Origin of the sequence: Pseudomonas graminis (assembly GCF_001705435.1) — a bacterium.
GTDB lineage: Bacteria > Pseudomonadota > Gammaproteobacteria > Pseudomonadales > Pseudomonadaceae > Aquipseudomonas > Aquipseudomonas graminis_B.
The window spans coordinates 172,745-228,485 of record NZ_MDEN01000058.1 but is presented as its reverse complement, the minus strand read 5'-3'; the positions used below and the strand labels follow the sequence as shown (position 1 = coordinate 228,485).

The 55,741-nt window shown below is 61.2% G+C and carries 39 protein-coding genes (1 of these 39 only partly in view); 23 read left to right on the top strand and 16 right to left on the bottom strand.

All coding sequences use genetic code 11. From position 1 onward, the window contains the following. Nucleotides 1–183: 183 nt before the first annotated feature. The 6 genes from betA to BBI10_RS08165 all read right to left on the bottom strand — a co-directional run bounded on the left by betA (nt 184) and on the right by BBI10_RS08165 (nt 7,408). Entirely contained in the window at nt 184–1,881 is a 1,698-nt protein-coding gene (gene betA, locus BBI10_RS08190; protein ID WP_244160326.1) for a choline dehydrogenase, read from the bottom strand. Between the two features lie 149 nt (nt 1,882–2,030). Then, nucleotides 2,031–3,503: a betaine-aldehyde dehydrogenase gene (betB, locus tag BBI10_RS08185; RefSeq protein ID WP_065987873.1), complete on the bottom strand. Its 1,473-nt coding sequence runs from the start codon at nt 3,501–3,503 to the stop codon at nt 2,031–2,033. Between the two features lie 74 nt (nt 3,504–3,577). After that, nucleotides 3,578–4,171, bottom strand: a complete 594-nt coding sequence (gene betI / locus BBI10_RS08180; RefSeq protein WP_065987872.1) for a transcriptional regulator BetI — start codon at nt 4,169–4,171, stop codon at nt 3,578–3,580. 198 nt (nt 4,172–4,369) lie between these two features. After that, a complete protein-coding gene (gene choV / locus BBI10_RS08175; RefSeq protein ID WP_065987871.1) occupies nt 4,370–5,551 on the bottom strand; it encodes a choline ABC transporter ATP-binding protein in 1,182 nt (393 codons plus the stop codon). Next, on the bottom strand, nt 5,548–6,396 hold the full coding sequence (choW, locus tag BBI10_RS08170; protein ID WP_192131039.1) for a choline ABC transporter permease subunit: 849 nt from the start codon (nt 6,394–6,396) through the stop codon (nt 5,548–5,550). Before choW ends, choV begins: the two co-directional genes overlap by 4 nt. A gap of 64 nt (nt 6,397–6,460) precedes the next feature. After that, the gene (locus tag BBI10_RS08165) at nt 6,461–7,408 is read right to left on the bottom strand and encodes a choline ABC transporter substrate-binding protein (RefSeq protein WP_065987869.1); all 948 of its coding nucleotides are present in this window, start codon (nt 7,406–7,408) and stop codon (nt 6,461–6,463) included. Nucleotides 7,409–7,884: 476 nt separating this feature from the next. Here BBI10_RS08165 and BBI10_RS08160 point away from each other — a divergent pair, with 476 nt between their 5' ends. From BBI10_RS08160 to BBI10_RS08150, 3 genes are all read left to right on the top strand, one after another. Next, a complete protein-coding gene (locus tag BBI10_RS08160; protein WP_065987868.1) occupies nt 7,885–9,261 on the top strand; it encodes an L-serine ammonia-lyase in 1,377 nt (458 codons plus the stop codon). Between the two features lie 469 nt (nt 9,262–9,730). After that, the gene (locus tag BBI10_RS08155; protein ID WP_065987867.1) at nt 9,731–10,834 is read left to right on the top strand and encodes a GlxA family transcriptional regulator; all 1,104 of its coding nucleotides are present in this window, start codon (nt 9,731–9,733) and stop codon (nt 10,832–10,834) included. 322 nt (nt 10,835–11,156) lie between these two features. Further along, on the top strand, nt 11,157–12,077 hold the full coding sequence (locus BBI10_RS08150) for a hypothetical protein (RefSeq protein ID WP_065987866.1): 921 nt from the start codon (nt 11,157–11,159) through the stop codon (nt 12,075–12,077). A 35-nt stretch (nt 12,078–12,112) separates the two neighbouring features. Here the strand turns inward: BBI10_RS08150 and BBI10_RS08145 are convergent, their stop codons facing one another. Continuing rightward, nucleotides 12,113–12,376: a hypothetical protein gene (locus tag BBI10_RS08145; protein ID WP_065987865.1), complete on the bottom strand. Its 264-nt coding sequence runs from the start codon at nt 12,374–12,376 to the stop codon at nt 12,113–12,115. 331 nt (nt 12,377–12,707) lie between these two features. On the opposite strand from BBI10_RS08145, the gene BBI10_RS08140 reads away from it, so the two are divergent. Continuing rightward, nucleotides 12,708–13,547, top strand: coding sequence for a 23S rRNA (adenine(2030)-N(6))-methyltransferase RlmJ (locus BBI10_RS08140; RefSeq protein ID WP_065987864.1), 840 nt, complete (start codon nt 12,708–12,710; stop codon nt 13,545–13,547). Between the two features lie 392 nt (nt 13,548–13,939). Here the strand turns inward: BBI10_RS08140 and BBI10_RS08135 are convergent, their stop codons facing one another. The 5 genes from BBI10_RS08135 to aceE all read right to left on the bottom strand — a co-directional run bounded on the left by BBI10_RS08135 (nt 13,940) and on the right by aceE (nt 23,224). Next, a complete protein-coding gene (locus BBI10_RS08135; protein ID WP_065987863.1) occupies nt 13,940–14,404 on the bottom strand; it encodes an REP-associated tyrosine transposase in 465 nt (154 codons plus the stop codon). A gap of 460 nt (nt 14,405–14,864) precedes the next feature. Further along, a complete protein-coding gene (gene msrA / locus BBI10_RS08130) occupies nt 14,865–15,527 on the bottom strand; it encodes a peptide-methionine (S)-S-oxide reductase MsrA (protein ID WP_065987862.1) in 663 nt (220 codons plus the stop codon). A 130-nt stretch (nt 15,528–15,657) separates the two neighbouring features. Further along, entirely contained in the window at nt 15,658–18,351 is a 2,694-nt protein-coding gene (locus tag BBI10_RS08125; protein WP_065987861.1) for a putative bifunctional diguanylate cyclase/phosphodiesterase, read from the bottom strand. 419 nt (nt 18,352–18,770) lie between these two features. Then, entirely contained in the window at nt 18,771–20,432 is a 1,662-nt protein-coding gene (gene aceF / locus BBI10_RS08120; protein ID WP_065987860.1) for a dihydrolipoyllysine-residue acetyltransferase, read from the bottom strand. Nucleotides 20,433–20,578: 146 nt separating this feature from the next. After that, on the bottom strand, nt 20,579–23,224 hold the full coding sequence (gene aceE / locus BBI10_RS08115) for a pyruvate dehydrogenase (acetyl-transferring), homodimeric type (protein ID WP_065987859.1): 2,646 nt from the start codon (nt 23,222–23,224) through the stop codon (nt 20,579–20,581). A 384-nt stretch (nt 23,225–23,608) separates the two neighbouring features. Between aceE and glnE the strand changes: the two genes are divergently transcribed. From glnE to BBI10_RS08075, 8 genes are all read left to right on the top strand, one after another. After that, complete coding sequence (gene glnE, locus BBI10_RS08110; RefSeq protein ID WP_065987858.1) at nt 23,609–26,560, top strand: bifunctional [glutamate--ammonia ligase]-adenylyl-L-tyrosine phosphorylase/[glutamate--ammonia-ligase] adenylyltransferase; 2,952 nt, start codon at nt 23,609–23,611, stop codon at nt 26,558–26,560. A 126-nt stretch (nt 26,561–26,686) separates the two neighbouring features. Next, on the top strand, nt 26,687–27,721 hold the full coding sequence (gene waaF / locus BBI10_RS08105; RefSeq protein WP_065987857.1) for a lipopolysaccharide heptosyltransferase II: 1,035 nt from the start codon (nt 26,687–26,689) through the stop codon (nt 27,719–27,721). A gap of 1 nt (nt 27,722) precedes the next feature. Continuing rightward, nucleotides 27,723–28,787, top strand: coding sequence for a lipopolysaccharide heptosyltransferase I (gene waaC / locus BBI10_RS08100; protein ID WP_065987856.1), 1,065 nt, complete (start codon nt 27,723–27,725; stop codon nt 28,785–28,787). Then, on the top strand, nt 28,787–29,911 hold the full coding sequence (locus tag BBI10_RS08095) for a glycosyltransferase family 4 protein (RefSeq protein ID WP_065987855.1): 1,125 nt from the start codon (nt 28,787–28,789) through the stop codon (nt 29,909–29,911). The genes waaC and BBI10_RS08095 overlap by 1 nt, the downstream gene beginning before the upstream one ends. Next, nucleotides 29,908–30,714 (top strand): lipopolysaccharide core heptose(I) kinase RfaP, encoded by an 807-nt coding sequence (gene rfaP / locus BBI10_RS08090; RefSeq protein ID WP_065987854.1) that lies wholly within the window; start codon nt 29,908–29,910, stop codon nt 30,712–30,714. Before BBI10_RS08095 ends, rfaP begins: the two co-directional genes overlap by 4 nt. Next, on the top strand, nt 30,714–31,448 hold the full coding sequence (locus tag BBI10_RS08085) for a lipopolysaccharide kinase InaA family protein (protein WP_065987853.1): 735 nt from the start codon (nt 30,714–30,716) through the stop codon (nt 31,446–31,448). Before rfaP ends, BBI10_RS08085 begins: the two co-directional genes overlap by 1 nt. Continuing rightward, nucleotides 31,445–32,200, top strand: a complete 756-nt coding sequence (locus tag BBI10_RS08080) for a lipopolysaccharide kinase InaA family protein (protein WP_065987852.1) — start codon at nt 31,445–31,447, stop codon at nt 32,198–32,200. The genes BBI10_RS08085 and BBI10_RS08080 overlap by 4 nt, the downstream gene beginning before the upstream one ends. Before the next feature lie 77 nt (nt 32,201–32,277). Continuing rightward, complete coding sequence (locus tag BBI10_RS08075; RefSeq protein WP_065987851.1) at nt 32,278–33,729, top strand: lipopolysaccharide kinase InaA family protein; 1,452 nt, start codon at nt 32,278–32,280, stop codon at nt 33,727–33,729. Nucleotides 33,730–33,733: 4 nt separating this feature from the next. On the opposite strand, the gene BBI10_RS08070 is transcribed toward BBI10_RS08075, so the two are convergent. Next, nucleotides 33,734–39,781: a membrane-targeted effector domain-containing toxin gene (locus BBI10_RS08070; RefSeq protein WP_065987850.1), complete on the bottom strand. Its 6,048-nt coding sequence runs from the start codon at nt 39,779–39,781 to the stop codon at nt 33,734–33,736. A 390-nt stretch (nt 39,782–40,171) separates the two neighbouring features. Between BBI10_RS08070 and BBI10_RS08065 the strand changes: the two genes are divergently transcribed. From BBI10_RS08065 to BBI10_RS08050, 4 genes are all read left to right on the top strand, one after another. Next, nucleotides 40,172–41,929 (top strand): carbamoyltransferase family protein, encoded by a 1,758-nt coding sequence (locus BBI10_RS08065; protein ID WP_065987849.1) that lies wholly within the window; start codon nt 40,172–40,174, stop codon nt 41,927–41,929. Further along, on the top strand, nt 41,913–43,043 hold the full coding sequence (locus BBI10_RS08060; RefSeq protein ID WP_065987848.1) for a glycosyltransferase: 1,131 nt from the start codon (nt 41,913–41,915) through the stop codon (nt 43,041–43,043). The genes BBI10_RS08065 and BBI10_RS08060 overlap by 17 nt, the downstream gene beginning before the upstream one ends. 78 nt (nt 43,044–43,121) lie before the next feature. Continuing rightward, entirely contained in the window at nt 43,122–44,330 is a 1,209-nt protein-coding gene (locus BBI10_RS08055; protein WP_065987847.1) for an O-antigen ligase family protein, read from the top strand. Then, entirely contained in the window at nt 44,317–45,210 is an 894-nt protein-coding gene (locus tag BBI10_RS08050; protein WP_083233057.1) for a hypothetical protein, read from the top strand. The genes BBI10_RS08055 and BBI10_RS08050 overlap by 14 nt, the downstream gene beginning before the upstream one ends. Here BBI10_RS08050 and BBI10_RS08045 read toward each other — a convergent pair. Further along, a complete protein-coding gene (locus BBI10_RS08045) occupies nt 45,179–45,820 on the bottom strand; it encodes a lipopolysaccharide kinase InaA family protein (RefSeq protein ID WP_065987846.1) in 642 nt (213 codons plus the stop codon). The genes BBI10_RS08050 and BBI10_RS08045 overlap by 32 nt on opposite strands. A 121-nt stretch (nt 45,821–45,941) precedes the next feature. On the opposite strand from BBI10_RS08045, the gene msbA reads away from it, so the two are divergent. The 7 genes from msbA (at nt 45,942) to BBI10_RS08010 (ending at nt 54,259) form a co-directional block, all read left to right on the top strand. After that, a complete protein-coding gene (gene msbA / locus BBI10_RS08040) occupies nt 45,942–47,762 on the top strand; it encodes a lipid A export permease/ATP-binding protein MsbA (protein ID WP_065987845.1) in 1,821 nt (606 codons plus the stop codon). Next, the gene (locus tag BBI10_RS08035; protein WP_065987844.1) at nt 47,756–48,652 is read left to right on the top strand and encodes a GNAT family N-acetyltransferase; all 897 of its coding nucleotides are present in this window, start codon (nt 47,756–47,758) and stop codon (nt 48,650–48,652) included. Before msbA ends, BBI10_RS08035 begins: the two co-directional genes overlap by 7 nt. A gap of 1 nt (nt 48,653) precedes the next feature. Continuing rightward, nucleotides 48,654–50,057: a PIG-L deacetylase family protein gene (locus BBI10_RS08030; RefSeq protein WP_065987843.1), complete on the top strand. Its 1,404-nt coding sequence runs from the start codon at nt 48,654–48,656 to the stop codon at nt 50,055–50,057. Between the two features lie 139 nt (nt 50,058–50,196). Further along, nucleotides 50,197–51,621 (top strand): bifunctional D-glycero-beta-D-manno-heptose-7-phosphate kinase/D-glycero-beta-D-manno-heptose 1-phosphate adenylyltransferase HldE, encoded by a 1,425-nt coding sequence (gene hldE, locus BBI10_RS08025; protein ID WP_065987842.1) that lies wholly within the window; start codon nt 50,197–50,199, stop codon nt 51,619–51,621. Between the two features lie 73 nt (nt 51,622–51,694). Then, complete coding sequence (locus tag BBI10_RS08020) at nt 51,695–52,669, top strand: glycosyltransferase (protein ID WP_065987841.1); 975 nt, start codon at nt 51,695–51,697, stop codon at nt 52,667–52,669. Beyond that, the gene (locus tag BBI10_RS08015; RefSeq protein WP_065987840.1) at nt 52,669–53,379 is read left to right on the top strand and encodes a hypothetical protein; all 711 of its coding nucleotides are present in this window, start codon (nt 52,669–52,671) and stop codon (nt 53,377–53,379) included. Before BBI10_RS08020 ends, BBI10_RS08015 begins: the two co-directional genes overlap by 1 nt. Nucleotides 53,380–53,446: 67 nt before the next feature. Next, nucleotides 53,447–54,259, top strand: coding sequence for a hypothetical protein (locus tag BBI10_RS08010; RefSeq protein WP_065987839.1), 813 nt, complete (start codon nt 53,447–53,449; stop codon nt 54,257–54,259). 8 nt (nt 54,260–54,267) lie between these two features. Here BBI10_RS08010 and BBI10_RS08005 read toward each other — a convergent pair whose 3' ends face one another. Together BBI10_RS08005 and BBI10_RS08000 are read right to left on the bottom strand one after the other, a co-directional pair. Next, on the bottom strand, nt 54,268–55,233 hold the full coding sequence (locus BBI10_RS08005; RefSeq protein ID WP_065987838.1) for a metal ABC transporter ATPase: 966 nt from the start codon (nt 55,231–55,233) through the stop codon (nt 54,268–54,270). A gap of 36 nt (nt 55,234–55,269) precedes the next feature. Next, a protein-coding gene (locus tag BBI10_RS08000; RefSeq protein ID WP_065987837.1) for an aldo/keto reductase crosses the window boundary here: on the bottom strand, nt 55,270–55,741 show its 3' portion. Its footprint extends 338 nt past the window's final position; only the last 472 of its 810 coding nucleotides appear in the window; its start codon lies beyond the right edge, outside the window — the gene reads right to left on this strand; the stop codon is at nt 55,270–55,272.

The window sequence follows — 55,741 nt, the reverse complement described above, 5'->3', positions numbered from 1 at the left end:
CGGCTGAAGCCGGTCCCACTGACACAGCGCACGACCATTGTGGGACCGGCTTTAGCCGGGAATTCGTCAGGTGTCACGCCGCAAAATCGAGGGTGTAGCCACTGGCCTCTTCCCGGCTGAAGCCGGTCCCACTGACACACTGCGCGCCGTTAGTGGGACTGACATATGCCCACGTCGCGCCTGTTACTGCGCCAACGGGCCCACTTCACGCATCGGCTTGCCACGCACGGGCGCGTCGCCGGCGACGTAGTAGTCGGCGGTGCTGCGCGGCAGCGGGGCGCGGCCACGGATCTTGTCGGCGATTTTCTCGGCCATCATGATCGTCGGTGCGTTGAGGTTGCCGGTGGTGATCAGCGGCATGATCGACGCATCCACCACGCGCAGCCCTTCCATCCCGTGCACGCGGCCCTCGCCATCGACGACAGCCATTTCATCGGTGCCCATCTTGCACGAGCAGGATGGGTGATACGCAGTCTCGGCATGCTCACGGATAAACGTGTCCAGCTGCTCGTCGCTCTGCACGTCGATGCCCGGGCTGATTTCGCGGCCACGGTATTGGTCCAGCGCTGGCTGCTGCATGATCTCGCGGGTCAGGCGAATGCCGTCGCGGAATTCCTGCCAGTCCTGCTCGGACGCCATGTAGTTGAAAAGAATGCTCGGGTATTCACGCGGGTTCTTCGATTTCAGCTGCACGCGACCACGGCTTGGCGAACGCATCGAGCCGACGTGCGCCTGGAAACCGTGCTCTTGCACGCCCTTGCTGCCGTTGTAGTTAATCGCGACCGGCAGGAAGTGGTACTGAATGTTCGGCCACTCGAATTCCTCGCGCGAACGAATGAAACCGCCCGCTTCGAACTGGTTGCTGGCGCCGATCCCTTTACCGAGGAACATCCACTCGGCACCGATGGCCGGCTGGTTCCACCACAGCAGCGACGGGTACAACGAGACCGGCTCTTTGCACGCGTACTGCAAATACATTTCCAGGTGGTCTTGCAGGTTTTCGCCAACGCCCGGCAGGTCGTGAACGACCGGAATGTCGAGCTTCTTCAGCAGCGGCGCAGGGCCGACGCCGGAACGCTGCAGGATTTGTGGCGAAGCAATGGCGCCGCCACACAGCAGGACTTCCTTGCGAGCGCGGGCTTCGATGCGGGTGTCGCTGTCGCCCACCATGTAGGCCACGCCGACGGCGCGCTTGTTGTCGAACAGAATCCGGTCGGTCAGCGCGTGAGTGACGATGGTCAGGGTCGAGCGCTTCTTCGCTTCGTCCAGATAGCCACGGGCGGTGCTGGCGCGACGGCCGAACGGCGTGACGGTGCGGTCCATCGGGCCGAAACCTTCCTGCTGATAACCGTTGAGGTCTCCGGTGCGCGGATAACCGGCTTGCACGCCTGCTTCGACCATCGCGGCGAACAGCGGATTGTTGCCCGCTTTAGGCGTGGTCACGCTGACCGGGCCTTCGCCACCGTGGTAGTCGTTAGGGCCGATATCGCGGGTTTCGGCCTTGCGGAAGTACGGCAGGCAATCGAGGTAAGACCAGTCTTCAAGGCCCGGGTTTTTTGCCCAGCCGTCGTAGTCCATGGCGTTGCCGCGGATGTAGCACATGCCGTTGATCAGCGACGAGCCACCCAGGCCCTTGCCGCGACCGCATTCCATACGGCGGTTGTTCATGTGTGGCTCTGGCTCGGTCTCGTAGGCCCAGTTGTAGCGACGGCCTTGCAGCGGGAACGCGAGCGCGGCCGGCATCTGAGTGCGGAAGTCGGCGCGATAGTCCGGGCCGCCGGCTTCAAGCAACAGCACGGTGACGCCTGCGTCTTCGGTGAGACGGGCGGCGAGGGTGTTACCGGCCGAGCCGGCGCCGATGATGATGTAGTCGTATTCCAAGATAAATCTCCTTGGGAGTTGCAAGCGTCAAGCCTCAAGCTGCAAGAAAAAGCAGCGAGACGGCGCCTGCGAGATTGATGGGGTGAGCGGCAGACCAGGACTGCAGTTGCTTTGTCTTGAGGCTTGCCGCTTGCCGCTTAAAACTGCTTCTAGAACACCGACGCGTAGTCGCCCAGCTCAACCTGCACAGACTTGATGCGTGTGTACTGCGCCAGCGAGCTGATGCCGTTTTCGCGGCCCACGCCCGACTGCTTGTAGCCACCGACCGGCATTTTCGCGTCGGATTCGCCCCAGGCGTTGATCCAGCAGATACCGGCTTCCAGTTGATGGATCACGCGGTGCGCGCGGTTCAGGTCTTTGGTCACGATGCCCGCAGCCAGACCCATTTCGGTGTCGTTGGCGCGGCGGATCACTTCCTCTTCGGTTTCGTAGCTGAGGATGCTCATGACCGGGCCAAAAATTTCCTCTTTGACGATGGTCATCTCATCGGTGCAGTCGGTGAACACGGTCGGCGCAACGAACGCGCCGTTGGCCAGCTCACCCTCGGTCAGACGGTCGCCGCCGATCAGCAGGCGGGCGCCTTCTTCCTTGCCCTTGGTGATGTAGCTGAGCACATTTTCCATGTGCGCGAAGCTCACCAGCGGGCCGAAGTTGATGGTGTCGTCCTGCGGATTGCCGACGCGGATGCGTTTGACGCGCTCAAGGATTTTTGCTTCGAAGGCTGCCTTCAGGGCGCTCGGCACGAACACGCGAGTGCCGTTGGTGCAGACCTGACCGGAGCTGTAGAAGTTGGCCATCATCGCGATGTCAGCGGCGCGATCCAGATCGGCGTCGTCGAAAATGATCAGCGGGGACTTGCCGCCCAGCTCCATGGTCACTTCCTTGAGCGACGAGCTCGACGCGCTGGCCATGACTTTCTTGCCGGTCTGCACGCCGCCGGTGAAGGAGATCTTCTCGATGCGCGGGTGCTCGGTCAGCCAGCTGCCGACGTCGCTGCCGGCGCCCGTCAGCACGTTGAACACGCCGTCCGGCACGCCGGCTTCGGTGTAGATTTCTGCCAGCTTCAGCGTGGTCAGCGAGGTGACTTCGCTTGGCTTGAAGATCATTGCGTTGCCGGCCGCCAGCGCAGGGGCGGACTTCCACAGGGCGATCTGGATCGGGTAGTTCCACGCGCCGATGCCGACGGTGACGCCCAGCGGCTCGCGGCGGGTGTAGACGAATGAAGTGTCACGCAGCGGAATCTGCTCGCCTTCGATGGCGGGCACCAGGCCGGCGTAGTACTCCAGCACGTCGGCACCGGTGACGACGTCGACGTATTTGGTTTCGGAGATCGCTTTGCCGGTGTCCAGGGTTTCCAGTTCGGCCAGCTCATCGTTGCGTTCACGCAGGATGTCGACGGCACGACGCAGGATGCGCGAGCGCTCCATGGCGGTCATGGCGGCCCAGATTTTCTGGCCCTTTTCAGCGCTGACGACAGCGCGTTCGACGTCTTCTTGGGTCGCGCGCTGGACCTGGGCCAGGACTTCGCCATTGGCTGGGTTGATAGCCTCGAAGGTCGCGTTGCTGCTGGCGTCCACGTAGCCGCCGTCAATGTAGAGTTTTTGCAGTTCGAAACGGGCCATAAAATCCTCGCAGTAATCTGGGTGGGTGACGACCGAGTGCGCCGTGCGCTGCCTTGGTCGTGATGCCGGCTGCTTCAGCTCGGCGCTTTTGCCAGTTGAAAGTCCATGTACTCGTAGGCGATCCGTTGCGCTTGTTCGGTGTCGAAGGCGTCGCCCGACAGCGCGCCGCGCAGCCACAATCCGTCGATCAATGCCGCCAGCCCTCGGGCTGCGCTGCGTGCTTCATCCAACGGCAATACGCGACGGAACTGGCAGCAGAGGTTGGAATACAGGCGGTGATCATTGATCCGCTGCAACCTGTGCAGCGAGGGCGAATGCATGCTGGTTGCCCAGAAGGCGAGCCAGGTTTTCATCGCCGGACCGTTGACCTGACTGGCATCGAAGTTGCCCTCGATGATCACTTTCAGGTGAGCCCGCGGGCTGTCGTCGTTCAATGCCCGGCGCCGTTCGGCGACGCTGGCGATCAGCGCATTCATCAAGTGGCGCATCGTCGCGGCGATCAGGCCGTTCTTGTCCTGAAAGTAGTGACTGATGATGCCGTTGGAGACCCCCGCCAGTCTGGCGATCAGCGCAATGCTGGCATCGCCCATCCCCACCTGATCGACCGCCGTAAGGGTGGCCTGGATCAACTGTTGACGCCGAATGGGTTGCATACCGACCTTGGGCATCTGTAGGGCTCCTTGATCTGCCGGGTGATCGTGGGTGGCTGGAAACGGCGTTCACTGTAAAGCTTTTTAATTGAACGTTCAATCAACAAAAAGTTGCAGGCGCAGAAAGGCAGCCACAAGCTTTAAGCTCCAAACCGCAAGAGTCGAGGCGTGGCGGCCTTTTTCTTGCAGCTTGAAACTTGAAGCTTGCAGCTGCAATCAGCCGTGATTCTTGCCCAGCAATGCGTGGTACAGCTCGCTGTCGCCGAGGATGCCGACCAACTGGTTGTTCTCCTGCAAGACGAGCTTGTTGCCGGTGTGGTAGCGGATCTGCAAGGCGTCGCGCATGCCGATGTCGGAGTGGACAACGGTCGGTTTGCGGCCGAGGCTTTCCACTGACTGGCCCGGCTCCCAGCTTTGCAGATCAAGGGTCGCGCCATGCTGGTGGGCGCCGGTGATGGCGTTGCCTTCAGAGAGATCTATCCACGTGTCGTCGCTCGGGTCCAGGCAGACCTGAGAACCGTTGATGCGCGTGCATTGGGTGATCGGGCGCATCAGGCTCCGGCCGCACAGCACGTTGAGCGGATTGGTGTGGGCGACGAATGTCCGCACGTACTCGTCGGCGGGATTGAGCACGATCTCTTCCGGCACGCTGTACTGAATGATCCGGCCGTCCTTCATGATCGCGATGCGGGTGCCGAGCTTGAGCGCTTCGTCCAGGTCGTGACTCACGAACACGATGGTCTTGTTCAGCTTCTTCTGCAGCGCCAGCAGTTCGTCCTGCAAACCTTGGCGGATCAGCGGATCAAGGGCCGAAAACGGCTCGTCCATCAGCAGAATGTCAGCGTCCATCGCCAGCGCGCGGGCCAGGCCGACCCGCTGCTGCATGCCGCCTGACAGCTCATCCGGCTTCTTGTTGCGCCATTGGGTCAGGCCGACCAGCTCCAGCTTTTCGTCCACCAGTGCGCGCCGCTCTTTCTCGGGGCGGCCCTGCATTTCCAGGCCGAAGCTGATGTTCTCGCGCACGGTCAGCCACGGCATCAGGGCGAACTTCTGGAACACCATGGCGATGCGCTTGGTGCGCATCATCTTCAGCTCCGCGGGGGTGCAGGCAGCGATATTGATCTGCTGCCCTTCGTGCTCGACGAACAGCGAACCGCGGCTGACCGTGTTCAGGCCGTTGATGCAGCGCAGCAGGCTGGATTTGCCCGAGCCGGACAGGCCCATCAGCACGCAGATCTCGCCTTTGTTGATCTCCAGCGTGGCTTTTTCGACGCCGACGATCTGGCCGGTTTTCTTGAGGATTTCGGCCCGCGTAAGGCCCTGGTCCAACAGCTTGAGTGCCTCACGCGGGTCTTTGGAGAAGACGACGTCAACCTGATCGAATTTGATGATGCTCATGCGTCGGTCCTCACTTTGGCGTCCGGTTGTTTGCAGATCCGGTCGAGCATGATCGCCAGCAATACGATCGCCAGGCCCGCTTCGAAGCCCAGAGCGATATCAGCAGTGTTCAGTGCGTTGACCACAGGTTTGCCCAAGCCATCCGCGCCCACCAGCGCGGCGATCACCACCATCGACAGCGACAGCATGATGCACTGGGTGATGCCGGCCGCGATGCTCGGCATGGCGTGGGGCAGCTCGATGCGCGAGAGCAGTTGACGGCGCGAACAGCCGAAAGCTTTGCCGGCGTCGAGGAGTTCTTGCGGGACATCACAGATGCCCAGGTAGGTCAGGCGGATCGGCGCAGCGATCGCGAACACCACCGTCGAAATCAGGCCCGGTACTACGCCGAGGCCGAACAGGGTCAGGGTCGGGATCAAGTAAACGAAAGTAGGAACCGTCTGCATCAGGTCGAGCACGGGGCGCATGCAGGTGTAAAACATCGGCTTGTGCGCGGCAATGATGCCCAGCGGCACGCCGATCACTACGCAGACCGCCGTGGCGAACAGCACCTGCGCCAGGGTCTCCATGGTTTCCTGCCAGTACCCCAGATTGAGGATCAGCAGGAAGGAAATGATCACAAATGCGGTCAGGCCCCATTTGCGCTGAATGAAGTGGGCAAGCAGGGCAACCAGGCCGATCAGCACGAAGGGGTTGAACCAGGTCAGCCCGCCGGTCAGGCCGTGAATCATGGTTTCCAGTGACGAAGCGATGGCGTCGAAGGTGCTGGCGCCGTGCTGCGTCAGCCATTCGACGAAGCCGGCGATGTACTCGCCCAGAGGGATTTTATGATCAGTCAGCATGATGTCGGTTGTCCGCGTGCGGGATGAAAAGAGGACAACAGGCGGGCGTACCCGCCTGCCTGTCGAGTTACTTCGTCAGCTCGGCTTTTGCGGCTTCCAGGCCAGGTTTTCCGTCCACGGTGGTGACACCCGCCAGCCAGGTGTCGAGTACTTGAGGGTTGGCCTTCAGCCACGCTTTGGCGGCCACTTCAGGCTTTTTCTTCTCGTCGAGGATATTGCCCATCAGCGCGCTTTCCATTGGCAGGGTGAAGGACAGGTTCTTCAACAACTGACCGACGTTGCTGCACTCGGTGGTGTAGCCCTTGCGCACGTTGGTGTAGACGGTGGCTTTGCCGAAGTCGGGGCCGAAGAAGTCATCGCCGCCGGTGAGGTATTTGATCTTGAATCGGGTGTTCATCGGGTGCGGTTCCCAGCCGAGGAACACCACGTCGGTGCTGCGTCGCGAGGCGCGGTCGACCTGGGACAACATGCCGGCTTCGCTCGATTCGACGACCTTGAAGCCTGCGTCTTTCAGGTCGAAGGCGTTCTTGTCGATCATGCTCTGGATCAGGCGGTTGCCGTCGTTGCCCGGCTCGATGCCGTAGATTTTGCCGTCGAGTTCTTTCTTGAATTTGACGATGTCGGCGAAGTCGTGAAGCCCCTTGTCGTACAGCGCCTGGGGAACGGCGAGGGTGTACTTGGCGTTCTCAAGGTTGGCGCGGACGGTCTCGACAGTGCCGGCGTCGCGGTAGGCCTTGATGTCGTTTTCCATGGTCGGCATCCAGTTGCCGAGGAAGATGTCCATGTTCTTGCCATCGGCCAGCGACTTGTAGGTCACGGGCACGGAAATCATCGTGGTTTTGGTTTTGTAGCCCAACGACTGCAGCACGACGCTGGTGACGGCGGTGGTCGCCGTGATGTCGGTCCAGCCCACATCGGAAAAATTGACCATCTGGCAAGCGGCGGGCTCTGCGGCCTGGGCCAGGATAGGAAGACTCAGCGCAACGCCCAGCAACAGCCTTTGTGAACCTTTCATGTTGGACTCCTTTGGTGTTTTCTTCTCGGCATCAACCGCAGCTGATGCGTTTTCTGGTGTCGGCGAGTCAAGTTGGGAAAACAGCTCCATCACTGCGTCTGGCGATTGAGTCGACAACGATCATGTAACAGGGAAAAACAAACGCCTACAGGGGGCGTCGTATCCAGTACACAGGGCGTCGTATCCAGTATCAGTGACGTCGCTTACAGGTTTTTTCCCTGCTCGCCGAATGATTCCCGGGACAAAAGCAGAGTGACGATACGGCAAAAAGTGCCGGAATCGGCAGCCGATCGTGTTCAGGTATCGGTTAAAGCAGACGCGACGTTGGTGGGCATGGGTGAGTCGGTGTGAGACGCCGCCTCGTAAAACAAAAGGCTGATGATGCCGCCATCTCGATGGATCGCTGCTTGAGCGTAGCAGCTCCGTCGCCGGCCGCGCGGCGCGCCGGGAGCCCTGTTTTCGGAGGTTTGCGGTTAATGGCTATCAGCGTGTTCGACCTGTTCAAGATCGGTATCGGCCCCTCCAGCTCACACACCGTCGGCCCCATGCGCGCTGCCGCGTTGTTCGTCCAGGGCCTGCGCGAACGCGATCAACTAGAGCAGGTGAGTCGCGTTGAAGTGCGGCTGTATGGCTCGCTGTCGGCAACCGGCGTCGGCCATGGCAGCGACAGCGCGGTGATCATGGGCCTGATGGGCGAATGGCCCGATGCGATTGATCCCGGGCTGATCGGTCAGCGCATCGCCGAACTGCGTGAGACCGACACCTTGAAGCTCAACGGCGATCACCCGATCCCTTTCGTCTGGCAGCGCGACATGTTGCTCATCGACGAAAACCTGCCGTTCCATCCCAATGCCATGACGCTGGTCGCGTTCAATGAGCACGGCGAATTTCATCGCGACACTTACTACTCGGTGGGCGGCGGTTTTGTCGTCGATGAAGCCCAGGCCGCCAGTGGCGTGCTGGATCGCGACGAAACCGTGCTGCCTTACGATTTCTCCAGTGCCGATGAGCTGCTGATGCTCTGCGAAAAACACGGCTTGCGAGTCTCGCAGCTGATGATGGAAAACGAGAAGGTCTGGCGCAGCGAAGACGAAATCCGTGCCGGGCTCATGCACCTGTGGCGTGCCATGCAAGCGTGCGTCGAGCTGGGCCTGAAGCACGAGGGTATTTTGCCGGGCGGCCTGAACGTGCGTCGTCGTGCAGCGCGTCTGCATCGCAGCCTTCTGGAATTGAACAAGCCGAACGTGATTGGCTCGACGTTGAGCGCGATGGAGTGGGTCAACCTGTTCGCGCTGGCGGTCAACGAAGAAAACGCCGCGGGAGGTCGCATGGTCACGGCGCCCACCAATGGCGCGGCGGGGATCATTCCGGCGGTGCTGCATTACTTCGTCAAATTCAGCGACGAGGTCAGCGAAGCCAACGTGGTCGATTACTTATTGGGCGCCGCAGCCATCGGGATTCTGTGTAAAAAGAATGCATCGATATCCGGCGCCGAAGTCGGCTGCCAGGGTGAGGTCGGTTCGGCGTGCGCCATGGCAGCGGCCGGGCTGGCGGACATTCTGGGTGCCACGCCCGAACAGCTGTGCAACGCGGCTGAAATCGGTCTGGAACACAACCTCGGCCTGACCTGCGATCCGGTGGGCGGACTGGTTCAGGTGCCGTGCATCGAGCGCAACGCCATCGCTGCAGTGAAGGCCATCAATGCCGCGCAAATGGCCCTGCGCGGCGACGGTCAGCACTTCATCTCGCTGGACCGCGTCATTCGCACCATGCGCGACACCGGCGCCGATATGCACGACAAATACAAAGAGACGTCCCGCGGCGGGCTGGCGGTCAGCGCCGTCGAATGTTGAGTCGGTAACGCCAGCGCCCGGGACAGCCCCGGGACAGGAGCAGGTGCATAAGAACCGCCTGCTCGCTTTTCGCCCACGCCCCACTGAGCCCGCTACGTTTTGGCGCGCGCTCACTCTTGAGCTGGCGGGATGCCATCCGTATCCATGGTCCAACGCCGACTGTCGATCCCCCCGTGCATCGGGTGACACTCCCGGACCGCCCGCCGATTCGATGGTTCACACAAGTGCTACGGAATTGCTCATCCCGCCCGCCGCGCCTGCGCCCCAGCCGTTCCGGGGGTCGCGATTTGAATCGTTGTGTCGCTCCCGAATAGACGCTTCGCGACGTCGCAATCGGGAGTTATTGAATGCCCATTCAACTTTAGGCATGGCATTTGCGTTGCAATGACCAAGCTCTCCGCAGATGAGGGCGATACAACGAGAGCCTCTGCTGAGGCCTTCAACCGTTTTACGCGTGAGGAGAAGTGTGATGACTACGTTCAACTCCGGGGCTCAACCCCAGAACCGTGCGCCCCAATCCATCGGCTTCCTGCTGCTGGACAACTTCACACTGATCTCCCTCGCGTCAGCGGTCGAGCCACTGCGCATGGCGAACCAGCTCTCGGGCCGCGAGCTGTATCGCTGGACCACACTGACGGCGGATGGCGGCCAGGTCTGGGCCAGCGACGGCCTGCAGATCACCCCGGACGCCGCCATGCACAAAGCGCCGGTGCTTGACACCGTGATCGTCTGCGGTGGCGTCGGCATTCAGCGCACCGTGACCCGCGAACACGTCAGTTGGCTGCAAAGCCAGGCGCGCCAGTCCCGTCGTCTGGGCGCGGTGTGCACCGGCAGTTGGGCACTGGCCTGCGCGGGCTTGCTGGACGGTTTCGATTGCAGCGTGCATTGGGAATGTCTGGCCGCGATGCAGGAAGCTTTTCCCCGCGTCGCCATGAGCACGCGGCTGTTCACCCTCGACCGCAACCGCTTCACCAGCTCGGGCGGCACCGCGCCTCTGGACATGATGCTGCACCTGATCAGCCGCGATCATGGCCGCGAATTGTCCGCCGCGATCTCGGAAATGTTCGTCTACGAACGCATCCGCAACGAACAGGACCACCAGCGTGTGCCGCTCAAGCACATGCTCGGCACCAATCAGCCGAAGCTGCAGGAAATCGTTGCGCTGATGGAAGCCAACCTCGAAGAACCGATCGATCTGGATGAGCTCGCCGTGTACGTCGCCGTGTCCCGGCGTCAGCTGGAAAGGCTGTTCCAGAAATACCTGCACTGCTCGCCGTCGCGCTATTACCTCAAGCTGCGCCTGATCCGCGCCCGCCAGTTGCTCAAGCAAACGCCGATGTCGATCATCGAAGTGGCCTCGGTCTGCGGCTTCGTGTCCACGCCGCATTTCTCCAAATGCTACCGCGAATACTTTGGCATTCCGCCACGGGACGAACGCGTCGGCTCCAATACCACGCAGCAGGTGGCAATGCTGCCGATCCCGCAGTCGATCGTTCTCGCACCGTTGTCAGGCCCGCTGTCGGCGCTGAGTCAGGCGCGTAACGAGTCGACGTTTGCGAGTGTGCGGCTGTAACACCGCAGCTGGTACGCAAAGTACGGCCGTCGCACCTGTGAGTCTGTCCGGGGAGCTCTTCCCCGGCAGCACATGCCCGCCCGGCGTATTTCCTGCCAGTTAGATTGATTCGAAATAACTCCCCGTCCTGAATTATCGCTCCGGTCAGTTCTGAATGACGGAATCAGGCCCCTGCGGCAAAAGTGGCTAAATTCAAAAAACCATCTCGGTGGCACTGTCATTTCTGACAGTTTTCGTGAGTCGATAGCGCGCGTATAAAAACTTCCACACCCTTAAGGCCTTCGTTGGTTAAGGAATTGGTTTGTGGCAAGGAGCGCTCATCATGAAACTGTCCGTCCTGCTTTTATCCATTGCGCTGGTCTGCGGTTGCACCAGTCAGACAATGCCTCCTCAGAAGAGTCAGAGCGTTAATACATTAGATGGCCCGGCGGTGGCGGCGGCCATTCAGGCGAACTATCAGGACACTCGGCGCAACTGCGGCAGTGAGTCGATGCCGGCGTTTTTATGCTCGGGTGTATTGCTCAGGGCTACTAATGAATCCTTCGACTATCATGCGTGGAACCCCGTACCAGGGAAGCAGGGGGTGTCGTTCTCCTACCTGCGTAAAGACGCGAATTTCGATCACCTGGCTGGCAACATCGACAATGGATTTATCCTCTACCCCACCTTCGCGGCCCCTGCTGGCAAGGACCATCTGCAAGTACTCTGTTCTTTTCCCATAGATGGTTTCACTTGGATACGGGCTCAGCCGGGTTGCGGCGAAAGCACCCAGTACCCCGGCGTGAGCAAGCGCTGCCAATCGCAGGGCATCTCGACCGCAGAGCAGTGGAAGGCTCATTTCGATAAAGGCCCTTCAGGTGCAAGTCAAAATAATATTTACGGGTATGTCTGTTCATTCGATGTGCGAGATGCGATGAACGAGTTGGGAGCGGAGTCGTTCTATCAATCCCTGCAAGCCATGCACTTGGTGCCGGCCAGTTTGCCACACCGTTATAACGAAATAATGGTTCAGGCATGGGCACAGAACATTCCGCCCCGACTTCCCATTCAGGCGTTCTTTTATACAGCGTCGAGTGGGTTGAAGGGCGCAAGGCATGATCAGTGGGATTTCTTCAGGAGTACGGGCGGTGCGTTCATGCCGATCGTTCATATGGCGCTCCCCGCTGCGTCAACAGGAAGCGCCAGTTTTGTGTATTCCCCGGCGGATCAATATTGCCAGCCCGGTGCAACGACCTGCCTGTAACTGGCGTTATATAGATGACCGTCTTGATGCATGAACTAACGTGGAATGTCTTTGTTGTATGCCGCCAACGCGGGCAACAACTGCTGATCAATCGCCTGGCGCACGGCCGGCAGGATCGTGGCGCTGCCGCTCAGCAGTTTCTCCACCAGCTTGCGCAGTTCGCGGGCGCGGTCGTCATTCAGTCCGCGCACCGCCTGGGCGCACGCCTGTTCGGCGCTGAGACCGGAAGGCACGTCTAAACCGATCGCCCTGAGCTGGCTGATCAGGTCGTCCTGGTCGATGAGGTCTGCGTGCATCATGACGTGCGCTCCGTTTTTTCAGATTGAACCGATTCTGGTCGCGCCGATGGTGGCTCGGCAAGTGTCGAGGTTGCGGATGTCTGGCATACACATCACCGTGTCGTTTTGGGCTATGTAACTGTTTAGTTCATTTGGCATAATCCGATCACTTACATTGCGCGGGGTACGGTTTGGTCACCCTCTGGCCCGCGAAAATGCCTCACCCCGGTTTTGTAACGGCTTAACCGGGGATTTTTTTGCCTGTCGTTTGGGCTCCTCCGGTTGTCAGGGCATGAGCGGTCTGCGCAGCTTCAGCTGTTTTGCTAAACTCCGCAGCCTTCCAGGAGCCGCCATGAACTACCGCCACGCCTTCCACGCCGGCAACCACGCCGACGTTTTCAAACACATCGTTCTGACTCGCTTGATCGCACTCATGTCGCGCAAGGAGCAGCCACTCGCTTACCTCGACACCCACGCAGGCATCGGCCTGTATGACTTGCAGGGTGATCAGGCCACGCGCACCGGCGAGTGGATCGAAGGCATAGGTCGTCTCTGGGATGCCGATGACGTGCCTGACATGGCGGCTGGTTACATCGACGCGATCCGCCACATGAACCGCAAGACCGGTGAACTGCGTTATTACCCGGGCTCTCCCGAACTGGCCCGCCGCGTGACCCGCGAGCAGGACCGCGTGCTGCTTAACGAAAAACACCCGGAAGACGGCGCGCTGCTCAAAGACAACATGAAATACGACCGCCGTGTCGCCGTGCACCTGGGCGAAGGCTGGCACGTGCCCCGCGCGTTGTTGCCGGTTCACGAGAAGCGCGCGGTGATGCTGATCGATCCCCCGTTCGAGCAGCTCGACGAGATGAAGCGCTGCTCCGTCGCCCTCAAGGAAACCATCGCACGGATGCGCCAGACCGTCGCCGCCATCTGGTACCCGATCAAGGACCAGCGCGGGCTCAAGCGCTTCTATCAGGACCTGGCCGAAACCGGCGCGCCGAAGCTGCTGCGGGTCGAGTTGTTCGTGCATCCGCTGGACACGCCCAACAGCCTCAACGGCTCCGGCCTGGCAATCGCCAATCCGCCTTGGGGGCTGGAAGAGGAGCTGCGCGAGTTGATGCCATGGCTGGCGAAGAAGCTCGGCCAGACCCAGGGTGACTGGAAGATGGATTGGCTGATTGCGGAGTAACCACTCCTGATTTCCACGGCGTGACGGCTGGCCTCTTCCCGGCTAAAGCCAGTCCTACAATGGTTACGCGCGGTGTCAGTAGGACCGGCTTCAGCCGGGAGGGGCCAGTGGCAACACCCTCAATTCTGCAGCGTGACGACCGACGCCTTCCCGGCTAAAGCCAGTCCTACAAGGGTTACGCGCGGTGTTAGTAGGACCGGCTTCAGCCGGGAAGAGGCCAGTGGCAACACCCTCAATTCTGCGACGTGACGACCGACGCCTTCCCGGCTAAAGCCAGTCCTACAAGGGAAACGCGATCTGTCAGTAGAACCGGCTTCAGCCGGGAAGAGGCCAGTTGCAACAGCCTCAATTCTGCGGCGTGACAACCGACGCCTTCCCGGCTAAAGCCAGTCCTACTCGAGCACCCATTCACAACCCCACAATGGATAGTCCTCCCTCTGCCTGACCAGACCTGCCCGTATTGGGTTATTCACGACATAGCGAGCCATCTCGACGAGGTCCTCTTCGGCCCTGACCCCGTGATCGTGATAACCCTTCTGCCATGTGAGTGTTTTTGTGCCGTGAGCCTTGTTCACTGCGAAGGCACTTCTACCCTTCAGTGCTTGCATGAGCGTGGGCAGCAATCCTGATTTGAGCTCGAACAGCCAATGCAGATGGTCGGGCATAACTACCCACGCCATCGAGTGCACAAGGTCTGAGGAATGCAGGTGCTCCATTTCCGCGACGACCCTGCGAGCTATCTGAATATCACTGAATATAGGCAGGCGATTCTTGACCACAGAGGTCACGAGATAGACGTTCCCTGGCTGGGAGGCTCGACCGATGCGCAGAGACCGAGCATGTTTGAGTTCCTGCATTCCATTGCTCCTCTTCGTGTGAGGGCAAACAATAAAGGCAGAAAGCGGATTCAAGGATGGCGAGTGATTGTCAGAAGATTTCTGGCGGCCGGTGATGTTCAGTAGGACCGGCTTCAGCCGGGAAGAGGCCAGTTGCAGCACCCTCAATTCTGCAGCGTGACGACCGACACGTTCCCGGCTAAAGCCAGTCCTACAAGGGTTACGCTCGGTGTCAGTAGGACCGGCTTCAGCCGGGAATAGGCCAGTGGCAACACCTTCAATTCCGCGGCGTGACAACCGACGCCTTCCCGGCTAAAGCCAGTCCTACACGGAATACGCGATCGATCAGTAGGACCGGCTTCAGCCGGGAAGAGGCCGGTATAAACGCCATCAAATTTGCGGCGTGACATCCGGCGTCTTCCCGGCTAAAGCCGGTCCTACAATGGTTACGCGCGGTGTCATGGATGTCAGCGGTTTTGGCTCAGATCCCCGCCAGACTCGGCGGCATGCAGACGCCGGTGCCGCCAATACCGCAGTAGCCCTGGGGGTTTTTCGCCAGGTATTGCTGGTGATAGGCCTCGGCGAAGTACACGGTGGGCGCCTGGTCGATCTCGGTGGTGATTTCCCCCAGGCCGGCCTTGCTCAGCTCGGCCTGATACACCTCGGCGCTGGCCTTGGCCGCCTGCAGTTGCTCAGGCGTTGTCGCATAGATCACCGAGCGGTATTGCGTGCCGATATCATTGCCCTGACGCATGCCCTGTGTCGGATTGTGCAATTCCCAGAACATCGCCAGCAGTTGCTCATAGCTGACCTTCGCAGGCTCGTACACCACGAGGACCACTTCGGAGTGGCCTGTCAGCCCCGAGCAGACTTCTTCGTACGTCGGGTTCGGCGTGAAGCCGCCCGCGTAGCCCACCACGGTGCTGACCACACCCTCTTGCTGCCAGAAGCGCCGTTCAGCCCCCCAGAAGCAGCCCAAACCGAAGATCGCGAACTCAACGTCGTTGAAGAACGGCCCAAGCAGAGGAGTGCCGTTGACGAAATGGGTTTCGGGCAGGGCCATGGGAGTTTCGCGCCCTGGCAGTGCCTGCTGAGCGGTGGGGAGAGCGTTTTTATTCACAAGAATTTCCGAGCGCAAAACCATGAGGCACATCCTCTCTGGGGCAGGACAACCAACATGCGTTGTCAGTGAAAACCGTATATGGGGTCAGAACCGGCTGATGCAAATGCAGGGCGGCAAGTGTGCCGCACTGGTGTGATGCGGGGAAGGGGGGTCAGGCCAGTGGGCCACGCGGGTAGCGACGCAGCTTCTCGATCAGCTCTTCGCCAGGAATCGGTTTGTCGAACAGATAGCCCTGACCCACATCGCAACGATGGCGACGCAGGAACGCCAGTTGTTCCGCCGTCTCGATGCCTTCGGCGACCACGGTCAACTTGAGGTTGTGGGCCATGGCGATGACCGCCGAGGTGATTTCCATGTCGTCCTGATCATCCGGGATGTCCCGAATGAAGCTGCGGTCGATCTTGATCACGTCGATGGGGAATTTCTTCAGGTAGCTGAACGACGAATAACCCGTACCGAAATCATCCATCGCCAAGGTCAGGCCCAAGGTTTTCAGCGACTCAAGTTGCAATCGCGTGTCCTCGGTCGCTTCCAGCAGCAAGCCCTCAGTCAGTTCCAGTTCCAGCAGGGACGGGTCGAGCTGTTCGTCACGCAGAATGCTGGCCAGCGACGAGACCAGCTCCGGATCGGAAAACTGCTTCGGCGAGACGTTTATGGCCACATGCAGCTTGCCGTAGCCGGCAGCAGTCAGTTGCTTGCTCATGCGGCAGGACTGACGCGCGACCCATTTGCCGATCGGGATGATCAGGCCGGTCTCTTCGGCGACGCTAATGAACTGGTCCGGGCGGATCATGCCTTTTTCCGGATGATTCCAGCGCAACAGCGCTTCCATGCCCAACAAGCGGCCGCTGCGCAAGCACAGTTTCGGCTGGTAGAAGACTTCCAGTTCGTTCTGCGTCAGCGCGCGGCGCAGGTTGTTCTCGACGAACAGCTTGTAGCTTGCTTCGGCGTTCAGCGCTTCAGTGAACACCTGCACCTGATGCTTGCCGTTGGCCTTGGCCTTGTGCAGCGCCAGGCCGGCGTTCTTCATCAGCGTCTGCGGGTCGCGGCCATGGATGGGGGCGCAGGCGAGTCCGACGGAGCCGGTCACGCTGATCAATTGATTGTCGACGAACATCGGCTTGTCCAGCGTGCTCAGCACTTGGCTGGCAACGCGTTGGCCTTCTTCGGGACTGGTGTCGTCGAGCAGTACAGCGAATTCGTTACTGGCGAAGCGCGCCAGAATGCCGGTCGGGCTCAGGCTGTTGCGCAGGCGGCGAGCCAGGCTGATCAGCAACTTGTCGCCAGTCTGGTGGCCGAGGCTATCGTTGATGCGTTTGAAGTTGTCGATGTCCACCAGCAAAAGACTGATCGGCGTTTCGACGTCGCGGGCAAAGTGCTCGTCCAGGGTGCGGATGAACGCCGGACGGTTGCCCAGACTGGTCAGATTGTCGGTGTACGCCAGGCGCTCGATCCGCTGTTGGGAGAGCTTGGCCTGAGTGATGTCTTCGTAGATGCCGATGTAATGGGTCAGCTCGCGGTTATCCCCGTACACCTTGGAAATCGACAGCTGGCCCCAGTACGGTTCCAGGTTTTTGCGTCGGCTCTTGAACTCGCCCTGCCAGCTGTTTCCGTTGACCAGGCTGGAGTTCGCATCGAGCAGCAGCGTGCTGAGATTCTCCAGCGCCGGAAGCTCCGAGAGTTGCTGTCCGTGGACTTCCTCGGCGGGGTATTGAGTGATCTCGGTGAAGCTCGGGTTGACGTACTCGACCACGCCGTCGCGATTGACCAGCAAAAACGCATTGGCGCTCTGCTCCACGGCACGCTGAAACAGGTGCAGGGCGCTGGTGGCGGTGCGGCGGTTGTGGTTGTTGATCGCATGGGCAAACTGATCGGCGAGCTCACCGGCAAAAGCAATCTCATCGGACTGCCATTCCCGTGGCATACCGGTTTGCTCGAGGCACAGCACGCCCACCACTTGGCCATCGATGCGCACAGCAGCGTCAAGAATGGCGGTGATGTCCTGGGTTCGCAGTCGCTGAACCAGCTCGCGCGTGCGCGGGTCCCGCTCGACATCGTTGACGTCGATGGCGCGGCTGGTGTGCAGCACGTCCAGATAGCTGGGAAATTCGCTGATATCGATCGCGCCGGTCTTGGGGAATGTGCTGGTATCGCGGCGATACTCGGCAATCGGCTCAAGGGTTTTGCCGTTGAGGTTCCACAGGCTGGCGCAAGAGATGTTGTAGATCTCGCAGGCGCTTTTGGTGATCAGCTCCGCCGCTTCCTGCAGCGAATTGTTCGAACTGTAACGATGGCGCGCCAGGCGCAGGATCAGGCTTTGCTGCGCGCGGACCCGCTCCAGATGCAGCAACTGTTCGTGCTGGGCCCGTTGATTGAGTTCCAGCGCGATCTGCAGGCGGGAGTTCTGCACCTCCAGATCGGGGCTGATGATCAGTTCGCCGGGCTCGACCTGCCCATCGACCACCATCAGGTAACCTCGCAGCAGATGCCGATTGTGTTGCTTGTACCCTTCACCAATCTCCACCAGACCCAACGGGCCGCGCGTCGTGTGCAGGGTGTAGCGGATCAGGTAATGGGCGCTGCCCGCCAGCTGCATCTGCACGGCGTCGTGCAATTGATAGCGCGCTTCGGGCTCCATGAGACTGGCGTAAGGCGTACCCACCAGCGCACAGAGTTCGACGGCGGGCATGCTGAAGTGCTTTTCGCAGTTCGGGTCCAGGTACAGCATGGCCCAGCTGGGTTCATTCAGCCGCTCGAAACGCAGCATGCCGAGCCGCGAGGGCACCGGTAGTTGCGTCACGACCTCGGCCGCCGGTCTTCCGGCAGCATCAGGTTGGCTTTTCATGGAAGGAACTCGCTTTCAGGGTGCTGTCGCGCGGGCAAGGAGCCCGTCTTTAAGTCGCGTGCCGCAAGGTTGCATCATGGCGCACGGGCTGACAAGTGAGCGCGATGGCTTAGTGCTATAAATCTGTCGGCAGACGGTTGATTTACTGGAGGTAATTGGTCGGATTGTCGGGGTGAGGGTCAAGCGGCTGGTGTTTGTGCATGATCAGCTATCGGCAGCGCGACCGAATACTGTAGGAACTTGTTGCCGTGAATGAGTGCTTTTCAAACGGCAAAAAAAGCCCCGCCAGTGAGCGGGGTTGAGGTACGAGCGTGGCAGCTCGTTAAACCTGGCGCTGAACGGGGGCGCTGAACGGGGACAGATTCATTTACGGTGGAGCGTTGTAAATAAATCAGTCCCCTTTACCGTCCGTTGGCGGCTTAGAGCAGAATTGTGCGGATGTCCGCCAACAATTCGCTCAGACGCTTGGTAAAGCGCGCAGCAGCGGCGCCGTTGATCACGCGGTGATCGTAGGACAGCGACAGCGGCAGCATCAGGCGGGGCTGGAAAGCCTTGCCGTCCCAGACCGGTTGCATGGTGGCCTTGGACACGCCAAGGATCGCCACTTCCGGCGCGTTGACGATCGGCGTGAAGCCGGTCCCGCCAATGTGACCCAGGCTGGAGATGGTGAAGCAGGCGCCTTGCATGTCGTTGGCCGACAGCTTTTTGGAGCGCGCTTTCTCAGCCAGCTCAGCTGCTTCGGCCGCCAGTTGCAGCAGGCTCTTCTGATCGACGTTCTTGATGACCGGGACCAGCAGGCCTTCCGGTGTGTCCACCGCGAAACCGATGTTGAAGTATTTCTTGCGAATGATCGCCTTGCCACTCGGTGCCAGCGAACTGTTGAAGTCCGGCAGCTCCTTGAGCATGTGCGCGCTGGCCTTGAGCAGCAGCGGCAGCACGGTCAGCTTGACGCCGGCTTTTTCGGCCACGGCTTTCTGCGCGATACGGAAAGCTTCCAGGTCGGTGATGTCGGCCTGGTCGAATTGCGTGACGTGCGGAATGTTCAGCCAGCTGCGATGCAGACCGGTTGCGCCCAGCTGCATCAGACGCGTCATCGGCACTTCTTCGGTTTCGCCGAAACGGCTGAAATCGACTTCCGGAATCGGCGGGATGCCCATGCCGCCGGCAGCGCCGCCAGCAGCAGGCGCGTCCTTGGACTTGGTCATGATCGATTTGACGTACGCCTGCACGTCTTCTTTCAGCACACGGCCGTGAGGGCCGGTTGCCGACACGGCGTTCAGCTCGACGCCGAACTCGCGAGCCAACTGACGAACCGCCGGGCCAGCGTGAACCTTGGCGCCATTGTTCGCAGGTGCAGCGGCAGGTGCAGGAGCGCTTTCAGCTTTGGCAGCCGGTGCGGGAGCAGCGGCAGCCGGAGCAGCCGTTTCTGCCTTGGCCGGAGCCGGTGCAGCCGCCTGAGCAGGCGCGGCAGCCGGTGCAGCACCCGCCACTTTCAGTTTCAGAATCAGGTCGCCAGTGCCGACTTCGTCTTCAACCTTGACGCTGATGCTTTCGACAATGCCTGCGGCAGGAGACGGGATCTCCATCGAGGCTTTGTCGGATTCCAGGGTGATCAGGGATTGATCAGCTTCGATGCTGTCGCCCACTTTGACCATCAGCTCAATGATGCGAGCCTTGCCCGACGAACCGATGTCCGGAACGTGAATATCCTGAACCGTATCCGACGCAGCAGGTGCAGCCGCTGCGGCAGGGGCCGCTTCGGCTTCGGCTGGCTTCTCGGCTGGCTTATCAGCAGCAGTGGCGGGCGCGGCGGCAGCAGGTGCAGCAGCAGGCTCGGCCGCCGCTTCGCCTTCCACTTCCAGCTCAAACAGTTCGTCGCCTTCTTTCAGACGGTCGCCCAGCTTCACTTTCATCGCCTTGATGACACCGGCTTTAGGCGCAGGGATTTCCATGCTTGCCTTGTCCGACTCCAGCGTCAGCACGCTCTGGTCAGCTTCGATGCGATCACCGACCTTGACCATCAACTCAATGACTTCACCTTCACCGTTGCCGATGTCGGGTACCCGAATTAACTCACTCACAATGTCTCTCCTTAGGAGAACCTGTTCCTCGACTGCGCTGATTCATCTGCGACGAAACAGCCTGGATGCTCATTTACCGAAGTAAATTCCGCATCGGCGGCTGTTTCGCGCACATTTCAGCGCTCTATTCGATCGTTACGCAGACCTTAGCAGTCCAGCGGGTTGCGCTTTTCAGGATCGATGCCGAACTTGGCAATGGCCTCCGCCACGACCTTAGGTTCGATATCGCCGCGATCGGCCAAGGCTTCCAGGGCGGCCAGCGCCACGAAGTGACGGTCAACTTCGAAGAAGTTGCGCAGCTTCTTGCGGCTGTCGCTACGGCCGAAGCCGTCGGTGCCCAGAACTTTGTATTCCTTGGTCGGAACCCACTGACGGATCTGGTCAGCGAACAGTTTCATGTAGTCGGTCGAAGCGATCACCGGACCTTTACGGCCGTTGAGGCATTCTTCAACGTAGCTCAACTGTGGCTTCTGGCCGGGCTTCAGGCGGTTGCTGCGCTCTACGGCCAGGCCGTCGCGACGCAACTCGTTGAAGCTGGTGACGCTCCAGACGTCCGCGCCAATGTTGAACTGCTCGCGCAGGATCTTCGCCGCCTCGCGCACTTCACGCAGGATGGTGCCCGAACCGAGCAGCTGTACGTGGTGTGCGGCTTCCTTGGTGTCTTCTTCGAGCAGGTACATGCCCTTGATGATGCCTTCCTCGGAACCGGCCGGCATGGCAGGTTGCGTGTAGGACTCGTTCATCACGGTCAGGTAGTAGAAAACGTCCTGCTGTTCTTCGAACATCTTCTTCATGCCGTCCTGAATGATCACCGCCAGCTCGTAGCCGTAGGTCGGATCGAAGGTGCGGCAGTTCGGGATGGTCGAAGCCAGGATGTGGCTGTGGCCGTCTTCGTGCTGCAGACCTTCACCGTTCAGGGTGGTACGACCGGCGGTGCCGCCAATCAGGAAGCCACGGGTGCGACTGTCGCCTGCGGCCCATGCCAGATCGCCGATACGCTGGAAACCGAACATCGAGTAGAAGATGTAGAACGGAATCATCGGCTGGTTGTGGCTGCTGTACGAAGTACCTGCAGCGATGAACGAAGACATCGCACCGGCTTCGTTGATGCCTTCCTCGAGGATCTGACCTTTCTTGTCCTCGCGGTAGAACATCACTTGTTCTTTGTCGACCGGCTCGTACAGCTGGCCTACGGACGAGTAGATGCCGAGCTGGCGGAACATGCCTTCCATACCGAAGGTACGGGCTTCGTCCGGGATGATCGGAACGATGCGCTGACCCACTTCCTTGTCCTTGACCAGTTGGGTCAGGATGCGGACGAAGGCCATGGTGGTGGAGATTTCGCGGTCGCCGGAGCCATCAAGGATCGCCTTGAGGGTTTCCAGTGGCGGGGTCGGCAGGCTGAAGCTCTGCGCGCGACGCTGTGGCACGAAGCCGCCCAGTGCAGCGCGACGCTCGGACAGGTAGCGCGCTTCGGCACTGCCTTCTTCCGGCTTGTAGAACGGCAGGGCTTCGAGCTGATCGTCTTTGATCGGGATGTCAAAGCGGTCACGGAAGTGACGCAGGCTGTCGACGTCGACCTTCTTGGTGTTGTGCGCGGTGTTTTTCGCTTCACCGGCGCCGGTGCCATAACCCTTGATGGTCTTGGCCAGAACCACGGTCGGCTGACCCTTGTGGTTCACCGCTGCGTGGTACGCCGCGTAGACCTTGTACGGGTCGTGACCGCCACGGTTGAGTTTCCAGATTTCGTCGTCGGACATATCCGCAACCATCGCCTTGAGTTCTGGCGAGTTGAAGAAGTGTTCGCGCACGAACGCGCCGTCTTTGGCTTTGTAGTTCTGGTATTCGCCGTCGATGACTTCGTCCATACGACGTTGCAGGATGCCGTCGACGTCCTTGGCCAGCAGTGGGTCCCAGAAACGGCCCCAGATGACTTTGCTCACGTTCCACTGAGCACCGCGGAACACGCCTTCCAGTTCCTGGATGATCTTGGCGTTGCCGCGAACCGGACCGTCCAGACGCTGCAGGTTGCAGTTCACGACGAAGATCAGGTTGTCGAGCTTCTCGCGACCGGCCAGGGCGATGGCGCCCAGGGATTCCGGCTCGTCGGTCTCGCCGTCGCCCAGGAAGCACCAGACTTTCTGCTTGCCTTCAGGGATGTAACCGCGGTGCTCCAGGTACTTCATGAAGCGCGCCTGGTAGATCGCCTGAATCGGACCCAGACCCATGGAAACGGTCGGGAACTGCCAGAAGTCTTTCATCAGCCACGGGTGTGGATAAGACGACAGACCGTTGCCATCGACTTCCTGACGGAAGTTGTTCATCTGGTCTTCGGTGATACGGCCTTCCATGAACGCACGGGCGTAAACGCCTGGCGATGCGTGACCCTGGAAGTAGATCAAGTCGCCGCCGTGTTCGTCGGTCGGGGCCTGGAAGAAGTAGTTGAAGCCGATGTCGTACAGGGTTGCACTGGAAGCGAAGCTGGAGATGTGGCCGCCCAGATCCGGGTCGCCGATGTTGGTCTTGACCACCATCGCCAATGCGTTCCAACGTACCAGCGAGCGAATGCGGCGTTCCATGAACAGGTCGCCAGGCATGCGTGCTTCGTGGGTAACGGGGATGGTGTTGCGATAAGGCGTGGTGATGGCGTAAGGCAGTTGCGAACCACTTCGTGTGGCCAGCTCACCCATACGGGTCATCAGGTAGTGAGCACGGTCTTCGCCTTCTTTGTCGAGAACCGATTCCAGGGCGTCCAGCCATTCCTGGGTTTCGACGGGATCGAGGTCTTGCATGGCTTGCTCCAGGGCGGAAAGGCTTCCAGAATCGGTTGCCTGAGTTTGTTACGACTGGCCTTGTGGGCAGACGATGTAAATTCTTGGATGGCCGGATGGGTTCCCGGCGTTGTGTAGTTTTACTACAAATCTTGGGCTAATTCAGCTTTTTGACTTGTATATACAGTAGTAAAACTACAGCGAAGCGATGTTTTCGCTCGTGTTGCAGTGTCCGATAAAGCAGTGTTGTCGGTGCAAAAATCTGACGAGTCGCCTGATATAACCTGCTGGCAGCCAAGAAACGCCAGCCATCAGCAATTTTTAACCTTTGTTCGACAGTCCGTCCGTGGCGTGTTTACGACCGCCTTGTCGGGCTGGCAATTGAACGCCGATCAAGGATAGAACATGAGCCTTCCCCTGCTGGCCGAGCTGCCGGCTGTCCTTATGCCGTTGGTCGCGCGGGCCGGCCAATCCTGGCGCACCGCGCTTGATTCCCTGACAGATGAAGCCAGGCAGTCGTTTCAGACTTGGCCGGAGGCGCGGCTGCAGGCGTTCGACCGCGTCTGTGCGGCCAGCGATTTTGTTGCCGATCAGGTTTCGCGCGATCCGCTGATGTTGCTCGACCTCGCTGAATCCGGTGAGCTGGAGCGCAGTTTTGCGCCCGGCGAGCTGCTTGGGCACATCGCCAGTGCCGTCATTCAGGCTGCCAGCGACGATGAACTGGGGCGTAATCTACGTCGTCAACGTACGCGCCAGCAAGTGCGAATTATCTGGCGGGATCTGACCCGGCAGGCCGATCTGGTGGAAACCTGCCGCGATCTCTCAGACATGGCAGATGGCTGCATTGATCTGGCCTACAAGTGGCTGTATGAGCGGCATTGCCAGCAATTCGGCACGCCGACCGGCCGTCGGACCGGCGAGCCGCAGCAGATGGTCATCCTCGGCATGGGCAAGCTGGGCGCCGTCGAGCTGAACCTGTCCTCGGACATCGATCTTATCTTTGCCTACCCCGAAGGCGGCGAAACCCAGGGCGTCAAGCGGCCGCTGGACAATCAGGAATTCTTCATCCGACTGGGTCAGCGATTGATCAAGGCGCTGGACCCGGTCACGGTCGACGGCTTTGTCTTTCGTGTCGACATGCGCCTGCGGCCGTACGGGTCTTCCGGTGCCTTGGTGCTCAGTTTCAACGCGCTGGAGCAGTACTACCAGGATCAGGGCCGCGACTGGGAACGCTACGCCATGATCAAGGCGCGGGTGGTGGGCGGCGATCAGGAGAAGGGCAGCGAGTTGCTCGACATGCTGCGGCCGTTTGTCTATCGCCGCTACCTGGATTTCTCCGCCATTGAAGCGCTGCGCACCATGAAGCAGTTGATCCAGCAGGAAGTCCGCCGCAAGGGCATGGCCGAGAACATCAAGCTCGGTTCCGGCGGCATCCGCGAAGTGGAATTCATCGCCCAGGCGTTCCAGCTGATTCACGGCGGTCGCGATTTGAGTCTGCAGCAGCGGCCGCTGCTCAAGGTGCTGAAAACCCTGGAAGGACAGGGCTATTTGCCGGCTGCGGTCATCAATGAATTGCGTGAGGGCTATCAGTTTTTGCGCTACACCGAGCACGCCATTCAGGCGATCGCCGATCGGCAGACGCAAATGCTCCCCGACGACCCGCAGGATAAATCGCGCATCGCCTTCATGATGGGCTTTGCCGACTGGGCGAGTTTCCATGAACGACTGATGTATTGGCGTGAGCGGGTCGCGTGGCACTTCCGGCAGGTCATCGCTGACCCGGACGAGGAAGATGGGCAGCAGGACCACGGCGAAGAAATCGTCGGTGGCGAGTGGCTGCCGCTGTGGGAAGAGTCGCAGAACGAGGAAAGCGCCTGCCTCCAGCTTCAGGAGGGCGGATTCGCCGACGCGCAAAAGGCCCTGAAAAATCTGAGCAACCTGCGCAACAGTTCACAGCTGCGCTCAATGCAGCGTCTGGGGCGCGAACGGCTTGATGCCTTTATTCCGCGCCTGCTCGCCCAAGCGGTCGAGCACGACAATCCCGATCTGGTGCTGGAGCGGGTACTGCCGCTGGTGGAAGCGGTCGCCCGCCGCTCGGCGTATCTGGTGTTGCTCACCGAGAACCCCGGCGCACTGCGTCGATTGCTGACCCTGTGCGCGGCCAGCCCGTGGATTGCCGAACAGATCGCCCGCTTTCCGTTGCTGCTCGATGAGTTGCTTAACGAAGGTCGCCTGTTCAGCCCGCCCCAGGCGCTTGAACTGGCGGCTGAGCTGCGCGAGCGTCTGACGCGAATTCCCGAGGACGATCTCGAACAGCAAATGGAAGCCCTGCGGCATTTCAAGCTGGCGCACCGTCTGCGCGTGGCTGCGTCGGAAATCACCGGCAGCCTGCCGCTGATGAAAGTCAGCGATTACCTGACCTGGCTCGCCGAGGCGATTCTGGAGCAAGTGCTGGCGCTTGCCTGGCGCCACACCGTTGCCCGCCATGGCGCGCCGCGGCGTCCGGATGGCACCTTGTGCGATCCCGGTTTTGTCATCGTCGGCTACGGCAAGGTCGGCGGCATTGAGCTGGGGCACGGCTCTGATTTGGACCTGGTGTTCATCCACGACGGCGATCCCCAGGCTGAGACCGACGGCGCCAAGCCGATCGATGGCGCGCAGTTTTTCACCCGGCTCGGTCAGCGGATCATTCACCTGATCACCACCCAGACCAACTCCGGGCAGTTGTACGAAGTCGACATGCGCCTTCGCCCGTCTGGCGCGGCGGGCTTGCTGGTGAGCTCGCTCGGGGCGTTTTCCCGGTATCAGGAGAACGAGGCCTGGACGTGGGAGCATCAGGCGTTAGTGCGCGCGCGGGTGCTGGTGGGCAGCACCGATGTCGGCCGGCAGTTCGAAGCCGTACGCGCTTTGGTGCTGGGCCGTGAACGGGATCTGCCGAAGCTGCGTCAGGAGGTCAGCGAGATGCGCGCCAAGATGCGCGACAACCTCGGCACCCGCGCAACGGCGGCAGGCAAGGGGGCGAATGCATTTGAACCGACGGCGCGGTTCGACCTCAAGCAGGACGCCGGAGGTATCGTCGATATTGAATTTATGGTGCAATACGCGGCTCTGGCGTGGTCCAGAGAGCATCCCGCGCTGCTTCGTTACACCGATAACATCCGTATTCTCGAAGGCCTTGAAGAGGCGGGCTTGATGGCCGCCGCCGATGCCGGACTGCTGCGTGAGGCCTACAAGGCCTACCGCTCGGCCGCTCACCGACAGGCGTTGCAGAACGATCCGGGTGTTGTGGCCGGCGACCAGTTCGTCACCGAGCGGCGCGAAGTGATGCGGCTCTGGGGGCAGCTGGGGCTGGGTTGATTGCTGGCAGGGTCCGGATCTGACGGATCTATATAAAGCTATGACAGGGAGGCGTCAGGCTGCGTGTGCAAGCATCACGCAGTTTGATGGGCCTCCCTGCTCGTTTCTGGTCGTTTTTGGATGAGCATGAGAATTCTGATCGTAGGGCCCAGCTGGGTGGGTGACATGGTGATGGCGCAGACGCTGTTCCAGTGCCTGAAACAGCGTCACCCGCAGTGCGAAATCGATGTGCTGGCGCCCGAGTGGAGCCGGCCGATCCTTGAGCGCATGCCTGAAGTGCGCACGGCCTTGAGCTTCCCGCTCGGCCATGGCGCGCTGGAACTGGCCACGCGCCGGCGCATCGGCAAATCCCTCAAGGGCCACTACGATCAGGCGATTCTGCTGCCCAATTCCCTGAAGTCGGCGCTGGTGCCGTTTTTCGCCGGCATTCCCAAACGCACCGGCTGGCGTGGCGAGTTTCGCTACGGCCTGCTTAATGACGTGCGCACCCTCGACAAACAGCGTTACCCGCTGATGATCGAACGCTTCATGGCGCTGGCCTACGACAAGGGCGCTGAATTGCCGCGCCCTTATCCCAAACCCAGCCTGCAAATCGAAAACGCCAGCCGTGACGCGGCGCTAACCAAGTTCGGTCTGAGTCTTGATCGGCCCGTGCTTGCGCTGTGCCCGGGCGCCGAGTTCGGTGAGTCCAAGCGCTGGCCTTCCGAGCATTACGCCAAGGTCGCCGAAGCGAAGATTCGTGAAGGCTGGCAAGTCTGGCTGTTCGGCTCCAAGAACGACCATGGGGTGGGCGAAAGCATCCGTGAGCGGCTGATTCCGGGCCTGCGCGAAGAATCCATGAACCTCAGCGGTGGCACGTCACTGGCCGAAGCCATTGACCTGCTGTCCTGCGCAGACGCCGTGGTTTCCAACGATTCCGGGCTGATGCACGTGGCCGCCGCGCTGAATCGCCCGCTGGTGGCGGTGTACGGCTCGACGTCGCCGGGCTTCACGCCGCCGCTGGCCGATGAAGTCGAGATCGTCCGGCTCGGCATCGAGTGCAGCCCGTGTTTCGAGCGCACCTGCCGCTTCGGCCATTACAACTGCCTGCGCCTGCTGCAGCCGGATTCGGTGATCCAGGCCCTTGGCCGCATTGGCGCCGCCCCGGTCGAGGTCGCCTGACTTGCGGGTACTGCTGATCAAAACTTCGTCACTGGGTGACGTGATACACACCTTGCCCGCGCTGACCGACGCCATGGGCGCGCTGCCGGGCATCCAGTTCGACTGGGTGGTGGAAGAGGGCTTCTCCGAGATCCCGACCTGGCATCCGGCGGTCGCCAACGTGATTCCGGTGGCGATCCGTCGCTGGCGCAAGAACCTCTGGCAGACCGTTAAGAATGGCGAATGGCGCCAGTTCAAACAGCGCCTGCGCGACACCCGCTACGATCTGGTGATCGACGCTCAGGGCCTGCTGAAAAGTGCCTGGCTCACCCGCTATGTCAAAGCGCCTGTCGCCGGGCTGGGCAAGACTTCTGCGCGCGAGCCCATGGCCGCTCGTTTCTACGATCGCCCCTACGCCGTTGCCCGGGGCCAGCATGCGGTAGAGCGCTTGCGTCAGCTGTTCGGCCAGGCGCTGGGCTATCAGGTGCCTGCGGGACTGGGCGATTACGGCCTTGATCGCAGCCGCCTGCTCACTGCCACACACGACGCGCCCTTCGTGCTGTTCCTGCATGGCACCACGTGGGACACCAAGCACTGGCCCGAGCTGTATTGGCGACAATTGGCCGAACGCATGATCGGCCAAGGACTGGAAGTGCGACTGCCGTGGGGCAACCCGGTCGAGAAGGCGCGTGCCGAGCGCATTGCCGATGGCCTTGATAATGCCGTCGTGTTGCCCAAACTCAATCTGGCAGGGGTTGCTCGCGTACTGGCGAGCGCCCAGGGCTGCGTCGCCGTTGATACCGGTCTTGGTCATCTGGCGGCCGCACTGGACGTACCGACGCTTTCGTTGTTCGGCCCGACCAATCCGGGTCTGACCGGCGCCTACGGCCGGTCGCAGGTTCATCTGGCGGCCGATTACCCCGCCTGCGCGCCGTGCCTGCAAAAGAAATGCACCTACCGACCGACGCCTGAAGATCAGCGTCAGGTCGATACCGAACGCGAGTGGCCCATGTGCTTTACTCGCCTGAATCCCGAGCGGGTAGCGAACCAGTTAGGCGCGCTATTGCTGGCAAAGGAACATCCCTGATGCAACTGGCATTCGTGCTTTATAAATACTTCCCCTTCGGCGGCCTGCAGCGTGACTTCATGCGCATCGCCCTGGAGTGCCAGCAGCGCGGCCATAAAATCCGCGTCTACACGCTGATCTGGGAGGGCGACGTGCCGCCCGGCTTCGAAGTGCTGGTGGCGCCGGTCAAGGCGATCTTCAACCACCGCCGCAACGAAAAGCTCACCGACTGGATGAATGCCGACCTGGCCAAGCGTCCCGTGGACCGGTTGATCGGCTTCAACAAGATGCCCGGTCTGGACGTGTACTACGCCGCCGATGGCTGCTACGAAGACAAGGCCCAGAACCTGCGCCACGGCCTGTACAAATACTGGGGCCGCTACCGTCACTTCGCCGACTACGAACGCGCGGTGTTCGGCAAAGACGCCAAGACCGAAGTGCTGATGATCTCCGAGGTGCAGCAGCCGCTTTTCATCAAGCATTACGACACGCCGCTCGCGCGCTTTCATCTGCTGCCGCCGGGGATCTCTCAGGACCGCCGCGCACCGCCGAATGCGGCTGAAATCCGCGCTGAATTCCGTCGCGAGTTCAAGCTGGCCGACGATGACCTGTTGCTCGTGCAGATCGGCTCCGGCTTCAAGACCAAGGGCGTCGACCGCAGCCTCAAGGCGCTGGCGGCGCTGCCTGCTGAACTGAAAAAACGCACGCGACTGTTTGTCATCGGCCAGGACGACCCCAAGGTATTCCAGCTGCAAAGCACGACGCTGGGCCTGGGCGATCACGTCACCTTCATGAAAGGGCGCAGCGACATTCCGCGTTTTCTGTTGGGCGCCGACCTGTTGATTCATCCGGCGTACAACGAAAACACCGGCACCGTGCTGCTTGAAGCGCTGGTGGCGGGTCTTCCGGTGCTGGTCAGCGCGGTGTGCGGCTACGCCCATTACATCGCCGAGGCCGACAGCGGTCTGGTGCTCGATGAGCCGTTCGAACAGAACCAGCTCAATCAGTACCTGGCCCGCATCCTCAAGGACGACGCCGCGCGCAGCACCTGGAGCCGCAACGGGCTGACATTCGCCGACACGGCTGATCTTTACAGCATGCCGCAGCACGCTGCGGATGTGATTCTGGCGGAGCACCACGGATGAAACTGATCCTTGCTGAACCCTTCAAGAGCCTCTGGGCCGGGCGCGATGCGTTCGAAGCCGTCGAGGCGCTTGAAGGCCAGGTCTATCGCGAGCTCGAAAACCGGCGCACGTTGCGTACCGAGGTCAACGGGCGCGGTTACTTCGTCAAGATCCATCGCGGCATCGGCTGGGGTGAAGTGGCGAAGAACCTGCTGACCGCCAAACTGCCGGTGCTCGGCGCGGGTCAGGAGTGGGACGCGGTCAACCGTCTGCATGAAGTCGGCGTGCCGACCATGACCGCTGTGGCGTACGGCGAGCGCGGCAACAATCCAGCCACGCAGCATTCGTTCATCATCACCGAAGAACTGGCGCCGACCGAGAGCCTGGAAGACGTCAGCCTCAACTGGCGCACCGAGCCGCCCGAGCCGCGCATGAAGCGCGCGTACATCGCTGAAGTCGCTCGGCTGGTGGGCATGATGCACCGCGCCGGGGTTAATCATCGCGACTGCTACATCTGTCATTTTCTGCTGCACACCGACACGCCGGTCACGCCTGATGATTTCAGGCTCTCGGTGATCGACCTGCACCGCGCCCAGACGCGCCCGGCGATTACCCAGCGGTGGCGCAACAAAGACCTCGCCGCGCTGTATTTCTCGGCGATGGACATCGGCCTGACCCGGCGCGACAAACTGCGCTTTCTCAAGGGCTATTTCCAGCAGCCGCTGCGGCAGATCCTGGCCCAGGAATCGGCGCTGTTGAGCTGGCTTGAAGGCAAGGCCGAGAAGCTCTATCAGCGCAAACTGCGTTACGGGGATGCGCTCTGATGGCGGGTTGGAAGCTGGAGCCTGGCTACGCCGCGCTGACGGACGACTTCGGCACCCTCGACGCCGTGTTCGCCCTCAAAGGCGAGCGGCTGACCCGCGATCCGTTGTCCGAAGTCATCCGCGTCGAACGCGGTGGCGTGAACTACTACGTCAAGCGCTACGTCGCGGCGGGCAAGGGTTTGCGCCGGTATCTGGGACGGCCACGGGTCAAGTCCGAATGGCAGAACCTCAAGCGCTTCGCCAAGTGGGGCATTCCGACGGCAGAAGTCGTCGCCTGGGGCCTGGAGCGCAACGGCGCTGCGTATGATCGCGGCGCGCTGATCACCCGCGAGCTGCCGCGCACCGAAGATTTGTCCGAACTGGCGCGGGTCAACGACACGCGCCTGGACAGCCGTTCATGGGTCAACGGCGTCAGCCAGCAGGTGGCGCGTTACACCCGAACCATGCACGACCATCACTTCACCCATAACGATCTGAAGTGGCGCAACTTGCTGGTGGACGATCAGGCAACGGTGTTCTTGATCGACTGCCCCAACGGGGCGTTCTGGGTCAGCTTCATGCTGCGCTACCGGATCACCAAAGACCTTGCGTGCCTGGACAAGGTGGCTAAATATCATCTGTCGGCCACTCAGCGTCTGCGCTTCTATCTGCAATACCGTGGGCGCGAACGCTTGAACGAATCAGACAAAAAGCGCATCCGCCACATCGTCAGTTTTTTTGAGGGTCGTGAATGAGTGTTTTCATTGCTGACGCCGACAGGGGGCTGCTGGAGCGGCACGGTCTGGCGGACTTCGATGCGTTGTGGAACGTCGAACTCGACGCGGTGGATGAACCCAACACCGGTCGCGGCGGCTGGAGCAGTGTGTTTCGCCTGGAGCTGGAAGGCTCCGGTTATTACCTCAAGCGCCAGAGCAACTACCTGACGTACACCCTGCATCACCCGTTCGGCGAGCCTTCGTTTTCCCGGGAGTTTCGCAACATCAGCCTGTATCAGAAGCTGGGCATTCCGGCGCTGCATGCGGTGTTTTACGCCGACAGGAAAGTCGACGGCGAGCGCCGCGCGATTCTCATGACCCGGGCGCTGGATGGCTGGACCGACCTGGACACGCTGTTGCAGGACTGGCACGAGCGGCCGGCCACCGAGCGTCTGGCGATTCTGCAGGCCTGCGGGCAACTGGCGCGCACGCTGCACAAGGCCGGGCAGGTGCATGGCTGTTTCTATCCCAAGCATATTTTCATGCGTGCGCGGGGCGGCGAGTATATGGCGCAGCTGATCGACCTGGAGAAGACGCGCAAGTCGATCTTCGGCCAGCGCGACCGGGTCAAGGACATCGAGCCTTTGCTACGCCGCGCACCGGTCTGGGACGAGACGGAAATCCGCGAACTGCTCGCCGCTTATCTGCACGCCCCGACCGACAGCGGGCTGGTTGACGCTTGGTGGCAGCGGGTTGCCAAGCGGGGCAGTCACAAGCGCCGTGACCGGTGATTTCCGGTTTTGATGCACACGAGATTCACTGCCTGTCAGATCTGTAATCTGGACAGGCTTGATCAAAGAGGGCGCCGATGCGTTTGTCTGAACTGAAAAACGCCGGTCGCACTCCGGCGCTGCCGATGAACATTGCGCTGGAGGATGCGGCCGGTCCTGCCGAGCTGCAATTGCTCAGCCTGCTGCGCGTCCTGCCCGGGCAACGCTACGTCGGCGCGGGCATCTGGCGCGGACGCACGGTCCTGGCCAAGCTGCTGGTCGGGCCGAAAGCCCCGCGGCATTTCCAGCGCGAGCGCGACGGCGTGCAGGCTTTGGCAAAGCAAGGCTTGCCGACGCCGTTGCTCTTGGCCGACGGGCTGCAGGAAGGTGAGGGCGGCTGGCTGCTGTTCGAGTTTCTGGATCAGGCCGAAAGTCTGGGCGATGCCTGGAAATCGGTGGAAGCGCTGCCGTCGCTGGCCGATGAACAACAGTCGGTGCTCGGCGATGCGCTCGCCGTTGTGGGCCAGATGCACGCCAAAGGCCTGTGGCAGGAAGACCTGCACCTGGACAATCTGCTGCGTCAGGGCTCGACCTTGTACGTGATCGACGGCGCAGGCATTCGCGTCGAGGAAGCCGGCAAGCCGTTGTCGCGGCAAAAAGTGCTGGAAAACCTCGGCGTGTTCTTCGCCCAGTTGCCGAAGTCGCTGGAGCCGTTCACCGAAGAATTACTGGTCTATTACCTGCTGAGCAATGGCGAGCATGGCTTGCCGGTCGAGGCGCTGCAAAAGCAGATCGACAAGGTGCGCAGTTGGCGCTTGCGGGATTACCTGATCAAGATCGGCCGTGAATGCAGCCTGTTCAGCGTCGAAGACGGGCCGTTCGCCCTGCGCGCGATTCGTCGCGAGGAAGTGGCGTCGATGTTGCCGGTGTTGGAAAAGGCCGACGTGCTGGTCGAGGGCGGTCATCTGTACAAGACCGGTGGTGCGGCCAGCGTCGCCAAGGTAGACGTCGCCGGCCGCGAGCTGGTGATCAAGCGCTACAACATCAAGAACCTGGCGCACTGGCTCAAACGTTTCTGGCGACCGTCCCGCGCCTGGCACTCATGGCGCGAAGGCAATCGGCTGCGGTTCCTCGGCATCGCAACGCCCAAACCGCTGGCGCTGCTGGAAAAACGCTTCGTATGGCTGCGCCGAGAGGCGTTCCTGGTCACCGAGTTTCTGCCCGGCCCCGACATCATCGAGCGCTTTGCGCCCTACGTGGCCAGCGGCGATGCGCCGGAAGCCGAGTTGCAGGCGCTGGATCTGTTGTTTGCGCAGTTGATCCGCGAGCGCATCAGCCACGGCGATCTCAAAGGCCACAACGTGTTCTGGCACAACGATCGCTGGTCGCTCATCGATCTGGACGCCATGTGTCAGCATGGCTCCCAGACCTCGTTCGCGGCGGCGTTCGCCAAAGATCGCGCGCGCTTCATGCGCAACTGGCCGGCGGACAGCGCGCTGCACCAGTTGCTGGAGCAGCGCATTCCGACGGTTTCAAAAGCGCCGGACTGACCCGTCAGCTCACGTGATTGAGGTTCATCTCCACCAATGCGTCGATCAGGGCCTGCACGTCATCGAACGGCTGACGATTGACCTGCGGCCATGACTCGCGCTCGACGTAGGCTTTGCCCGCGGTATTGAAGCGCACCGGCGTGTGCTTGAGCGTGCGGTCCCTTGAGCGATGCACGATCGTTGGCCGCAAGGCCACGGATTCGTCGAGCAGGAACATGCCTGGACTGTGCAATCTGCCGCCCACCGGGGTCGCGAGTTGAGGTCGCGCGGGCAGTTCGATCTCCACGCGGAAGTCATTCTTCACCAGCACCGGCTCGTGTCCCAGCCCCGCAGCGACCTGTTCACCCGGATCGATCATGATGCCGCGCGCCTTGCCCGGGGCCACGTCCATCACCCGCACGCCAATCCCTTGCTCCAGTTCAGCGATGCCCGGCACGCTGTTCTTGAACGTGTTGGCATGGCTTTCACCCACCAGGGCAATCCACTTGTGAGGCCCCATCACCTGCTGGTGCTTGCGTATCGTACGAGACGCAAAATAGCTGAGCACCTGTTGGCGCGTGGTGTTGGAGCTGCTCGGCAAATGGCGGATGAAGTAGCTGGCGGTGCAGTCGATGGCACGGATTTCAATGCCGTGCCGCTTGGCCTGAATCACCAGGTTCTCAAATGAGTAAGCGCCAGTCGGGTCTGTCAGAAATGTTCTGTCCATGCGCTTGAGGTCGTGCAGCAGACGTTTGCTCATCAGCCCGGTTTCAGCGAAGCGATCAAGATCGGCTTGGTGGAGGTCGGTCAACAGGTGCTCCATGTACAGCGTGCGCACGTCCTGGCGCGCCAGATGTTCCATGTTGTCGAGGATGAAGCGCTTGCTGGCGCGTGCCGAATGGGATTCCCCGATGACCACGCCGGACGTGTTCTCGTACAACTCTTCGATGAACATGCTTAACGGCGTGTCGGCTTTTACTTCAGGCAACATCACGCGTTCAGGCAGGGCGAGGTTGAGCACCGAGCGCGCGTCTTTTTGCAGCGTATTCGCCAATTCGAAGAACCGTTCACGCACCTCGATCAAATGACTTTCGATGAAAGAGTAATCAGGATTCAGGCCTCTGTGACGGAAGTGAGCAAGGTCATGGAAGATGCTCTGCATGTCGCCAGGCAGTTGATAGCGGTCATCGATCAGTGACTGCTGAATGGCGCCCAGAGGATAGTCGCTGCTCCAGTTCGCCGCCTCGGCGCGGGTCCAGTAACCGGCCGGATTCCATTCAAAGCCGTGCTCGCCGATGTACGGGTTTACCTCGCTTCTGCGATGGGAAACGATGGCGCGGCGGTTAGGGTCCAGGCCCCACTCCATGGGCGAGCGTCGTTCGAAAAAGCTGTAAAGCGCGTCGTCCAGTGACGTGCCGGCCGGACTGTCGGGCGACGATGCGCCGGCCACGTTGTGGACAGTCGGGTTGCCGATCTGCACTTTGAAATCTGCGCGCGAGGCAGCGCTGCTGATAACGGCATCGCTGTCCAGGGATATCTGGGGTGGTGTGCCCACCGGTACGTCTTCGACGCGCACGCTGAGTACCCCTTGCAGTTCACTGATACCCGGCTGTTGCTGCCAGGTGTTGGCGGTGCGGTGGTCGAGCAGCGCGATCCAGCGCCTGCCAGGATGCGTCTGCACGTCGCCACTGATCACTTTGTGACCAAAGAAAACCGCCATCTTTTGCGGCGCAAGGGCGTCACCAGCAGCGGACGCCACTTCGTTATCGGCGTAGTCATAGCTGACCGAGGAGCTGAACGGCCGAACGTCGATGCCGTTTCGATGGGCCGCTTTGATCAGATGGTAGTAGTCGTATCGGTCGCTGCCGTTCTTGAGTGCGCCCTCATTCACGGTCTCCAGATAATGCTTGAGCATGTGGGAGCCGCTGCGCGTCTTGCTGCCGAGCGCTTTGTATTTCTGCAGCTTGTGCGTGTGCTGGTCGGTCTGCAGATGCTCGATGTACAGCACCTCGACTTTGCGCTCTGCCAGCAACGGCATGTTGTCGATCAGCAGTTGCTTGCTGGCGATGGACGTCGGTGCCTCACCAATCACCAGGCCGCTCGATTTCTCAAGTACTGCATCAAAGAAGCCCTGGGTCGTCACGCCATCTGCCAGCACTGGCAGCTCGGGTTTGCCCGGGAGGGGCGGCTGCTCGAAGAACGCTTTCGCATCGCGGTACAGATTCTGGCGCAGGGTCCTGTAGGTCGAGCGACCGCCCTGGAAAATGTCGTCGAAAAATTCATGCAGACCAAACGGGCCTTCTTCAAAGTGTTCAGCCTGCTTTGGGCTGACGATGCCGAAGACGTAGGGCTGCAGCGATTCCGGCATTTCGTAATCGCTCAAGTCACCCACCGCCGTGGAGGGGCCCGCCGGGGTTTCGTCCAGTCGGCGGAATGAAGGCAGAACGCCGCCGCGCAACCGCGCTGGCTCAAGCAGTTGCCAGTGCCCCTGGCTGTTGAGGCGCACCGTTTGGCGGCCAAAGAAGGCGAACGGGTTACGCGGATCGACGATCTGCCAAATGGCGAGCCGGGCGTCGTACTGGACCTGGTAGGTCTGGCCCTGCAGGGAAATGTAGCAATTCCCGCGAACGACGCTGACACCCTGCCCGTGCGGACGGGTCAGAGGCACGGCGTCCGCCAGAGAGACCTCAACGGCGTGAAGCGGATGGACGAGTGTGTCTGCGGCGCGCACCGGCGGGTTGTCCTGCTGCAAGGCTCTCCACACACCTGTCACATCGGTTTGCGCATAACGCCCGGTGGGCTGAAGCGTTTCGGGGATCAGCGCGCGGGTTCTGTGGAGCGGAACGTGGCGGTTGGCAGATTGTGGCGGGGCCCAGAAGAGTTCGTTCTCCACCACGATCGGTTGCAGCGTCTCATCGGTGGCATGGGCAACCGACCGGGCATACCTGCCGCCCGCATTTTGGTCGGTCAGGTCTTTGAGCACGCCGCCCAATCCTTTCATTCCCGAGTGCAGATCACCCGCAGCGCCCGCCGTGTTCAGCCAGGCGCTGAGCACGTAGAAGCTGGCGGTCGCGTGATCCCGCTCGTCGAGGGCTTGCAGTGCGCGATAGCCGTCAGCGCCCGCGATGACCATGCCGACGGCAAAGCTGGCAGGGGGGAAGGGCAAGGTCACTGCGGTCGCGATCAGCTCCAGGCTGCTCCAGACCTGTCGGCAGAGCATGTCGGCACGACCGGTCGTGGTGTCCTCGACATCGCGGATCTTGCGCTCGATGACGTGGTTGAAGCACACCTCGTGGAGGTTGCTGAACGGCTTGCTCGGCAACGCAGGTTTGTGACCGCCGCCTTTCTTCAGTTCAGCCAGGGCAAATGCCAGCGGCATCCCGGCCTTCACACGGGCGCGCTTCAAGTAGTAGTCGCCCATGCCCGGGCTCAGCAGGGTGTTGCTGAAAGTACTTAGCAGTCGGAAGGCGCGGCCATCGGGCGCCTGAGGCGTATACAGCGTTACCTGCCCCAGCGTGCTCGCCTCGGGCGGTGTTAGCAGGAAACAGCCTTGAATGGTCTCGGCGCGTGAGGCGACGCCCATCACGTCCACATTCAACTTCAGTGGGTAGACGGGGTAGTGCAGGCGCTCCGCGGGGCTGCCCTGATGCATGTTGAGAATGGAAGTGCTAAGCCAGCGCAGTTGTGAAGCGTCGATGTGTCCCTGGAGAAAACTGCGCAGCGCGTCAGCGCGCATTTGCAGCTGTATCAGCACCAGGCTGTGTTGACGGCGCCAGTCATAACCCTCGCTGTCGGGCGCCAGCAGCTGCTGACGAATCATCGTGATGTACTGATCGGACAACCACTGGCCACGAACCGAACCGGCGACTTTCTCCGGACTCAGTGGCGTAAGGTCGATGCCCTCGGGGCCGCTGAAGGTGGCGGTGGTGTCGGCAGACGCCTTGAGCAGCCCAAGCGTGTCGTCGTAACCGTCGCGCAGCATCTGGGTGTAGGACAGGGTTTCGCGGGGCGTATGAATGATGATTCGGTCAGGGTCCACCGTGGCGGGCGGCAGACCAAGTAGCTCGTTGATCTTGCGGGTGGCTGTCTGATGGGCGTAGGCGTCGAACTCGGTCACCTGCGTGTGCGGAGCGGCCTGATAGATTTCACCTGCACCCACAATCGCATCTTCCAGTGCTACCAGTTGCCTGCGGTGTTCGGCGGAGGCTCGCAGGAACCAGTCAGGCGTGTGCAGCCGTTGTTCGGACAGTTTCACCTTTACCCGTGCCGACACCAGTGCGCGCAAACCGGCGTTGTAATCGGGCAGGGTCGCGTAGCTGATCCAGTCCTGAGCCGGCGCCGGTTTTTCGCTCAAGTCGCGCAACTGGTCTTCCAGGGCTTCGCGTCTGCCGACGGTGATCTGCTCCAGCAAGAATCGACTCAGATCTGCGGACCGACTCCAGCTCACGAGTTCGCCCAGCAATTGGCGTTCGTTCTCGAAGCGGTAAAACTGCCGAGGCAGTGGGCTGTCCGGGGTAAACATCAGCAACCCGTCCGACTGCCCCGAGGCATCGAGCGTACGCAACAGCAGCACGCTGCTCAGGGTATCGTGCACATTCAGCTTGATCTGCTGAACGGCCACTGCGGGGTTTCTCGGCGCGACGGTGTCCGGATTCAGTGCCTCGATGAGGGCCAGATCGGAGGGCTGAATGTGCCCTTGCAACTCCGCACCGCGGGCTTGGGCGATGAGTTGATGATGCATGGCCTCGGCCATCAGACGCTGGGTGGTCGGCGAGCCGAGGGATTCGCGTTGCGCGGGCCCGAATCGGATCCGCAGGTCCTGCTCGTTGACGACGTCGGCGAGGTAGGCCGGCGTCAGGGCACTGTATTCAGGCTCAAGCGGCTGGCCGTTGCGGGTCAGGCGGGTGCTCATCTGGAATGCCGAACCTGGCGTTGCATCGCCCGGGTGCAGGCCGTAAAGCGCCAGCTTCGTCAGCGTACGGCTGGCTGTGAAGGGTGTACCGGTGATGGGGAGCGTTCGTTGGGTGCTGATCAGGATGTCGTCAGGATTGACGTCGATACCCAAGTCATTGGCCAGTCGCGCGCGCAGACGGCTGCGTGCGAACTGCTCCGGGGACGCGGCACCGTCCATGACGCTCATCAACACGCTGCGCGCGCGCTCGTAATTCATCAGGCCCGAGGCGTAACGCTCCCGCTGCTCGGTGCTGGCCATTTCCAGCCAGCCGGGGCGTGCGCGGCGTTGATCGCGGTGGGCGCGGCGTTCCTCTGCGGCGGCAATGGCGCCGTCGGGGCCCCAGGATTTCGGCTGGTGGAGCAAGTCTTCAAGTCGGGCCTGAAGGGTTTGATGCGACAGGTTGTGGGCGGTCGCGAACAGCGCGTCAATGTCCACACGCTGCCTGGCCAGCAGGCGATCAAAGGCATGGTCGTAGGGCGAGCCCTTGATGGGCTTCAGTTGAAAGTCCGAAGGCTGGGCCGGTTCCAGAAAGACATCGCCCCCGGATGAGATCTCGAGCCAGGCGTCGCGCGTGCTGTCTTGCATCAGGCGCAGGAGGGGCAACCGCAGAAGTGGGTGGTTGGTTCGACGGGCGAGCTCTTGGCGCAATGCTTCGTTCGACACGAAGCATTCGACGGCTTGTCCGGGCAACCAGAGCAGCGTGTGCCCCGGTTGGGCGGTCGCAACGATCGCTCCGGCGAATTCGATGCTGCGCTGTGCATCGAGCTGGAGCTCAAGTGCGCTGAACACGACATGCTCCCGAGCCTCCATGCCTGGCAGGCAGCGCGCATAGTCGCGGTGCAGTTCGCCTTCTTCGATGTTCAGCAGCAGGTCATCACGCAGGGTTAATTCGATGCAAGTCACGAACAGCTCGCGGCGCGAAATGTCACGGGCGCTGGCGTGGGCCCAAAAGCGCTCGATGGCCGAGAGCAACAACCTTTGGTGCGCCGCGCTCAGTGGCTGGGGCAGGGTATTGAGGCAAGCCTCTGCATCCGGAAGATGCTGGAGCTCGGCGTCGAGTACGGTGGCCAGCGTCGTTAGCCGATCCAGCGCCGGCGGGTTGGGTGAAAATGTTTCCATGGCGTTAAGCATTCCTGAGTGAGCTCCGCGCAAAATGGCAGGCGCGAGCCGGGCGAGAGCCCGATGATTCGTCGAGCGATCAATCAATCAGAACGCCGGAGCGCGTGGTGCTAAATAGTTAACGCACGGGATGAGGAGCGAACCTGTAGGCCCGCCTCCAGCCGGGAAGGCGTCGGGTGTCACACCGCAGAATCGAGGGTGTCAATGCGGGCCTCTTCCCGGCTAAAGCCGGTCCTACGCATGCATCGCGCGGCACTTCATTCCCTGCGACCACTTCCAGAGCCATTACGCTATAATCCCGCCCTTTAGCTGTCTGCCGCCGTGGCGCCAGACACACCTTATTTGTCAGGCGCGTGATGCCTGCATGCAGACTTAAGAGGCTAGACCCTAGTGGCATTGACGATCCTTGGCCTGTCCGGCGCCCTTAGCCATGATCCTTCCGCAGCCCTGTACATCGACGGCAAGCTGGTTGCTGCGGCCGAAGAAGAGCGTTTCGTTCGCGACAAGCATGCCAAGAACCGCATGCCCTATGAATCAGCGAAGTTCTGCCTCGAACAAGCGGGCATCAAGCCTTCCGATGTCGACGTCGTCGCCATTCCTTTCGCGCCCATCAGCCTGTTCGGCGAAGCGCGCTGGCACTACGCCAAACGCTACTGGTATGCCCCGGACCGCGCACTCGACGCGATCCTGATGGGCAACCGCCGCTACAAGCGCTATCGCAACAAGATCGTCTGGTGCCTGGAACAACTCGGTTTCGATCCGAAAAAGATCAAGATCGAACCCGTCGAGCACCACCTGGCTCACGCATCGAGCGCTTATCACTGCTCCGGTTTCCAAGAGAAAACCGCGATCCTCGGCATCGACGGCAAGGGCGAGTACGCCACCACCTTCTTCGGCTACGGCGAAAACGGCAAGATCCACAAGATCAAGGAATTCTTCGACCCGGATTCCCTCGGCGGCCTGTATGGCGCGATCACCGAATTCCTCGGTTTCGAGATGCTCGACGGCGAATTCAAAGTCATGGGCATGGCGCCGTACGGCGACGCGACCAAATACGATTTCTCCCGTCTGGCCACCTTTGAAAACGGCGAACTGGTGATCAACACCGAATACGCCAACGTCATTGGTCTGCGCCGTTACAAAGAGAAGGGCAAAGGCTTCTACTTCTCGCCGAAACTGATCGAGTGGCTGGGTCCCAAGCGCGAAGGCGATATCGCCGACGAGCCGTACATCCATTACGCCGCCAGCATGCAGGCGCTGTTCGAGAAGCTGTCGCTGCAGATGATCGACCACTATCTGGGTGACATCCTCAAGGAAACCGGCAAGCTCGCCTTCGCTGGCGGCTGTGCGCTGAACGTCAAACTGAACCAGAAGATCATCGCGCGCCCTGACGTCAAAGAGCTGTTCGTTCAGCCGGCGTCGGGTGATGCCGGCACTGCTGTGGGTGCTGCCGCCTACGTTTCCCACGCTCGCGGCGTGCCGGTCGAGAAGATGGAACACGTCTACCTCGGCCCGTCCTACAGCAACGAAGACGTTATCGCCGCCTGCGCCCGCCACCCGAGCAAGCCGGCCTGGCGCCAGATCGACAACACCCCCGAGCGCATCGCCAAGATCATGGTCGCGGGCAATCCGGTGGCCTGGTTCCAGGGCCGCATGGAGTTCGGCCCACGCGCCCTCGGTGGTCGTTCGATCATCGGCTGCCCGAGCGTCGCCGGCGTGGCCGATCGCATCAACCATCAGATCAAGTTCCGCGAGCGCTGGAGGCCGTTCTGCCCGTCGATGCTCGACACCGTCGCCCCGCAGATGATCAAGATCGATCACCCGGCGCCGTTCATGACCTTCACTTTCGAAGTGGCGGAAGAGTGGAAAACCCGTGTGCCGGAAGTCGTCCACGAAGACGGTACGTCCCGCGCCCAGGTGCTCAAGCGCGAGTACAACCCGCGTTACTACGACATGATGAAGGCGCTCGAAGACCTGACCGGCAACGGTGTCTCGCTCAACACGTCGCTCAACCGCCGCGGCGAGCCAATGATCTGCTCGCCGACCGACGCGCTGAACATGTTCTTTGGCTCGGATCTGGAGTACCTGATCATGGAAGACATTCTGGTGGTCAAAGACGGCGTGGACACCCATGACACGCTCAGCTGAGCGTCATGTTTTACAGTTCTGCCACGGCTATGACGGGCCGTTCCTCGACTGCGCCCGTCAATACGCCAGCCTGTTCGTGGGCAGGGGATACCGGGTCACCACGGTATTCCTGACCGGCGCCGCCGATGCCGACGTTGCAGCCAGCTGCGCGTCGGACGAAGTGCTGTTCATGGAGTACAGCTCCAAAGCCATTGGTGGCATGAAGGTGGGAGCCATTCGCGATCTGCGCAAGATCGCGGCGTCGCGCAGTTTTCAGTTTTGCATCACCCACCGTTTCAAGCCGACCTACATCGCCCTCGTCGCGACTCGCTTGCCGGTGATCGGTGTTCATCATGCGTTTGGTGATTACCGCCGCCGCAGCCGCAAGGTGCTGGCTAACCTGTTCCGCTCCCGTTTGAGCCTGCTCGGCGTGTCTGATGCCGTGCGCGATGACATACGCAAGTGCCTCCCCAAGTGGCCGGCCGAGCGTATCCAGACCCTCTACAACCGCATCGATGTCGATCAGCTCAGCGCTACGCTGCTGTCCCGCGAAGAGGCCCGCGACGCATTGGGCCTGGCGCAGGAGGCGTGGGTGGTCGGCAATGTCGGTCGGCTGCACCCTGACAAGGACCAGTCGACGCTCCTTCGCGGTTTCGCCCAGGCGTTGCCCGACCTGCCCGCTGACAGCCAGCTGGTGATTCTCGGTCAGGGCCGACTGGAGCAAGACCTCAAGCACCTGGCAGTCGAGTTGGGCATCGGCCACGAGGTCATGCTGGCGGGGCAAGTGACCCAGGCCAGCCGCTACTTCAAGGCCTTCGACGTATTCGCGCTGAGTTCCGATCACGAGCCCTTCGGCATGGTCTTGCTCGAAGCCATGGTGGCCGGTGTGCCGCTGCTGGCCACAGCCTGTGGCGGCGCGAAGGAAGTCGTCGAAGGCGTGGGCATTCTGTTCCCCCTGGGCGGTGCCGAGCCGTTGGCTCAAGGGCTGGTACATCTTTCGCGGATGGACGCCGAACTGCGCCAGTCCTGCGCGGATGCGATGCTGCAGCGGCTGCGCGACCGTTTCAGCGACGAGGCGGTAAAAGCGGTTTTCTGGCAGCTGCCGCAAGTCGTCGCGCTCACTTCGGAAACCTGATTTCACTCGAACCGCTGGCAGCCATTGGCCTCTGATAGCAATGAACACCCGGCTGCATAGCACAGGATATGGATTGGAATGGTTGTAAAAAATTTGCCGGCACGTGCGGGGTACATTGCAGGTTTACTGCTTGCAGTGGTGATGCTGATCATATTTCTCGGGCCGTTCTGGTGGCCCGGTGAGTCAAGTTCCTGGGCTGCGTTCATTCGCGCGGCGCTGGTCATTGCCTTGCTCTGCGCCGCGCCGGCGCTGAGTCGGCGGTCATTTTCAGTCAGTCCGCTGACGTATACCGTCCTGCTACTGTTCGCCTATATGCTGATCAACAGCCTCCTGGCCGACGACGACATGAAATCCCTGCGTCGGCTTCTGCTCATTCTCGTGTTTTTCATCGGCGTTGGCGTGATACGGGCGAGCGGCACCTTCGACTGGGAAAAAATCCTCAAGATCTCGGTGGCGGTGGTCGCCCTGTTCGCCGGGTTTTCGATGCTCAATCTCGCCATTCACGGCGCCTTTGTTCTGGGCTATCGGCAGATGTCACTGGCCGGCTCGGGCGTGACCGATGTGGCCGACTTCGGCAACACCATCGTTGCCGGCATGAACTACGGCTTGTTTCTGCTGGCCGGGGTCTGGCTGACGCTACGTTCACGGCGTCGTGCCGAAATCGCTCTCTGGTTGCTGTGCTGCGCCCTTATTGCCACCTACATCTACTTCACGTTCGCGCGCAGCGCCTGGCTGGCTTCATCGGTCGGCGGTCTGGTGCTGCTCGGCACCATGACCAGCGGCAAACTGCGCCGCAACATTCTCATCCCGGCGGCTATCGTCATCGCGCTCGTGCTCATATTCGGCTTCAGCGAGCTGGCGTACGAAGTGCAGACCCGCGGCGTGACGGGGCGCAACGAAGTCTGGCTGGCGGTGTTCGAGCGACTGGCCGGGCACTGGTGGTTCGGGGTTGGCGCCGGTACGCCGCTGGGGGAAGTTCACCTTTCCACCGGGCAAATCGTACGCAATACCCACGGCCTGTATTTCGAGGTGCTCTACCAGTTCGGCATCGTCGGTCTGGCGCTGCTGCTGGCGACAATGCTGCACGCCGGCGCTTGTCTGGCGCGAGCGCGCAAGACCTCGGAGACCGCCCGGCTCTGGCTGGCGATCCTCTGCGCCGGTGGCGTGGTGATGACGGTCGAGCTGCACACTTTCGTTGGGTCACCCAATCTGGTGTGGGAATGGCTCTGGCTGCCGCTGGCCGGCGCCGTGGCCATCTCGCGGGAGGCGCGGCGTGCTGAGGGTTGAAGCGCGGGGCGAGCAACGCTGGCTGGTAGGGCATGATCTGGAAGTTTGCCTGCAGGACTTCGCGCATTCACGGCGTTCTGTCACAGGGCCGGTGCTGCTGCTGGCGTCCGGACCCTCGGCGAACGAGTTCCCGCTTCGCAATTACCGGAGCCTGCCGGTTGTCGCCATGAACGGCTCGATCGTGCGCTGTGTCGACGAGGGCATACGGCCTTTCTATTACCTGTGTGACGATCCGAATTTCGTCATCGGCCGGCCGGCGCTCGCACTGATGGGGGTCAGCCATGGCGAGCATCTGGCGATGAGCCTTGATGTGCTTCAGGCGATTCACGCGGCTGACGCCACTGCCCTGAACGGCAAAAAGATCTATCTGCTGGAGCGGGTCAATCGCCAGGAAGGCAAGGCCGTCATGTCAGATCGAGCCTATGCGTGGTCTATCCGTAACGACGATGAGCTGATCTCGAACTTCTCCCTGCTGCGTCGCAAGCCCAATCGTATCGGCTTCAGCCTGAACCTCAAACGAGGCTATTTCGGCAGTCGGACCATTCCTTTCGGCGCCTTGCAGCTGGTTTGCCATCTGGGGTTTTGTCAGGTGTTCGTGGTCGGAATGGACCTGCGTCAGGGCGGAGGGCGCTTTTACGAGAAGGGAGAAGCGGCTTTGCCCAGCAGCCTGGACGAGGATTTCGAGCAGTACATCCTGCCAAGCTTCGCGCTGATGGCCCGCAAGATTCTCCCAAGAACCGGCATGCAGGTGTTCAACCTATCCCGCGTCAGCCGCATGCCGGAGCGGGTTATTCCTAAAATCACCCTGCAGCGCCTCGACGAACTGCTGGGCGTCCAATCCGACGCCTCTACGCAAACAGCGCCTGCAAACGCGCCGTAAAGTGCGCGCTCCGGCCTTTGGTGTAAGCCGAAATAAAGGCCACGCCCGCATCGCTTTCCACCAGCCACGCGCGATCTTCCTTGTAGCGGAGCAGGTGTTGGAAATTGCGCAGCCGCTTCGAGTCGCTCAACGTCCTGCGCTGGCACTTCATGTCAGAGATATCGATCAGCCCCAGTTTTGACTCGGGGGTGAGGATCACGTTGCCCAGATGCAGCGAGCGGAAATAAACACCTTGATCGTGCAAGCGGGCGATGAACGCACCCAGCTCAGCCCGCAGTGGCGCGCTTTCACCGTGCTCTTTCAGCACCTGGCGGATGGTCAGGCCGGGGAGCGGCGTGTAGCGCACGCCGTCGCGGCTGATGCTGGCAATTCGGTAGGTGGCGATGACGTCCGGGCAGGGAATGCCGCGCTTTTTGAGGGCCTCGATGTTGTCGGCGAAGCGTTGCGCGTAGGGAAACAGCAAGGCCGAGCTGATCAGGCGCTTGCGGCGGAACAGTTTGAGAATGGTGCCGTCCTCAAGCAACAGAACCTTGTCACCGGATCCGTCCGCTTCGAGCACGGTGGCGTTTTCTCGCAAGGCCAGATAGGCGCTGTGTTCCATTGGGTGCATCGGCATACTTACCTGAACAAATGCGGCATGTTACCCGAGTCGGCCCCGCTTGGGTCGCAGCAGGGGTCGACAAATATGGGTTGTGCTACCATGCCCGCCTAATTTTTTCGTGCGGATTCCCATGAGCAGTCCTGATCCTCAAGCTAAAACGACCCTGGCGATTTACTTTCGTCTATTGACCTATGTGCGGCCGTATATAGGCCTTTTCTGCTTGAGCATTGTCGGCTTTCTTATCTTTGCGTCCACCCAGCCGATGCTCGCCTACATCCTCAAATACTTCGTCGATGGCCTGGCCAATCCCGAAGCCAGCCTGTTCCCCGGCAACCCTTATATTGGCCACCTGCAATTGCTGCAGGCGGTGCCGCTGATGATCGTGCTGATCGCGGCGTGGCAAGGTGCCGGCTCGTATCTGGGCAACTTCTTCCTGGCCCGCGTCTCCCTCGGGCTGGTGCATGACCTGCGCGTCGTGCTGTTCAACAAATTGCTCACGCTGCCCAACCGCTTCTTCGACAACAGCAACTCCGGGCATTTGATTTCGCGCATCACCTTCAACGTGACCATGGTCACCGGCGCTGCCACCGACGCGATCAAAGTCGTGATTCGTGAGGGCATGACGGTCATCTTCCTGTTCGGCGCGCTGCTGTGGATGAACTGGAAACTGACCCTGGTGATGCTGGCGATACTGCCGCTGATCGCGGTCATGGTGAACAGCACCAGCAAGAAATTTCGCAAGCAGAGCAAGAAGATTCAGGTGGCCATGGGCGACGTAACCCACGTGGCGTCCGAGACCATTCACGGCTATCGCGTGGTTCGCAGCTTTGGCGGCGAAGACTACGAAAAGGCCCGCTTCGAAAAGGCCAGCCGCAGCAACACCAAGAAGCAACTGGCGATGACCAAGACCGGTGCCGTCTACACGCCGATGCTGCAATTGGTGACCTACAGCGGCATGGCCATCGTGATGTTCCTTGTCCTTTATCTGCGCGGCGATTCCTCGGCGGGCGATCTGGTGGCCTACATCACCATGGCCGGCCTGCTGCCCAAGCCGATCCGCCAGCTGTCCGAAGTCAGTTCCACCATCCAGAAGGGCGTCGCCGGTGCGGAGAGCATCTTCGAACAACTGGACGAGCAAACCGAACAGGACCTGGGCACGGTAGAGCGCGACAAGGTTTCCGGCCGTCTGGAGGTCAAGAACCTTACGTTCACCTACCCGGGCACGGAAAAACGCGTGCTGAACGACGTCAGTTTTGTCGCCGAAGCCGGCCAGATGGTCGCGCTCGTGGGTCGCTCAGGTAGCGGCAAATCCACGTTGGCGAGCCTGATCCCGCGTTTCTACGATCATGTGCAGGGCCAGATCCTCCTTGATGGCGTCCAGACTCAGGATTACACCCTGCGCAGCCTGCGCCGACAGATCGCCCTGGTGAACCAGAACGTCACGCTGTTCAACGACACCATCGCCAACAATATCGCGTATGGCGATCTGGCGGGCGTGCCGCTGGAAGAGATCAAAAAAGCCTCGGCCGATGCCTATTCCGATGAGTTCATCGACAAACTGCCTCAGCAGTATCAGACCCTCGTTGGCGAGAACGGCGTGCTGCTGTCCGGTGGCCAGCGTCAGCGTCTGGCAATTGCCCGCGCGCTGCTGAAAAATGCGCCGCTGCTGATTCTCGACGAAGCGACTTCAGCGCTGGATACCGAGTCCGAGCGCCACATCCAGAAGGCGCTGGAAAAAGTCATGCAGGGCCGTACCACGCTGGTCATCGCCCACCGCCTGACCACCATCGAAAAAGCCGACGTTATTCTGGTGATGGACGAAGGCCGTATCGTCGAGCGCGGTTCACATGCCGAGCTGCTGGCGCTGAATGGCTACTACACGCGCCTGCATGCCAAACAGTTCGAAGAAGACGAGCCTGTCGAAATCGATCGGGCAGTCGATGCATGCTGAGTCACTTGCGCGCATGGCGTGAGCGAGGCTGGACACCGATCGATGCATCGACCTACGCCACCGCGTGGCAGCAGTTTGGCGGAAGCGTTGCCACGCACCCGCAGGTGATCGAGCGTCTGGCCGGTTTGGCGGATATTCCGGTTCGGTATCTGGGTTGGCTGCAGGACGGCAACGTTGTCGCTGCGGTCGCCTGCTGGGGCCGGGATCTGGCGCTGGCTAAAAAGGTGCTCAAGCAGCGTGATCGGCGGGTCTTCGATCTGGGCAATGCAGAGATCATTCTGCCGGTTGCCCCTGGGGTGACAGTGCCAGTGCGCCAGCGCATGAGCTATGTGTCGGAGTTGAACGCCGGCCAGATCGACACCCTCAAGCCGCAAGCCGAGAGCCTGGCGATCGCCCGCGCGCCCGAGGACTATTCCAAGAAATTCCGCTACAACCAGCGTCGCGAGCAGCGGTTACTTGAGGAGGCGGGCGGGGTCGTGCAGCCGATGCTGGATTTCACGTCCGAGGAACAAGCGCGCATTTACTCAAGCCTGTTTCATGCCCGCTGGGGCTTCGATGTACCGGGCAAGGATCACTTGGCCAAGGTGTTCGAGCTGATGCGCGAGTTCATGACCGGCTCGATAATCCTGCTGGAGGGCAAGCCCATTGCCGCTCAGGTGCTGTACAGGGTCGAGTCGCCGCATTGGGTGTCGGTGGAATACATCAACGGCGGTGTGGATCCGGCCCATCAGGCGCTGAGCGCCGGCAGCGTGCTGAGCTTCGTCAACACGCAGAACGCCTGGGCTGACGCGAGGGCGGTGAACAAGCCATTGCGCTATTCCTTCGGCCGCTCCGATCGTGAATACAAAGACCGCTGGTGCCAGACGGTGCCTGTCTACAAGGTTGGATGACATGTCCGGGCGCAAGCAGCAGCTTCTGAAACGACATCGGCGCAACAAGCGTCTGGCGCTGATCATCGGTCTGGTGCTGCTGATCGGCATTGGTATCGGGGTCGCGTGGTGGCTGGTGCCGTTGCTGATCGTTGCTGCCTGGGTGGCCCACGAAGCCTGGTTCTCCGACCATCTGTTTTATTCGCCCAAGAGCGACTACCGCTATCAGTTTCCCGACGCGGCCCAGTCGCAGGCTGTCTCCGTCGTCAACGGCATGCTGCAACTGAGCGAGCCATTGGCCGAGGGCGAAACGCTGCTGCTGGAGCTCGATCTGCGCAGCAGCTGGCTGGGTCGCTGGCTGGACCCTTACGTGGTGGCCGGCGACGACCGCCAGGATTTCGAACGGGGTTTCGCCGGGCGTCGCTACGTGAACCTCACCGGTCAGCGCGACGTCGTTGCTGACAGCACGTTGCGCCTCAAGGGCGGGTTCTGTCGCATCGGCAATGCCGCCCGTTTGTACGTGCTGAGCAACCCGGATTACCGCCAGCAACGGTTGATGATCCTCGCGCCCCACGCCGACGATGCCGAACTGGCAGCGTTTGGCCTGTACAGCCAGGCCGCCGAATGCAGCATCGTCACGGTGACTCAGGGCGAGATCGAGGCCGAACGCTATGAACGACTGGGGCTGAACCGCGCCGATGCCGCGCGGCTCAAGGGTCGCCTGCGCACGTGGGACAGCCTGGCGATTCCGTTGTGGGGCGGTGTGCCCCAGAGCCAGTGCGTGCAGTTGGGCTACTACTGCCTGCAACTGCCGGCCATGGCGCAGTCGCCGGATCAGCCGTTTGGCTCTCGCGACTCTTCAGAGACCGACATCCGCAGCGCGCGGCAGCACAATCCTTCGCCGTTGCCAGGGGATCGGGACGGCGCGCCGACCTGGAACAATCTTGTTGCCGATCTTGCAGCGTTGCTCGACGCGCATCGACCGGACGTCATTGTCATGCCGCACCCTGAACTCGACCCTCACGCCGACCACATCGCCACGACTCAAGCGTTATATGAGGCGGTGAGCAGAAGCGCGCACACGCCTGATGTGGCGCTGTTCTATGCCAATCACCTGCACGACAACGATCGCTGGCCCATGGGTCTGGCCGGGAAAGGCGTGGCGCTGCCGCCGTTCGTTGAAGCGCCGTCGGTTGATCAGCTCTGGAGTACGTCGCTCAGTTCGGACGTGCAACTTGATAAAGCCATGGCTCTGGCGATGCAGCATGACCTGCAGGGACCACCACCCCTGAAGAAGCGCCTGCGTCGGCAGATTCAACGCTGGCTGGCCGGCCGCGAATGGCCGCTGACGGGAGACGACGAATTCTTCCGCAAGGCCGTTCGCCGGCATGAGGTGTTCTGGGTTCGCCGCTTTCCGCGTCCTTGACTGCAACAGCCGATGCACCATTAAAGGCGCCATTTGAAGCGCCGTTTGAAGCACTACGGGATTCGAGGCCAACCGGCCAGCCAGCGCTGATCGCTGTGCTAAGATTCCGTCCTTGTCCATTTCTGCCACGGGTTGTTCGATGAAGTTGTCCATGCCGCGTTTTGATCAGGCTCAAGTGTTAGTTGTCGGCGATGTCATGCTCGACCGCTACTGGCACGGTGGCACTTCCAGAATCTCCCCTGAAGCGCCGGTGCCGGTGGTCAAAGTCGACCAGATCGAAGACCGTCCGGGCGGTGCTGCCAACGTGGCGTTGAACATCGCAGCACTGGGCGCCAAGGCGTCACTGGTCGGCGTCACCGGCACCGACGAAGCCGCTGACAGCCTGAGCAACAGCCTCAAGGCCGCTGGCGTCGTCGCCTGCTTCCAACGCATCGCCCACCAGCCCACCATCGTCAAATTGCGCGTCATGAGCCGGCACCAGCAGCTCCTGCGTATCGACTTCGAAGAACCCTTTGCCACCGATCCCGAGGCCCTGAGCCGCGAGGTCGACGCCTTGCTCGACGGCGTCAAAGTGTTGGTCCTGTCCGACTACGGCAAGGGCGCGCTGAAGAACCATCAAGTCCTGATCAAGGCAGCTCGGGACCGTGGCATTCCCGTGCTGGCCGACCCGAAGGGCAAAGACTTTGCCATCTACCGTGGCGCCAGCCTGATCACGCCCAACCTCAGTGAATTTGAAGCCATCGTCGGCCATTGTGTCGACGAGGCAGAGCTGGTCGCCAAAGGCGCAGCGTTGATGAAAGACCTCGATCTGGGTGCGTTGCTGGTCACTCGTGGCGAGCACGGCATGACCCTGCTTCGCCCGGACCAACCGACGCTGCACCTGCCGGCCCGTGCGCGGGAAGTCTTCGACGTGACCGGCGCCGGCGATACGGTGATTTCCACGCTGGCAGCGGCCATTGCATCGGGTGAGGAGTTGCCGCACGCGGTCGCGCTGGCGAACCTTGCGGCGGGCATCGTCGTAGGCAAGCTGGGCACCGCCGCGATCAGTGCGCCCGAGTTGCGTCGCGCCATCCAGCGTGCCGAAGGTTCCGAGCGCGGCGTGCTGACCCTCGATCAGTTGCTGCTGGCCATTGACGACGCCCGCGCCCACAACGAAACCATCGTCTTCACCAACGGCTGCTTCGACATTCTGCACGCCGGCCATGTCACCTATCTGGAACAAGCCCGCGCGCAGGGCGATCGGCTGATCGTGGCGGTCAACGACGATGCGTCGGTGAGTCGCCTGAAAGGCCCGGGCCGCCCGATCAACAGCGTTGATCGACGCATGGCCGTGCTGGCAGGTCTGGGCGCGGTGGACTGGGTGATCAGCTTCCCGGAAGGCACCCCGGAAAACCTTCTGTCCCATGTTCATCCGGACGTGCTGGTGAAGGGCGGGGACTACTCGGTTGATCAGGTCGTCGGCGCTGACATCGTCGCCTCTTATGGCGGCACCGTTAAAGTGCTGGGGCTGGTCGCCAACAGTTCAACGACAGCCATCGTCGACAAAATCCGCAGTCAGGACTGATCCGACGCCCGCAGCGCAGAGTGGCACCCCTTGCCGCTGCCATTTTTGTATTCGCAGTTCGGTATATGAACGTATGAAAGTCATGTTACTGGTGATGGATGAACAGCGCGTCATACTGGACGGCTTGTACGAAACCGTACGGCAGCAGTGTGACGACTGCGTCATCTTTCGCCTGAGCAAGCAACAGCAGCTGAATCTTGGGCCGTTTCTGGCCTCGGTCGACTATCAGAGCTACGACCGGGTGGTGATCTTCTCCCGGGTCAAACGGCTTGCTCGCCAGCGCGCGGTGCTCAAGTGCATCCCGGGGCTGATCTTTCTTGAGCACGATGCTTACCAGAATTACATGAGCGCGAGCAAATACCACGGGATGTACTCGCGCCTGTACCGGCAACTGCCGTGGAGTCGCGCGCTGCTGTCGGGCGCGGTGGTGGCGCGGCGTATGCGCGGCGAAGGCATTGATGCGGTATTCGTGTCCAAGGGCTATGACCAGGAAATGCTGCGCAATCTCGGGCAGCCCCGGGACATTCCGGTGGGCTTCCTTGGCAGTCTGAAGAGCCGCGAGTATTCCCAGCGCAAGCAGCTGGTGGAAAACCTCGCGCAGCGCGCCGGCATGCTGGTGACCCGCACGGCCTCCGGCGCCGAATACCTGGAAACCCTTAATCGCATCAGGATTTTCGTCAGCGCCGACATCGGCATGGGCGAGTTCATGATCAAGAATTTCGAAGCCATGGCTTGCGGTTGCGTGCTCCTCGCGTGGAGTCAGGGTGAAGAGGACGATCTGCTGGGCTTCGAAGAGGGGCGCAACGTCATGTTCTACCGCTCCGAAGACGAAGCCGTCGAGAAGATCCGCCTGCTGCAGAGCGACCCCGAGCTTGCCGCGCGCATCGCGGGCGAAGGGCAAAGATTCGCCGAAGAACGCTATGCCTTTGCCCGCGTGGGCCGCGATCTGGCCGATGAAATTCAGCGGCCAATGCGCCCGTGGCGGCGTCCATCCGCGCTGACCCGTGCCTGGGTCAAGTTGCGCCATGGCATGCAGGTGCCGGCCTGATGACGCTGCCGTCAGAACACGACAGCGCCGCGCCCCTTGTACCCCCTGTATTGCCGGGCGCCGATCAGGACGTGATCGGCGGACTTCCCGCTGCACTGCGCCAGTGCCTGGCAAACGCTGCACGGGTCATCCTCATCGCCAACAACCCTGCCATCACCCAGGCGGACTTCGATGCCTTGGGCGTGGGCGCCGACGATGTGGTGGTCAGCTTCAATCTGTGCATCAAGGCCGCTCTGCTGAAGCCAGAAAGCGTCAACCTGTTTGTGCACGGCTTCAATGCGCCGGACTGTTATTTCTTCGGACTCCCCGCAACCGCTGAAGTACAAAAACTCGCCGCCCAACCGGGGTCACGCTGCTTCACACTGTTGGTGGGATGCGCCGTGCAGCTGTGCCCGCTGCCTGACGTTGCGCTCTATTGGGACCGCATTCCGTTGCCGGCACTGGCTGAGCACTATCCGGTTGATCGCCCCAACGGCAAGCGCTTCGTCGGGCCCTCCACAGGATTCAACGTGCTGGTGCTGCTCGACTGGCTACGCCCCCATGCCGGTTATCGCTACAGACTTTTGACCCTGGGTTTTTCCAATGAAGCCGGCAAGCTCTGGGGCGGCCACGCCTGGGACTATGAGCGCCACTGGCTCCTGGGCGCCGATGTCGAGGTGATCGTCCTCAAGCCCCGAAGCTGGTGGCGCAAGCTGCTATTTAGTAAATGAACGACCCCGTCCGCCGCTTGCGCGCGCGTGTCCAGGCGCATCGCCATTGATCCCGGAGAGTTTGTCAGTGCTGAACATTGCGGTCGCGTTTTTTGGTATCCCGCGCAACTCGGAAATCTGTTTTCCTTCCATTGAGGAAAATGTCCTTGGCCAGTTGCCGAAGGGCAGCAACGTCAAATGCTTTTACCACCTCTACAAGATCGACGAAGTGCACAACCAGCGCTCGGCGGAGAAGGGCGAGCTGAAAGCGCAGAACTACGACGTTTTCCAGTCGATGACGGGGGTTCTCGAATCCACCGACGGCGTGCTCGATCGCTGGGATTTCGAACGGGTCAAGGCGATGGGAGACACCTGGGGCGACGAGCACGTTTCCCTGCGAAACCTGATCTATCAGCTCAACTCCCTGCACACGGTCACGGGCATGATGGAGTCGTTCGATCCGGACTTCGTGGTGTTTGTGCGTCCGGACAACTTCTTCCATTCGCCGCTGCCGGGTTATGTCTTTCATTCGCCGCAGGCCCGGCGGCTGAACGCCTATATCCCGGACTGGCAGTGGTGGGGCGGGCTGAATGATCGTTTTGCCATTTGCGGCCGCGATGTTTACCGGGCCTACGGCAAGCGGATCGAACGCATCTTTGAATTCTGCGAAGCGACTGGCCGCAAACTGCACTCGGAGCGCTTGCTCAAGTACGCGCTGCTCAAGGCGGATGCCCGGGTGTGCACACTGCCAACGACCGCCTCGCGTGTGCGCATCACCGGTGCCTTCGCCGATGAGTCGTTCTCACCGAAGCGCGGGATGGGCAAACGCGAAAACCGCTATTTCCACTTCTTCGCCCGGCTGCGCACCTGGCGTGACAAACGCCTTGCCGAGAAGAGCTGAGCGGCGGCTTACTTGTGCAGGCCGCTGCGAACCAGCCTGACCAGGCGCCGCGCCTTGATGCGCAGCTTGGTCAGCCCTGACTTGGGCTTCTTCTTCGGCGTCATGCCCTGCTGCACCAGCCAGTCCTTCCAGCGAATCCGCTCCTCGCGCACCACCCAGCCTTCTTGCGGAGCGAAGCTCTCGGCCAGATAAAGACCCCGCGTACCGGCAGGCGAAAGCTTGTCGTTCTTCAGGGTGTACAGCTCGGGCAGGGGCGAGCCGTTTTCCAGGGGCATCAGGTAGAGATCCGGCTTGCTGCGATTGAGGCGCGCCACCAGCTCGTTGTTTTCCAGGCTTTCATCGACGTGGAAAAGGCTCAGCGGTCGAGCCTCTTTCGGCACTTCCAGGCGCATGTCGTAAATCAGCTGCAACGAGGCGGTCGGTAAATGCACATAAGCGCGGGGCCGCTCGATCAGGGTCAGGCTGCCGCAACGTACAGGGCGTGCCGCCCCGGAAAGCGGTGTGAGGCGAAAGGGCATCGCTTCGCGGTAATGCAGCGCTGCCGCGTAGGGCGCAGGCAGCCAGGTTTCATTGAAGCGTCCGCCGAGCCAGCCTTGGGGCGTCTCGATCAGGCATTCCTCAGCGACTTCCTGCACCGCGGTGTGCAACGGCAGGTTGAGCTCGTGGGCGGGAACGTAGCCCGAGATCAGCTTGAGCACCACATCGCCACGGTCCTGACGGCGCTGGCGAACCAGCACCCAGTAATCGCGGTTCTGCCAGCGCAGGGTCAGGCGCACCGAGACGCCGAGATTGGCCAGCTCGGTGGAAAACCGTTCGCTGTCCTCTACGTCGATCTTGCGACGCCGCGCCAGGGTCTGGGTGAAATTCAGCGGCATCCCGACGCTCTGGTAGGTCAGGCCTTCCGGGGTGGCTTCGACGAATATCGGCAGGGTCTTGAAGTTACTGGGGTTCTTTCGGATCAGGGTTCGCGGCATATCGGCTCCTTCTTGCGTTGGGGTCGGCCGTGCGTCTCAGGGCTGACGACGGATCACGGCAGCGGCGGTTGCCACGTTATGGGCCAGATGCAGCGGGTTGATGGTGCCGACGATAGCACCGGTGACGCCGGGATGTTCAAACAGCAACTCGAAACTGGCACGCACAGGATCGACACCGGGGCTCAGGCAAACGTGCCCGCTGGCCAGTGCTTTTTTGACCAGCACCCCTTTGCCGTGTGCAGCAGCGTAGTCGAGGACCGGCTGTTCGCCCTGTTCGTTGAGGTTGTACGTGACCATCGCGCAGTCGCCGCCCTGCAAGGCCAGCAACCCGCCTTCGACGGTCTTGCCGGAGAAGCCGAACCCGCGAATCTTGCCTTCGCGCTTGAGCTCGGCCAGGGTCTGATACACGGCGCATTCGTTGAGCACGTGCAGGTCGTTGCCGTCGGAATGCACCAGCACCAAGTCGATGAAATCCGTTTCCAGGCGCTGCAGGCTGCGTTCCACCGAA

Excerpts from the sequence above, each read along its gene's own strand:
- betB (WP_065987873.1), bottom strand. The coding sequence starts at position 3,503 with ATGGCCCGTTTCGAACTGCAAAAACTCTACATTGACGGCGGCTACGTG.
- betI (WP_065987872.1), bottom strand. The coding sequence starts at position 4,171 with ATGCCCAAGGTCGGTATGCAACCCATTCGGCGTCAACAGTTGATCCAG.
- choV (WP_065987871.1), bottom strand. The coding sequence starts at position 5,551 with ATGAGCATCATCAAATTCGATCAGGTTGACGTCGTCTTCTCCAAAGAC.
- BBI10_RS08165 (WP_065987869.1), bottom strand. The coding sequence starts at position 7,408 with ATGAAAGGTTCACAAAGGCTGTTGCTGGGCGTTGCGCTGAGTCTTCCT.
- BBI10_RS08160 (WP_065987868.1), top strand. The coding sequence starts at position 7,885 with ATGGCTATCAGCGTGTTCGACCTGTTCAAGATCGGTATCGGCCCCTCC.
- BBI10_RS08155 (WP_065987867.1), top strand. The coding sequence starts at position 9,731 with ATGACTACGTTCAACTCCGGGGCTCAACCCCAGAACCGTGCGCCCCAA.
- BBI10_RS08150 (WP_065987866.1), top strand. The coding sequence starts at position 11,157 with ATGAAACTGTCCGTCCTGCTTTTATCCATTGCGCTGGTCTGCGGTTGC.
- BBI10_RS08145 (WP_065987865.1), bottom strand. The coding sequence starts at position 12,376 with ATGATGCACGCAGACCTCATCGACCAGGACGACCTGATCAGCCAGCTC.
- BBI10_RS08140 (WP_065987864.1), top strand. The coding sequence starts at position 12,708 with ATGAACTACCGCCACGCCTTCCACGCCGGCAACCACGCCGACGTTTTC.
- BBI10_RS08135 (WP_065987863.1), bottom strand. The coding sequence starts at position 14,404 with ATGCAGGAACTCAAACATGCTCGGTCTCTGCGCATCGGTCGAGCCTCC.
- msrA (WP_065987862.1), bottom strand. The coding sequence starts at position 15,527 with ATGGTTTTGCGCTCGGAAATTCTTGTGAATAAAAACGCTCTCCCCACC.
- BBI10_RS08125 (WP_065987861.1), bottom strand. The coding sequence starts at position 18,351 with ATGAAAAGCCAACCTGATGCTGCCGGAAGACCGGCGGCCGAGGTCGTG.
- aceE (WP_065987859.1), bottom strand. The coding sequence starts at position 23,224 with ATGCAAGACCTCGATCCCGTCGAAACCCAGGAATGGCTGGACGCCCTG.
- glnE (WP_065987858.1), top strand. The coding sequence starts at position 23,609 with ATGAGCCTTCCCCTGCTGGCCGAGCTGCCGGCTGTCCTTATGCCGTTG.
- waaF (WP_065987857.1), top strand. The coding sequence starts at position 26,687 with ATGAGAATTCTGATCGTAGGGCCCAGCTGGGTGGGTGACATGGTGATG.
- BBI10_RS08095 (WP_065987855.1), top strand. The coding sequence starts at position 28,787 with ATGCAACTGGCATTCGTGCTTTATAAATACTTCCCCTTCGGCGGCCTG.
- rfaP (WP_065987854.1), top strand. The coding sequence starts at position 29,908 with ATGAAACTGATCCTTGCTGAACCCTTCAAGAGCCTCTGGGCCGGGCGC.
- BBI10_RS08085 (WP_065987853.1), top strand. The coding sequence starts at position 30,714 with ATGGCGGGTTGGAAGCTGGAGCCTGGCTACGCCGCGCTGACGGACGAC.
- BBI10_RS08080 (WP_065987852.1), top strand. The coding sequence starts at position 31,445 with ATGAGTGTTTTCATTGCTGACGCCGACAGGGGGCTGCTGGAGCGGCAC.
- BBI10_RS08075 (WP_065987851.1), top strand. The coding sequence starts at position 32,278 with ATGCGTTTGTCTGAACTGAAAAACGCCGGTCGCACTCCGGCGCTGCCG.
- BBI10_RS08070 (WP_065987850.1), bottom strand. The coding sequence starts at position 39,781 with ATGGAAACATTTTCACCCAACCCGCCGGCGCTGGATCGGCTAACGACG.
- BBI10_RS08060 (WP_065987848.1), top strand. The coding sequence starts at position 41,913 with ATGACACGCTCAGCTGAGCGTCATGTTTTACAGTTCTGCCACGGCTAT.
- BBI10_RS08055 (WP_065987847.1), top strand. The coding sequence starts at position 43,122 with ATGGTTGTAAAAAATTTGCCGGCACGTGCGGGGTACATTGCAGGTTTA.
- BBI10_RS08045 (WP_065987846.1), bottom strand. The coding sequence starts at position 45,820 with ATGCACCCAATGGAACACAGCGCCTATCTGGCCTTGCGAGAAAACGCC.
- msbA (WP_065987845.1), top strand. The coding sequence starts at position 45,942 with ATGAGCAGTCCTGATCCTCAAGCTAAAACGACCCTGGCGATTTACTTT.
- BBI10_RS08035 (WP_065987844.1), top strand. The coding sequence starts at position 47,756 with ATGCTGAGTCACTTGCGCGCATGGCGTGAGCGAGGCTGGACACCGATC.
- BBI10_RS08030 (WP_065987843.1), top strand. The coding sequence starts at position 48,654 with ATGTCCGGGCGCAAGCAGCAGCTTCTGAAACGACATCGGCGCAACAAG.
- hldE (WP_065987842.1), top strand. The coding sequence starts at position 50,197 with ATGAAGTTGTCCATGCCGCGTTTTGATCAGGCTCAAGTGTTAGTTGTC.
- BBI10_RS08020 (WP_065987841.1), top strand. The coding sequence starts at position 51,695 with ATGAAAGTCATGTTACTGGTGATGGATGAACAGCGCGTCATACTGGAC.
- BBI10_RS08015 (WP_065987840.1), top strand. The coding sequence starts at position 52,669 with ATGACGCTGCCGTCAGAACACGACAGCGCCGCGCCCCTTGTACCCCCT.
- BBI10_RS08005 (WP_065987838.1), bottom strand. The coding sequence starts at position 55,233 with ATGCCGCGAACCCTGATCCGAAAGAACCCCAGTAACTTCAAGACCCTG.